54 protein-coding genes, 3 tRNA genes and 1 pseudogene (2 of these 58 cut by a window edge) are annotated in these 57,118 nt (G+C 69.6%); 25 read left to right on the forward strand and 33 right to left on the reverse strand.

Annotation, left to right across the window (positions count from 1 at the left end):
- Positions 1–1,430, reverse strand: partial view of an L-tyrosine/L-tryptophan isonitrile synthase family protein gene (locus AB0H93_RS06140; RefSeq protein ID WP_358568131.1) — the beginning only. It extends 2,044 nt beyond the left edge of the window; the window shows 1,430 of its 3,474 coding nt (coding positions 1–1,430); the start codon lies at positions 1,428–1,430; the stop codon falls past the left edge of the window.
- 531 nt (positions 1,431–1,961) lie between these two features.
- Here AB0H93_RS06140 and AB0H93_RS06145 point away from each other — a divergent pair.
- Positions 1,962–2,540 carry a TetR/AcrR family transcriptional regulator gene (locus AB0H93_RS06145; protein WP_358568496.1) on the forward strand — a complete coding sequence of 193 codons (579 nt, stop codon included), beginning with the start codon at positions 1,962–1,964 and terminating at the stop codon, positions 2,538–2,540.
- Here the strand turns inward: AB0H93_RS06145 and AB0H93_RS06150 are convergent.
- Complete coding sequence (locus AB0H93_RS06150; protein WP_358568134.1) at positions 2,510–3,688, reverse strand: amino acid deaminase/aldolase; 1,179 nt, start codon at positions 3,686–3,688, stop codon at positions 2,510–2,512. The two genes, AB0H93_RS06145 and AB0H93_RS06150, sit on opposite strands and share 31 nt — an antisense overlap.
- 85 nt (positions 3,689–3,773) lie before the next feature.
- Here AB0H93_RS06150 and AB0H93_RS06155 point away from each other — a divergent pair, with 85 nt between their 5' ends.
- Complete coding sequence (locus AB0H93_RS06155; protein WP_358568137.1) at positions 3,774–5,084, forward strand: D-arabinono-1,4-lactone oxidase; 1,311 nt, start codon at positions 3,774–3,776, stop codon at positions 5,082–5,084.
- A gap of 59 nt (positions 5,085–5,143) precedes the next feature.
- Here the strand turns inward: AB0H93_RS06155 and AB0H93_RS06160 are convergent, their stop codons facing one another.
- From AB0H93_RS06160 to AB0H93_RS06185, 6 genes are all read right to left on the reverse strand, one after another.
- Positions 5,144–5,800, reverse strand: a complete 657-nt coding sequence (locus AB0H93_RS06160; RefSeq protein WP_358568140.1) for an SDR family oxidoreductase — start codon at positions 5,798–5,800, stop codon at positions 5,144–5,146.
- A gap of 155 nt (positions 5,801–5,955) precedes the next feature.
- Positions 5,956–6,588: a hypothetical protein gene (locus AB0H93_RS06165; protein ID WP_207954119.1), complete on the reverse strand. Its 633-nt coding sequence runs from the start codon at positions 6,586–6,588 to the stop codon at positions 5,956–5,958.
- A 290-nt stretch (positions 6,589–6,878) separates the two neighbouring features.
- Entirely contained in the window at positions 6,879–7,667 is a 789-nt protein-coding gene (locus AB0H93_RS06170; protein ID WP_358568142.1) for an IclR family transcriptional regulator, read from the reverse strand.
- A gap of 211 nt (positions 7,668–7,878) precedes the next feature.
- Positions 7,879–8,646: an alpha/beta fold hydrolase gene (locus tag AB0H93_RS06175; protein ID WP_358568145.1), complete on the reverse strand. Its 768-nt coding sequence runs from the start codon at positions 8,644–8,646 to the stop codon at positions 7,879–7,881.
- Between the two features lie 18 nt (positions 8,647–8,664).
- Positions 8,665–9,111, reverse strand: a complete 447-nt coding sequence (locus AB0H93_RS06180) for an HD domain-containing protein (RefSeq protein WP_358568148.1) — start codon at positions 9,109–9,111, stop codon at positions 8,665–8,667.
- Positions 9,112–9,736: 625 nt separating this feature from the next.
- Positions 9,737–9,819, reverse strand: a tRNA-Leu gene (locus AB0H93_RS06185).
- Positions 9,820–10,031: 212 nt separating this feature from the next.
- Between AB0H93_RS06185 and AB0H93_RS06190 the strand changes: the two genes are divergently transcribed.
- The 7 genes from AB0H93_RS06190 to pknB are packed head-to-tail and all read left to right on the forward strand — an operon-like array spanning position 10,032 to position 19,455.
- Positions 10,032–11,393, forward strand: a complete 1,362-nt coding sequence (locus AB0H93_RS06190; RefSeq protein ID WP_358568151.1) for a DUF3662 and FHA domain-containing protein — start codon at positions 10,032–10,034, stop codon at positions 11,391–11,393.
- Between the two features lie 45 nt (positions 11,394–11,438).
- Positions 11,439–11,903, forward strand: a complete 465-nt coding sequence (locus AB0H93_RS06195; RefSeq protein WP_358568154.1) for an FHA domain-containing protein — start codon at positions 11,439–11,441, stop codon at positions 11,901–11,903.
- A complete protein-coding gene (locus AB0H93_RS06200; protein WP_358568157.1) occupies positions 11,900–13,285 on the forward strand; it encodes a PP2C family serine/threonine-protein phosphatase in 1,386 nt (461 codons plus the stop codon). The genes AB0H93_RS06195 and AB0H93_RS06200 overlap by 4 nt, the downstream gene beginning before the upstream one ends.
- A complete protein-coding gene (locus tag AB0H93_RS06205; protein WP_358568160.1) occupies positions 13,285–14,694 on the forward strand; it encodes an FtsW/RodA/SpoVE family cell cycle protein in 1,410 nt (469 codons plus the stop codon). The genes AB0H93_RS06200 and AB0H93_RS06205 overlap by 1 nt, the downstream gene beginning before the upstream one ends.
- On the forward strand, positions 14,691–16,145 hold the full coding sequence (locus AB0H93_RS06210) for a penicillin-binding protein 2 (RefSeq protein WP_358568163.1): 1,455 nt from the start codon (positions 14,691–14,693) through the stop codon (positions 16,143–16,145). Before AB0H93_RS06205 ends, AB0H93_RS06210 begins: the two co-directional genes overlap by 4 nt.
- 3 nt (positions 16,146–16,148) lie before the next feature.
- Positions 16,149–17,462: a serine/threonine-protein kinase gene (locus AB0H93_RS06215; RefSeq protein ID WP_358568166.1), complete on the forward strand. Its 1,314-nt coding sequence runs from the start codon at positions 16,149–16,151 to the stop codon at positions 17,460–17,462.
- Between the two features lie 37 nt (positions 17,463–17,499).
- Positions 17,500–19,455 carry a Stk1 family PASTA domain-containing Ser/Thr kinase gene (gene pknB, locus AB0H93_RS06220; RefSeq protein WP_358568169.1) on the forward strand — a complete coding sequence of 652 codons (1,956 nt, stop codon included), beginning with the start codon at positions 17,500–17,502 and terminating at the stop codon, positions 19,453–19,455.
- A 212-nt stretch (positions 19,456–19,667) separates the two neighbouring features.
- Here the strand turns inward: pknB and AB0H93_RS06225 are convergent, their stop codons facing one another.
- Genes AB0H93_RS06225 through AB0H93_RS06235 form a run of 3 tightly spaced genes read right to left on the reverse strand, consistent with a single transcriptional unit; the run spans position 19,668 to position 21,335 of the window.
- Positions 19,668–20,309, reverse strand: a complete 642-nt coding sequence (locus tag AB0H93_RS06225; RefSeq protein WP_358568172.1) for an aminodeoxychorismate/anthranilate synthase component II — start codon at positions 20,307–20,309, stop codon at positions 19,668–19,670.
- A 43-nt stretch (positions 20,310–20,352) separates the two neighbouring features.
- The gene (locus AB0H93_RS06230) at positions 20,353–20,508 is read right to left on the reverse strand and encodes a hypothetical protein (protein WP_358568175.1); all 156 of its coding nucleotides are present in this window, start codon (positions 20,506–20,508) and stop codon (positions 20,353–20,355) included.
- A complete protein-coding gene (locus AB0H93_RS06235) occupies positions 20,508–21,335 on the reverse strand; it encodes a class E sortase (RefSeq protein WP_358568178.1) in 828 nt (275 codons plus the stop codon). The genes AB0H93_RS06230 and AB0H93_RS06235 overlap by 1 nt, the downstream gene beginning before the upstream one ends.
- Positions 21,336–21,518: 183 nt before the next feature.
- Between AB0H93_RS06235 and crgA the strand changes: the two genes are divergently transcribed.
- Complete coding sequence (gene crgA / locus AB0H93_RS06240) at positions 21,519–21,785, forward strand: cell division protein CrgA (RefSeq protein WP_132479410.1); 267 nt, start codon at positions 21,519–21,521, stop codon at positions 21,783–21,785.
- A gap of 167 nt (positions 21,786–21,952) precedes the next feature.
- Entirely contained in the window at positions 21,953–22,360 is a 408-nt protein-coding gene (locus tag AB0H93_RS06245) for a PH domain-containing protein (RefSeq protein WP_358568182.1), read from the forward strand.
- Between the two features lie 4 nt (positions 22,361–22,364).
- Here the strand turns inward: AB0H93_RS06245 and AB0H93_RS06250 are convergent, their stop codons facing one another.
- Positions 22,365–23,291 (reverse strand): rhomboid family intramembrane serine protease, encoded by a 927-nt coding sequence (locus AB0H93_RS06250; protein ID WP_358568185.1) that lies wholly within the window; start codon positions 23,289–23,291, stop codon positions 22,365–22,367.
- A gap of 195 nt (positions 23,292–23,486) precedes the next feature.
- Positions 23,487–24,035, reverse strand: a complete 549-nt coding sequence (locus AB0H93_RS06255; protein ID WP_358568188.1) for a peptidylprolyl isomerase — start codon at positions 24,033–24,035, stop codon at positions 23,487–23,489.
- Positions 24,036–24,175: 140 nt separating this feature from the next.
- Here AB0H93_RS06255 and AB0H93_RS06260 point away from each other — a divergent pair, with 140 nt between their 5' ends.
- From AB0H93_RS06260 to AB0H93_RS06275, 4 genes are all read left to right on the forward strand, one after another.
- Positions 24,176–24,751 carry a hypothetical protein gene (locus tag AB0H93_RS06260; protein WP_358568191.1) on the forward strand — a complete coding sequence of 192 codons (576 nt, stop codon included), beginning with the start codon at positions 24,176–24,178 and terminating at the stop codon, positions 24,749–24,751.
- Positions 24,752–24,853: 102 nt separating this feature from the next.
- Positions 24,854–25,348 carry an SRPBCC family protein gene (locus tag AB0H93_RS06265; protein WP_358568194.1) on the forward strand — a complete coding sequence of 165 codons (495 nt, stop codon included), beginning with the start codon at positions 24,854–24,856 and terminating at the stop codon, positions 25,346–25,348.
- Positions 25,349–25,395: 47 nt separating this feature from the next.
- Positions 25,396–25,605 (forward strand): HTH domain-containing protein, encoded by a 210-nt coding sequence (locus tag AB0H93_RS06270; protein WP_093260818.1) that lies wholly within the window; start codon positions 25,396–25,398, stop codon positions 25,603–25,605.
- 2 nt (positions 25,606–25,607) lie between these two features.
- Positions 25,608–26,153: a Clp protease N-terminal domain-containing protein gene (locus tag AB0H93_RS06275; RefSeq protein WP_358568197.1), complete on the forward strand. Its 546-nt coding sequence runs from the start codon at positions 25,608–25,610 to the stop codon at positions 26,151–26,153.
- A gap of 12 nt (positions 26,154–26,165) precedes the next feature.
- Here AB0H93_RS06275 and AB0H93_RS06280 read toward each other — a convergent pair whose 3' ends face one another.
- Positions 26,166–27,173: an MFS transporter gene (locus AB0H93_RS06280; protein WP_358568200.1), complete on the reverse strand. Its 1,008-nt coding sequence runs from the start codon at positions 27,171–27,173 to the stop codon at positions 26,166–26,168.
- A gap of 221 nt (positions 27,174–27,394) precedes the next feature.
- On the opposite strand from AB0H93_RS06280, the gene AB0H93_RS06285 reads away from it, so the two are divergent.
- Positions 27,395–27,673, forward strand: coding sequence for a hypothetical protein (locus AB0H93_RS06285; protein ID WP_358568203.1), 279 nt, complete (start codon positions 27,395–27,397; stop codon positions 27,671–27,673).
- Positions 27,674–28,057: 384 nt separating this feature from the next.
- Here AB0H93_RS06285 and AB0H93_RS06290 read toward each other — a convergent pair.
- The 11 genes and pseudogenes from AB0H93_RS06290 to dnaA form a co-directional block, all read right to left on the reverse strand.
- Positions 28,058–28,130, reverse strand: a tRNA-Ala gene (locus tag AB0H93_RS06290).
- Positions 28,131–28,226: 96 nt separating this feature from the next.
- Positions 28,227–28,334, reverse strand: a pseudogene (locus AB0H93_RS06295) (DLW-39 family protein); the annotation flags it as partial.
- 62 nt (positions 28,335–28,396) lie between these two features.
- Positions 28,397–28,470, reverse strand: a tRNA-Ile gene (locus AB0H93_RS06300).
- Between the two features lie 116 nt (positions 28,471–28,586).
- Entirely contained in the window at positions 28,587–29,366 is a 780-nt protein-coding gene (locus tag AB0H93_RS06305; protein WP_358568206.1) for a DUF3566 domain-containing protein, read from the reverse strand.
- Between the two features lie 54 nt (positions 29,367–29,420).
- Positions 29,421–31,916, reverse strand: a complete 2,496-nt coding sequence (gyrA, locus tag AB0H93_RS06310; RefSeq protein WP_358568209.1) for a DNA gyrase subunit A — start codon at positions 31,914–31,916, stop codon at positions 29,421–29,423.
- A gap of 160 nt (positions 31,917–32,076) precedes the next feature.
- Positions 32,077–34,050 (reverse strand): DNA topoisomerase (ATP-hydrolyzing) subunit B, encoded by a 1,974-nt coding sequence (gene gyrB, locus AB0H93_RS06315; protein ID WP_358568211.1) that lies wholly within the window; start codon positions 34,048–34,050, stop codon positions 32,077–32,079.
- 362 nt (positions 34,051–34,412) lie between these two features.
- On the reverse strand, positions 34,413–34,961 hold the full coding sequence (locus AB0H93_RS06320; RefSeq protein WP_358568500.1) for a DciA family protein: 549 nt from the start codon (positions 34,959–34,961) through the stop codon (positions 34,413–34,415).
- Between the two features lie 91 nt (positions 34,962–35,052).
- Complete coding sequence (gene recF / locus AB0H93_RS06325) at positions 35,053–36,228, reverse strand: DNA replication/repair protein RecF (RefSeq protein WP_358568215.1); 1,176 nt, start codon at positions 36,226–36,228, stop codon at positions 35,053–35,055.
- A 294-nt stretch (positions 36,229–36,522) separates the two neighbouring features.
- Positions 36,523–37,410: a phosphogluconate dehydrogenase (NAD(+)-dependent, decarboxylating) gene (gene gnd, locus AB0H93_RS06330; protein ID WP_358568217.1), complete on the reverse strand. Its 888-nt coding sequence runs from the start codon at positions 37,408–37,410 to the stop codon at positions 36,523–36,525.
- Between the two features lie 153 nt (positions 37,411–37,563).
- Complete coding sequence (dnaN, locus tag AB0H93_RS06335) at positions 37,564–38,688, reverse strand: DNA polymerase III subunit beta (protein ID WP_358568219.1); 1,125 nt, start codon at positions 38,686–38,688, stop codon at positions 37,564–37,566.
- Between the two features lie 1,506 nt (positions 38,689–40,194).
- Positions 40,195–41,904, reverse strand: a complete 1,710-nt coding sequence (gene dnaA / locus AB0H93_RS06340; RefSeq protein WP_358568222.1) for a chromosomal replication initiator protein DnaA — start codon at positions 41,902–41,904, stop codon at positions 40,195–40,197.
- 608 nt (positions 41,905–42,512) lie between these two features.
- Between dnaA and rpmH the strand changes: the two genes are divergently transcribed.
- The 8 genes from rpmH to AB0H93_RS06380 all read left to right on the forward strand — a co-directional run bounded on the left by rpmH (position 42,513) and on the right by AB0H93_RS06380 (position 47,949).
- Positions 42,513–42,656 (forward strand): 50S ribosomal protein L34, encoded by a 144-nt coding sequence (gene rpmH, locus AB0H93_RS06345; RefSeq protein ID WP_083822226.1) that lies wholly within the window; start codon positions 42,513–42,515, stop codon positions 42,654–42,656.
- Between the two features lie 12 nt (positions 42,657–42,668).
- Positions 42,669–43,115 carry a ribonuclease P protein component gene (gene rnpA / locus AB0H93_RS06350; RefSeq protein ID WP_358568224.1) on the forward strand — a complete coding sequence of 149 codons (447 nt, stop codon included), beginning with the start codon at positions 42,669–42,671 and terminating at the stop codon, positions 43,113–43,115.
- A complete protein-coding gene (gene yidD / locus AB0H93_RS06355) occupies positions 43,115–43,441 on the forward strand; it encodes a membrane protein insertion efficiency factor YidD (RefSeq protein WP_358568226.1) in 327 nt (108 codons plus the stop codon). The genes rnpA and yidD overlap by 1 nt, the downstream gene beginning before the upstream one ends.
- A 5-nt stretch (positions 43,442–43,446) precedes the next feature.
- Positions 43,447–44,379, forward strand: coding sequence for a membrane protein insertase YidC (gene yidC / locus AB0H93_RS06360; RefSeq protein WP_358568229.1), 933 nt, complete (start codon positions 43,447–43,449; stop codon positions 44,377–44,379).
- A gap of 32 nt (positions 44,380–44,411) precedes the next feature.
- Complete coding sequence (locus AB0H93_RS06365; protein ID WP_358568232.1) at positions 44,412–44,960, forward strand: R3H domain-containing nucleic acid-binding protein; 549 nt, start codon at positions 44,412–44,414, stop codon at positions 44,958–44,960.
- A gap of 342 nt (positions 44,961–45,302) precedes the next feature.
- Entirely contained in the window at positions 45,303–45,953 is a 651-nt protein-coding gene (gene rsmG / locus AB0H93_RS06370; RefSeq protein ID WP_358568235.1) for a 16S rRNA (guanine(527)-N(7))-methyltransferase RsmG, read from the forward strand.
- Positions 45,954–46,051: 98 nt separating this feature from the next.
- Positions 46,052–46,951 (forward strand): ParA family protein, encoded by a 900-nt coding sequence (locus AB0H93_RS06375; protein WP_358568238.1) that lies wholly within the window; start codon positions 46,052–46,054, stop codon positions 46,949–46,951.
- Positions 46,948–47,949 carry a ParB/RepB/Spo0J family partition protein gene (locus tag AB0H93_RS06380; RefSeq protein ID WP_358568240.1) on the forward strand — a complete coding sequence of 334 codons (1,002 nt, stop codon included), beginning with the start codon at positions 46,948–46,950 and terminating at the stop codon, positions 47,947–47,949. Before AB0H93_RS06375 ends, AB0H93_RS06380 begins: the two co-directional genes overlap by 4 nt.
- A gap of 121 nt (positions 47,950–48,070) precedes the next feature.
- On the opposite strand, the gene AB0H93_RS06385 is transcribed toward AB0H93_RS06380, so the two are convergent.
- Together AB0H93_RS06385 and AB0H93_RS06390 are read right to left on the reverse strand one after the other, a co-directional pair.
- On the reverse strand, positions 48,071–49,021 hold the full coding sequence (locus tag AB0H93_RS06385; protein ID WP_132479445.1) for a D-alanine--D-alanine ligase: 951 nt from the start codon (positions 49,019–49,021) through the stop codon (positions 48,071–48,073).
- A 97-nt stretch (positions 49,022–49,118) separates the two neighbouring features.
- Positions 49,119–50,462: a PLP-dependent aminotransferase family protein gene (locus AB0H93_RS06390; protein ID WP_358568244.1), complete on the reverse strand. Its 1,344-nt coding sequence runs from the start codon at positions 50,460–50,462 to the stop codon at positions 49,119–49,121.
- Positions 50,463–51,015: 553 nt separating this feature from the next.
- On the opposite strand from AB0H93_RS06390, the gene AB0H93_RS06395 reads away from it, so the two are divergent.
- A complete protein-coding gene (locus AB0H93_RS06395; RefSeq protein ID WP_358568247.1) occupies positions 51,016–51,642 on the forward strand; it encodes a GNAT family N-acetyltransferase in 627 nt (208 codons plus the stop codon).
- A gap of 200 nt (positions 51,643–51,842) precedes the next feature.
- On the opposite strand, the gene AB0H93_RS06400 is transcribed toward AB0H93_RS06395, so the two are convergent.
- The 6 genes from AB0H93_RS06400 to AB0H93_RS06425 all read right to left on the reverse strand — a co-directional run.
- Complete coding sequence (locus AB0H93_RS06400; protein ID WP_358313089.1) at positions 51,843–52,991, reverse strand: N-acetylmuramoyl-L-alanine amidase; 1,149 nt, start codon at positions 52,989–52,991, stop codon at positions 51,843–51,845.
- A 288-nt stretch (positions 52,992–53,279) separates the two neighbouring features.
- Positions 53,280–53,609 (reverse strand): thioredoxin, encoded by a 330-nt coding sequence (gene trxA, locus AB0H93_RS06405; protein ID WP_358568250.1) that lies wholly within the window; start codon positions 53,607–53,609, stop codon positions 53,280–53,282.
- A gap of 35 nt (positions 53,610–53,644) precedes the next feature.
- The gene (gene trxB / locus AB0H93_RS06410; protein ID WP_358568253.1) at positions 53,645–54,634 is read right to left on the reverse strand and encodes a thioredoxin-disulfide reductase; all 990 of its coding nucleotides are present in this window, start codon (positions 54,632–54,634) and stop codon (positions 53,645–53,647) included.
- A 170-nt stretch (positions 54,635–54,804) separates the two neighbouring features.
- Complete coding sequence (locus tag AB0H93_RS06415; protein ID WP_358568256.1) at positions 54,805–55,620, reverse strand: hypothetical protein; 816 nt, start codon at positions 55,618–55,620, stop codon at positions 54,805–54,807.
- On the reverse strand, positions 55,617–56,225 hold the full coding sequence (sigM, locus tag AB0H93_RS06420; protein WP_093260861.1) for an RNA polymerase sigma factor SigM: 609 nt from the start codon (positions 56,223–56,225) through the stop codon (positions 55,617–55,619). The genes AB0H93_RS06415 and sigM overlap by 4 nt, the downstream gene beginning before the upstream one ends.
- Before the next feature lie 119 nt (positions 56,226–56,344).
- On the reverse strand, positions 56,345–57,118 hold the 3' portion of the coding sequence (locus AB0H93_RS06425) for a protein kinase family protein (protein WP_358568259.1). The gene runs 804 nt beyond the window's last position; the window shows 774 of its 1,578 coding nt (coding positions 805–1,578); its start codon lies beyond the right edge, outside the window; its stop codon occupies positions 56,345–56,347.

Consider the following 57,118-nt stretch of genomic DNA (forward strand, 5'->3'; position numbering starts at 1 on the left):
AGCGGCACGAGCCCGCACAGGTCGACGTCGATCACGACCGCGGGCTGCGGCAACCGGTCGTCCCAGCGGCGCCGGCGGGTGCGCTGCTGGACCCGGTCCAGCACCGATTTCAGCACCTCGTCCTGCGCTTCCGGCACGGTGTGGACGTAGCACTGCAGCGGCTGTTCGCCGGAGAGCAGCTCCGCGCTGCGCGGCCCCAGGAAGCGCAGTTCCTCGGCGATCACCCGGTCGACGGCCCGTCGCACCCGGCTCTCCCGCCGCGCGGATTCGAGGCGGCTGAACCCGGCGCTGAGCTCGTCGAGGGTCTCCACCAGCGCGCGCGCTCCCGCCGACACCTCGGCGCGGGTCGGCTCGTGGCTCACCCGCAGGTAGTCGGTCACCACGATCCGGCCGGTGGCCTGCAGCTCCGGCGAGAGCTCGAAGGCGATCCCGCCGCCGCCCAGGGCGAACAGCCCGATCCCGTGCACGTCCAGGGCCAGCCGGAAGGTGCGCAGCAGCGGGCGGACGAAGTGCTCCAGGAAGTACTCGAGTTCGTCCTCGCGCCGCTCGAAGCGGTTGTCCAGCACCACGCGCAGCAGGCCCGGGGTGCCGTCGTCCACCGGTTGCAGCAGCGTGGCCAGGTCGGCCGCGATGGTGCCGCCGGGGTGCGTCGGGTGGGCGGGCGCGGGCTCGGCGATGCGGGTCAGCGCGGCCGAGCCGGTGCCGGTGTCCACCACGACCGCGGGCACCGGCTGGGTGGCGCAGTGCATCCGCAGGTCCGGGTCGGATTCCACAATGGACGACAGCCGCTCCCAGCCGCGCAGTTGGCGCAGGGCACGCTCGCGGGGACCGGCGGCCTGCAGCTGCACGGTGCGCTCCGGCCCGCTGACGGTGATCCGCTCGGCGGGGAACGGCACGCTGCGATTGGGACCGAGCACCGCGGCGAAGCAGTCCTCGGCGAGCTGGCGCCGGGTCGAGGTCAGCAGGTCTGCGCGGTCGGCGGGCAGCGGCACCGAACCGCCAGTGTCGCGGTCCGCGGCCAGCGACCGGGTCAGCCGGTGCAGCCACGCCGGGTCGAACACCCGGCGGGTGCGGCGCAGCCGTACCAGCGCGCGGTAGAGATCGGACCAGTTCGGATCGTGCCCCAGCGGCAGCCCCGCCCCGGCGCCGGCGCCGCTGAGCTGCAGCGATCCCCCGGCGGACCGCTCGACCCGCAGGCCGTAGCCACCGGCGGAGAGCAGATCGTTCGCGGCCGGGATGGTCAGCGGGTGCCACAGCCCGGGCGGCACGTCCGCGGCCGTGGCGGGCGGGCTCGCCGGTGCGGCGAGCTCCGGGGTCAGTCGCGCGGTCACGGGGCTGCGGTGCGCGTCGCGCGCGTGGCAGCCGAACAGGCACGGGTACCGGCGGCAGGTGTGCCACCGCACCAGGTTCTTCCCCCAGTCGATGTCCACCTGGCAAGCAGAGCACGTGGCACGGCGGGAAAACGAGGGGCGGCCGGGCAGTAACCCACGATGACCTTTCTGTCACTGAGAATGACGGCTCGGATCACCCTAGATAGCGACCTTGTGCGCTGACAACATGACTCACTGCATATGCCAACGGTGTAACGCGACAAGATCCGCAGGTCAGAGACCTGCCCGAAAAGCACCCGATGACCAACCGACGGGGTCTGGTCAAGCTATCAACAAAGAAATCACCCGAACGACTGATACCGTCCCCGGCATGTCCGGAGCGCACGACCGCCCGTGGGCCGGGAAACTGTGGACATCGCCGGCACCGGGAGAAACCCCTGGAACCAGCCGGTGAACCACATCGCCGGGTCGAACTCGGCACCATCTCCCCCAGGACTCCCCTGAAAGAGAATCATGGTCGTGGTCGGCAAGATGGTCAGTGAACATGATCAAGGAGTCGCCTTGCCTGCCGAAGTAGCCCCGTTGCGCCGGAAGCCGGTCCAGCAACGCAGCGCACAACGTGTGGAGAAGATGCTCTCGGCCTGCGCCGAGCTGATCGACGAGGTGGGCTATGACGGTTTAACCACCACGCTCATCGCCGAGCGGGCGGGCGTCGCGGTCGGCTCGCTCTACCAGTTCTTCCCGGACAAGCGCGCCGTGGTCCAGGAACTCACGCTGCGCAACCTGGACCGCTTCGTGCGCACCGTGTCGGCCCGGTTCGACCAGCTGGAGCTGGCGCACTGGTGGGACGCGGTGGACGCCGTCTTCGACGTCTACCTGACGATGCACCGGGAGGTCCCGGCGTTCAGCCGGCTGCACTTCGGCGACGTGGTGGACCTGCGGCTGCTGGATCCGAGCAAGGACAACAACGCGGTGATCGCGGAGAAGCTGACCGGGCTGATCGCCGAGGAGTTCAGGCTCGACCCGGCGGACCTGCTGCTGCCGCTGGCGGTCGCGGTCGAGGCGGCGGATGCGGTGCTGCACCTGGCTTTCCGGCGCGATCCCGCCGGCGAGCCGACGCTCGTCGCGGAGGCGAAGGAACTGGTGCGAGGCTACCTGTCCAACCGGATGCCCGAGGGTCAGCCGAAGGATCTGCCTTCGCCGCGGTAGGTCGGCACGGTGGCGGTCAGCCGGTCGGCCGCCACCAGGTGGTAGTGCGCGAACCGCTCGGCGGGCTCGCCCGCCTTCGCGTGCCGGAACCACACCCGGTCGCCGAGCCGGAGCCGCCCGGCCGCCGCCCCGACCACGGGCGTCTGCACCTCGCCGGCGCCCTCGGTCGCGAGCAGCCGCAGGCCGCCCGGCGAGTGCGGCACGGGCACCCGGTCGGCCCCGACCGGCCCGGAAGCGAGGTAGCCGCCGCCGAACAACGTCGCGATCCGCGCGGCGGGGCGGTGCACGACGGGCAACGCGTAGAACACCGCGGGCCGCGGGCGGAAGGAGCGGTAGCCGTCGAACAGCGTCGGGCCGATCAGCCCGGAGCCGGCGGCGACCTCGGTGACGGCTCGTTCCGCCGCGGTGCCCTCCAGACTGCCGGTGCCACCGCCGTTGACGAACTCCAGCGGGGTCAACGCCCGCACCGCGCGCACCACGGCGGCCCGGCGTTCGGCGAGCTCGGCGGCCGACCGGCGCTGCATCCAGCGCAGCGCGGCGGCCTTCATCGGCTTGCCGTGCGGCGCGTCGCCGAGCCCCGCGATCTGGCCCTCGTACGCCATCAGCCCGACCAGGCGAAAACCCTTGCGGCGCAACACCGATTCGGCGAGCCGGCGAGTCTGCGCGACGGTGTGCACCGGGGAACGCCGGGTGCCGACGTGCAGGCCGGGCAGCGGCCGCCAGGCCGCGTCGACCTCCAGGCAGAGCCGGATGGCGGGCCGGTCGGGGCCGAGCGCGGCGTCGATGAGGTCGAGGTGGTCGACGGAGTCGACCATGAGCGAGATCGACGCGGCGGCGGCCGGGTCGGCCGCGAGGTCGCGCAGCGCCGAGCGGTCGACGGTCGGGTAGGCGACGAGGATGTCGTCGCTGAGCCCTTCGCGGTGCAGCCAGATCGCCTCGGCGAGGCTGTAGCACATCAGCCCGGCGTAGCCCGGGACCTGCAGCACCCGGTGCAGGAGCTCGCGGCAGCGCACCGACTTCGTCGCCACCCGGATCGGCCGCCCGGCGGCCCGCCGCACCAGGTCGGCGGCGTTGTGGTCGAACGCGTCGAGGTCGACCACCGCGAACGGGGGGTCGAGCTCGCTGGTGATCTCGTCGAACCGGCGCACGTGGACAACAGTAGGCCGAAAACTCTTGTTATGTGAATCTCTTTCACATAATTTCTCCGCGATGGCACCCGAAGGAGGGTTGGCGATGCAGCGTTGGACCAACTGGGCGGGCACTGCCACCGCCACCCCCAGCGCCCTGGTGGCGCCGCGCGACACCGACGAGGCCGCGGCGGCGATCCGCGACGCGGCCCGCGGCGGCGGTACCGTCCGGCCGCTGGGCACCGGCCACTCGTTCTCCGGCATCGGCTCGCCGGACACCGGCTGCGCCCTGGACCTCTCGCACTGGTCCGGGATCGTGCACGCCGACCCGCACACCGGGCTGGTCAAGGTGCGCGCAGGCACGCCGCTGCACCGCCTCAACGCCGAGCTCGACGGGCTCGGCCTGGCGATGGCGAACCTCGGCGACATCGACCGGCAGACCATCGCCGGCGCCATCTCGACCGGCACCCACGGCACCGGCGCCGGGCTCGGCGGCCTGGCGACCCAGGTCGAAGAGCTGGAACTGCTGCTCGCAGACGGCACCGAGAAGCGCTGCTCGGCCGCGGAGAACCCGGAGCTGTTCGCCGCCGCCCGGCTCGGGCTCGGCGCGCTCGGCGTGATCACGACCGTGACGCTGCGCTGCGTGCCGGCGTTCTCACTGGTCGCCGACGAGCGACCGGCGCGGCTGGACGACGTGCTGGACGGCTTCGACCAGCTCGCCGCCGACAACGACCACGTCGAGTTCTACTGGTTCCCACACGCCTCGAACACGCTGGTCAAGCGGAACAACCGGCTGCCCGCCGGGCAATCGCCGCGGCCGCTGCACCCGCTCCGGCACTTCCTGGAGTACGAGGTGCTGGAGAACCGGCTGTTCGGCGCGGTCTGCCGGCTGGGGCGCGCGCTGCCCGCATCGGTGCGGCCGCTCAACCGGTTCTGCGCCGCGACTTGGTCCGCGCGTTCCTACAGCGACAGCTCGCACCGGGTCTTCACGACGCAGCGCAACGTCCGGTTCCTCGAATGCGAGTACGCCGTGCCGCGTGAGGCGCTGCGCGACGTGCTCCAGGAGCTGCGGGCCGCGGTCGGCCGGCTCGACGATCCGGTGATGTTCCCGGTGGAGGTGCGGGTCGCGGCCGCCGACGACGTGTGGCTGTCGACCGCGTACCAGCGGCCGTCGGCCTACATCGCGATCCACCAGTTCCGGGGCATGCCGCACCGGCGCTGGTTCGACGCGTTCGAGGACATCGCCGGTGCGCACGGCGGACGGCCGCACTGGGGCAAGATGCACCGGCTCGACGCCGCGACGCTGCGCGAGCGCTACCCGCGGTTCGACGACTTCCGCCGGGTGCGCGCCGAGGTCGACCCCACCGGGGTCTTCCGGAACCCCTACCTGGACCGGGTCCTCGGCGCCTGTGGATAACTCGCGCAATTTCAATGGAAATCAGAGGTCCGATTTCCATTGAAATTGCGGCCGACGGGTCAGCGGAGGGCCGCGCGGACGGCCTCGGGGATCGGGGTCTCGCCGTTGACGAGCTCCAGGGCGCGCCTCGCCGCGGCGGGCTGGTCGAGCAGGGCCAGCAGCACCGCGGCGACGTCCGCGCGGGTCACCTCGGCCCGGTCGACCGATGCCGCCAGCGCGACGCGCCCGGTGGGCGGGTCGTCGGTCAGCCGGCCCGGCCGCAGGATCGTCCAGTCCAGCGATCGCGGCCGGAGGTCCTGCTCCGCCGCGCGCTTGGCGTCCAGGTACGCGCCGAACACCGGGTCCACGTCCGGCGGGTTCGGGCGCGTCGTCCCCATCGAGCTGACCTGCAGGAATCGGCGAACTCCGGCCCGCTCGCAGGCGTCCGCCAGCAGCGCGGAGGCCGCGCGGTCCACGGTGTCCTTCCGCAACTCGCCGCTGCCCGGACCGGCCCCGGCGGCGAACACCGCGGCGTCCACATCGGACAGCAGAGCGGCGAAGGCATCGGCGTCGAGCCGCTCCAGATCGGCCAGCTGCGGCTGCACCCCATCGGCGCGGAGGTCGTCGGCGTGGTCGGGGTTGCGGATCAGCCCGAGCACGGTGTCACCGCGCTCGACGAGCATCGCCCCCAGGTGCCGCGCGATCTTCCCGTGCGCCCCGGCAATCACGATTCGCATGCCGCCCAACCTAGAGCACCCGCGCCCGCACAGCCTGTGGACAACTCACCGCAGGCTGTGGACAACTCGCCCCGTCGGTCGTGAGTGCGCAGCCGGGTGGCGCGCCCGATTGCGCTACGCACTCACGACCCGACCCCAGGGGCTGGCTTCGGGGTTCAGCGGCGCGACGGGGCGGGGGCCTCCGTCGCGAGCAGCTGCTGGTAGACGACCTCGTTCACCCAGCGGGACACCGCGGTGTGCTCGACCGGCGGGGCGTCGTCGAAGCACCGCCCGTCCAGCTCCACCTGCACGTCGTCGCCGTCCGCGCTGAGCACCGCGATGCCGAACTGGCGGGCGCGGATCAGGCAGGTCGAGGCGAAGTCCGGGGCCACCGCGACGTTGCGCGGCACCACGATGGCGGCGCTGGCGAACCGGGCGAACGGCACCGCAGCGGTCAGCGCGCTGCGCCAGTGCCGGGCCGGGGCGAGGACGCCGGTGACCCGGGCCGCGGGCGGCGGCACGCGCCCGTCCATCTCCGGCCACACCCAGGTGGCGATCTCGGCGCGGTCCAGCACCGGCCCGCTGCCGAAGCACAGGCGCTCGGCGTGCGCGTCGGGGAGCAGCTCGGCGGTCGCGATGATCTGCCGCCCGAGCAGCTTCACGGGCGGCAGCACGCTGCCCGCCCAACCCAACGTGTCCACCGACCGCTGGGCGAGCCGGCCCATGGAAGCGGCGAGCCCCAGCGGGGACCGAAGCTGCGTCGTCGAGCAGGCTCGGAGCTCGTCCTCGGTCCAGGCACGTCCCGGCATTCCGGTCACGGCGTTCCGCCTCCCTCAGGCACTGCGCTTGCACTCCGCGGCCTCCGACAACGGGGCCACTGCCGACTTAAACAGCTCGGAGCGGGTTTTGCGCTGCTCAACGGGGGTCCCTGCGACCGGCGGCGGGCATCGGTCGGTGACTGGTCGATGAATGACATCAGGACTTCAGCCCAGCGATGCCGCCATTCAGGTGATGCCGGTACGGCACCTGCCAATCGGGTTTTCCGCGACCACCCAAGCCGAATTCGGCAGGTCCCGCAGAACGACCACTGGTGGGGCGGTCAGTGGGACAGCAGGTCGAGGTTGATCCGCTCCTGCTCGACGAGCCGCTGGCGGATGCCCTCCGCGGCCGGCAGCAGCGGCTTGACCAGCTTCGAAACCTCCGCGCGGACGCTGTGCGCCACCACGCCGAGCGCCGCGACGACCGTGCCGCCCACGTCGTGCACCGGAACCGCGACGGAGCAGTTCCCGAGCGTCATCTCCTCGTTGGCCTGCGCGAATCCCCGGCTTCGCACGGTCTGGAGCTCGCGCCCCAGCCGACCGGGCTCGGTGATGGTGTAAGCGGTGTAACGGGACAGCCCGCGTTCGCAGTACTGGTGCATCACCGCGCTCGGCGCATGAGCGAGGAGCACCTTGCCGACGCCGGTCGAGTGCAACGGCAGCCGGCCGCCGCTTCGCGAGATGATCGGCACGGCCCGCGGCGTGGTGAGCTTCTCGACGTAGACGACCTCTAGCCCGTCGCGGACCGCGAGGTGGACGTTGTCGTGCGTGTTCTGGCACAGCTCCTGCATGTACGGCAGGGCGATCTCGCGGAGCCGGCTGTTCACCGGCGCCAGCAGCCCGATCTCCCACAGCCGCAGCCCTATCGCGTAGCGGCCGTCGCCGTCGCGCTCCAGCGCGCCCCACATCTCCAGCTCGCGGACCAGCCTGTGCGCCGTGGCCAGCGGGATCTCCGCACGCCGGGCGATGGCGGTGAGGGTGAGCCGGGTGTGGTCGATGTCGAAGGCGGTGAGGACGCTGAGCGCCCGAGCCGTGACCGACCGGCCAGGATCCCGGCTGTTGCCCGCCATGACTTCCTCCCGTGCAGGTGCTCGAACTGTTCTGCGTAGCGGTGCCGGTAGCGGAGCAAGCTGCGAGGGCGGGCTGAGCGGCTGTGCCGCTGCGAGGACATGCACGTGCCCGCCTCCAGTGTCGACCCCGACGATGCGCAAAGCCCAGCACAGTCCGCGGCTGTCGCCAAGATCTGTTTTACCGCGCACCGACGAGGTATCGGAGCGGCCATCAGGCGAGGCCGAGCAGGGCGGTGAACGCCTCGGCCTGTTCGACGTTGGCCAGGTGCGCGGCGTGCGGCAGCACTTCCAACCGGGCGTTGGCACCGATCCCGGCGGCGATCGCGGCGCTGTGCTCCGGCGGCGTGACGGGATCTTCGGCCCCGGCGACGACCAGCGTCGGCGCGGTGATGGCGGGCAGGTCGGCGCGCAGATCAACGCGGCCGGTCAGCTCCGAGCACAGCGCGTACGCCTCGTCGTCGATGCTGGCGATCATCGCGGAGTAGATGGCGGTTTCGGCATGGCACTCGCGGAAGTGCGGGGTGAACCAACGCTCGATGGTCGGCGAGACCAGCTCGTTGGTGCCGTGCTCGCGGGCGGCGGCGGCCCGGTCGAGCTCGACCTGCTCCTGCCCCAGCCAGGCCGAGCTGCAGCAGATGGTCAACGCCTCGATGCGGTCGCCGGCGTGCGCGCCCAGCCACAACCCGATCATCCCGCCGAGCGAGGAACCCATGAACGAAGCCCGCGGCACCGCCAGGTGGTCGAGCAGCGCGAGAACGTCCGCACCGAGCTCGGGCAGCGTGTAGGGACCGGGCAGCACCGGGGATTCGCCGTGTCCGCGCTGGTTGTACCGAACCACGCGGTACGCGCCGTTGAGCGCGTCGAGCTGCGGATCCCACATCTCCCAGGTGCAGCCGAGCGCGTTGGACAGCACGAGGACGGGAGCGTCGGGATGTCCGGTCTCCCGCCACTGCAGGCCGAGTCGTTCCCACCGAGTCACGGAAGTCCCCCTGTCAGCTCACAACCCAAGCAGCGCCCGCATCCGCGCGTACTTCCGTTCAAGCCGCTCCCGCGTCACCGCGTCCAGCGCGGCCAACCGCGCGGGATCGGCGTTGTGCGCCAGATCGGCCTCTTTCACCAGCAGTGCTCCAGGAGTTCCCAAGATCCGGGCAGCGTAGTCGGCGGGATCCTCACCGGCCCGCTTCGTCACGGCCAGCACGATCGCCTTGGTCTCGGGCGGCAGGGCGGCGGCCAGCAGCCACTCCTCGGAAAGGGCGTCGTCCTCGACGGCGTCGTGCAACCAGGCGGCGGCGACCTGCGCATCGCTGCCGCCCCGCTCCCGAACCCCGGAAGCGACGGCGGCCAGGTGCTCGACGTAGGGCCGCCCGGCCTTGTCGACCTGCCCGAGATGAGCGCGAGCGGCGATGGAAGCGACCTCATCGAGCCCCAGAACCGGACCAATCACACCGAAACCGTACAACCGACCGCGAAGAAGAAACCTGTTCGCTGTCCGCTGAAGAAGAACCCGTCACCAAAGCCCCAAATCCCCCAAACCACGCGCAGAAGGCGGCCCGGACCACCGAAAACCCAACAACGAGCAGGAAAAGCGACCTTCGCCACACCCCGAGCGAAGCACCCGTGGTTCCTGCTGGTCACGGGGCCGTGAGCGCTTTGGGGCGCCATGGCAACCCAAAACACGCACGCCCCCGACCAGCAAGAACAGCAGAACACCAAGAAAAGAAAGAAGAGCCACAAAACCCACGGGCCAAGCCCCCCAAGGCCCGAAGGGCCGAGGCCCCAAGCCACGGAGAACGGAAGACGGAGAGTCCAAGCCGCGGAGAAACGAAGAAGAGAAGCAACGACCAGGCACAAGCCAGAAGGAAGGAGAGACAGCAGGAAGCCGGGGAGAAACAGAAGGAAGAAGCGACGTACCCCACAGGCTGGTCGCTGAGCAGGCCGGGAACGCTCGAGAGGTGAGGAGCAGCACGAAAAGCGCCCACCGCACCGTGGGGGCCTACGGGGGCTCGGCCCCCGTATAGATATAGGAAGAGGCCCCCCGGCGAAGCATGAGCCGGGGGGCCTCTTCCGAGTGGGCGAGGAGGGAGTTGAACCCTCACGTCCTTTCGGACACACGGACCTGAACCGTGCGCGTCTGCCATTCCGCCACTCGCCCGTGGCTTGCCTGGAAGCTTACCTTGCTCTCTTCCGGGCCTTGGCACCGGGGTCGCTTTCGCTTCCCGCTGCCCTGTTGGCGAGAAGAAGATTAGCACGGGCTGACGAGGGGGTTCGGCGGGGGGTTGGACGAGTTGGGAACAGGGCGGTGTCTTGACCCGTTGGCCCAGATACGATGGTCGCCAGGAGTCGTACGCGTGAAGGGATTTTGCCGTGGGCCTCGTGCAGCGCTTTGAGCGCCGACTCGAAGGCATCGTCGGTAACGGCTTTGCGCGCGTGTTCGGCGGAAAGGTCGTCCCTCAGGAGGTCGCCCAGGCTCTGCAGCGGGAAGCCGAGCTGCAGGTCCGGGAGCTCGCCGGGGGACGGCTGCTCGCTTGCAACCACTACGTGGTGCAACTGAGCCCATCCGACCACGATCGGCTCACCGGCGATGAGGCCCGGGTGACCGACCTCCTCGCCGACTGCGTTCAGGAGCATCTCACCGAGCAGGGGTGGGACACATATGGTGACGTCGTAGTCTCCCTGGAGCGCTCTGAGACGCTGCACACGGGACAGTTTCGAATCAGCTCGACCGTCGACCCCGACGTGACTCGACGGCCGGCACAACCGCGTACCGCAGGAGACCGACCCATGAGCCAGCCACCAGGCCACTACCCCCAGGGAGATCCGTACAACCAGCAGGGGCAGTACGGCTACGACCAGGGTTACGGCCAAGGCCAAGACCCCAACTACGGCTACGGCCAGCAGCAGCCGCAGCAGCCCGGTTACGACCAGGGTTACGGCCAGCAGCCGCAGCCCGGTTACGACCAGGGCGGCTACGGCCAGCAGCCTCAGCAGGGTTACGACCAGGGCTACGGCCAGCCCGGCGGCTATGACCAGGGCTACGGCCAGCAGCCTCAGGGCTACGACCAGGGCTATGGTCAGCAGCCGCAGCAGCCCGGTTACGACCAGGGTTACGGCCAGCAGCCGCAGCCCGGTTACGACCAGGGCGGCTACGGCCAGCAGCCTCAGCAGGGTTACGACCAGGGCTACGGCCAGCCCGGCGGCTATGACCAGGGCTACGGCCAGCAGCCTCAGGGCTACGACCAGGGTTACGGTCAGCAGCCGCAGCAGGGCTACGACCAGGGCTACGGCCAGCCCGGTTTCGACCAGGGCTACGGCCAGCAGCCGGGTGGGGCGTACCCGCAGTCCGGCGGCTTCCCGGACCAGGGCGGCTACGGCCAGCAGCCCGGCGGCGCCTTCCCGCAGAGCGGCGGTTTCGCCGCGGGCGGCCCGCGCGGGCAGATGACCGCGACGCTGCACCTCGACGACGGTTCGAACCGCTCGTACACGCTGCAGCACGGCTCGAACATCATCGGCCGGGGCCAGGAGGGTCAGTTCCGCCTGCCGGACACCGGTGTGTCGCGCAAGCACATCGAGATCACCTGGGACGGCCAGAGCGCGATGTTGGCCGATCTCGGTTCGACGAATGGCACCACGGTGAACGGCACGCCGGTGCAGACTTGGCAGTTGGCAGACGGCGACGTGATCAGGGTGGGCCACTCGTCCCTGGTCTTCCGGGCTCAGCAGGCCTGAGCGCGGAAATCCGCGTCCGGACACGAGTAGGAGCGTTCACAACAAGTGCCAGAGCTGGTGATTCAGCTGACCAGAGCAGGGTTTCTCGCCCTGCTCTGGTTGTTCGTGCTGGCTACGCTTCGCGTGGTTCGCTCGGATCTCTACTCGGCGTCCGGGATGCGGGTCCCGATTCCAGGTGCGAGTCGGCTCCCGGGCAAGCAGGCCCGGGGCAAGAGCAAGGCGCCCCGCCAGATGGTGGTGACGCACGGCGCTCTGGCCGGCACCCGCATCTCCCTGGACGGCCGGCCGATCCTGATCGGCCGCGCCGACGACTCCACGTTGGTCCTCGACGACGACTACGCGTCGACACGACACGCGAGATTGTCGCTTCGAGGCTCCGATTGGTACGTGGAGGATCTAGGCTCCACTAACGGCACATACCTCGATCGGGCGAAGGTCACGGGGCCGACCAAGGTCCCGCTCGGCGTTCCGATCAGAATCGGCAAGACGGTGATCGAGCTGCGCTCATGACCCTCGTCCTTCACTACGCAGCCCGCAGCGACCGCGGCCTGGTGCGCTCCAACAACCAGGACTCGGTCTATGCCGGCCCACGACTACTCGCCCTCGCGGACGGCATGGGTGGACATGCCGCCGGTGAGGTCGCCAGCAAGGTCGTCATCGCGGCGTTGGCGCCGTTGGACGACGACGAGCCCAGCGACGACCTGCTCGGGCAGCTCCGCGGTGCGGTGCTGGCCGGCAACGGTGCGATCGCCGAGCTGGTGGCCAACGACCCGGACCTGGAGGGGATGGGCACCACGCTCACCGCTGTGCTGTTCGCAGGCAGCAAGCTGGGCTTGGTGCACATCGGCGACTCCCGGGCCTATCTGGTCCGCGGCGGCGAGCTGACCCAGATAACCCACGACGACACCTTCGTGCAGTCGCTGATCGACGAAGGCCGGATCACCGAGGAGGAGGCCGCCAACCACCCGCAGCGCTCGCTGCTGCTGCACGCGTTGACCGGCCACGAGGTGGAACCGAGCCTGGCGATCCGGGAAGCCCGCGCCGGCGACCGCTACCTGCTCTGCTCGGACGGCCTGACCGGGCCGGTGAGCACCGAGACGATGGCGGAGGCGCTGCGCATCCCGGACCCGCAGCAATGCGCGGACCGGATGATCGAGCTCGCCCTCAAGGGCGGTGGTCCGGACAACGTGACCGTGATCATCGCCGACGTCGTCGACGTCGAGTTCGGCGACGACGCCCCGATCGTCGGGGGCGCGGCGGGAAATGGCGATGAGCATCCGCAACCCGATTCGTCGGCGGCGCGCGCATCCGCGGTGACCATGCCGCGGCCGCAGCCGCAGCGTTTCGAGCCCACCTCACCTCCGGCGGAGCGGCCGCGCAAGCGTCGCTGGCTCCGTTCGCTGTTGGTGACGTGCGGCGTGCTCATCGTGTTGGCCGCAATCGCACTGGTCGGGCGTTGGTGGGTGCTCAACCAGTACTACATCGGTGCGAACCGCGCCGACGAGGTGGTGATCTACCAAGGCGTGCAGGGCAGCATGCTCGGCGTTTCGCTGAACTGGCAGGTCGAGACGTCCTGCCCGGCGGACTCGGCGCAGGACTGCACGCCGATCAAGGTGACCGACCTGCAGGAGGCCCAGCGGCCGGACGTCCGCAACGGCATCACCGAGGTCAACGGGCTGCAGGAGGCCCGTGAGGCGATGCGGCGGCTCCGGATGACGGCGCTGCTGCCGGAATGCCAACAGCCGGAAACCCCGACGCCGCCGCCCGTGCAGCAGCCGCAGCCGCCTCAGGTGCCGCCGGGTCAGCCCCAGCCGCCCGAGTCCACTCCGGACGCCACCCCGCTGCAGACGGAGGAGCAGAAGCCGGGCGTGACCTGCCGGATGGTGAGTTGATGGCACAACCGGCCGCTACGACCGGAGCTGCCAGCGGGGCCCCCCGAGTCGATACTCGGCGGGGCACCGAGCTGTTCATGCTGGTTTGCTCGGCTGTGATCGTCACCTTCGCGCTGATCCTCGTGGAGCTCGCGCAGGAGCAGACGATCTCCCGGGAGCTCTTCTACTACGGGTTCGCGTTCCTCGCGCTCTACGGCGCTGCGCACTTCGGCGTGCGCCGCTGGGCGCCGTACGCCGACCCGCTGATCCTGCCGCTGGTGTCGCTGATCAACGGGCTGGGCCTGGTGATGCTGCACCGGCTCGACCTGGCACCGGTGGTCGGCGCCCCGTACACGCCCAAGCAGATCGTGTTCACCACGGCGGGCGTGGTGCTGTTCATCCTGGTGCTGGTGTTCGTCAAGGACCACCGGACGCTGGCGCAGTACGGCTACACGTGCGGTTTCGTCGGGCTGGCGCTGCTGGCGCTGCCCGGCCTGCTGCCGTCGAGCATCTCCGAGGCCAACGGCGCGAAGCTGTGGATCAACCTCGGCTTCGTGTCCATCCAGCCGAACGAGTTCGCCAAGCTCCTGCTGCTGGTGTTCTTCGCCTCGTTCCTGGTGTCGAAGCGGGAGCTGTTCACCACGGCCGGCAAGCGGTTCCTGGGCGTGGACTGGCCGCGCCCGCGGGACCTGGCCCCGGTGATCGCGGCGTGGCTGCTGTCCATCGGCATCGTCGTGCTGGAGAAGGACCTGGGCACGTCCCTGCTGTTCTTCGGCATCGTGCTGGTGATGATCTACATCGCCACCGAGCGCGCGGTGTGGGTCTTCCTGGGCCTGTCGATGTTCGCGCTCGGCTGCATCATCGCCTTCAACCTGTTCGACCACGTCCAGGCCCGGGTGAACACCTGGTTGGACCCGCTGACCGAGGGAGCGGCGAACGACCAGCTGCGTTCCGCTCTCTTCGGCATGGCCAACGGCGGGATCGGCGGCTCCGGGCTGGGCTCGGGCATGCCGAACCTGACCCCGCTGTCGTTCAGCGACTTCATCATCCCGTCGCTGGCCGAGGAGCTCGGCCTGACCGGGCTGATGGCGCTGCTGATGCTGTACCTGCTGCTGATGATGCGCGGGCTGCGCAGCGCGCTGGCGGTGCGCGACTCGTTCGGCAAGCTGTTCGCCGGCGGTCTGTCGTTCACCGTGGCGCTGCAGCTGTTCGTGGTCACCGGAGGTTCCACCGGGCTCATCCCGATGACCGGTCTCACCGCGCCGTTCCTCGCCTCGGGCGGTTCGTCGATGCTGGCGAACTACATGCTGATCGCGCTGCTCCTCCGGGTCTCCGACGCCGCGCGTCGCCCGCAGGCGCCCGCGAAGCCGAAGGCCAAGCAGGCCCCGATCGCGGAGGCACATACCGAGTTGGTGGAGCGTCCCCGATGAACAAGCCGCTGCGCCGGGTGGCGCTGGCGATGATGGTCATGGTCGTGCTGCTGATGGGCAACGCGACGTACGTGCAGGTCATCCAGGCCGACGAGCTGCGCGATCACGCGCTCAACAAGCGCACGCTGTACGAGGAGTACGCCCGGGAGCGCGGGCAGATCACCGCCCGCGGCCAGTCGCTGGCCAGTTCGGTCCCCAACGAGCACGACCGCTTCAAGTTCGTGCGCAACTACCCGAACGGGCCGCTGTACGCGCCGGTGACCGGGTTCTACTCGTTCTACTACGGCTCCAACGGCATCGAGCGCGCCGAGGACAAGATCCTCAACGGCACGGACGACAGCATGGCGTTCGACCGGCTGTCCGACATGATCACCGGGCGCGAGCCGCGCGGCGGCAGCGTTGAGCTGACCATCAACCCGGCGATGCAGCAGGTCGCTTACGACCAGCTGACCAAGAAGGGCTTCCAGGGCTCGGTGGTGGCGCTGAACCCGTCGACCGGCGAGATCCTGTCGATGGTCAACGCGCCGTCCTACGACCCGAACCCGCTGGCCTCGGCGGACAACAACGCCGTCGCCGCGGAGTGGAACAAGCTGGACGCCGACAAGGAGCGGCCGATGGCGAACCGGTCGGTGTCCGAGATCTACCCGCCCGGTTCGACGTTCAAGCTGATCACCACGGCCGCCGCGCTGGAGAACGGGTACAACCCGAACAGCCAGGTGGAGGACGCCGCGTCGATCACGCTGCCCCAGAGCAGCACACAGCTGCCGAACTACGGCGGCAAGCAGTGCGCGGGCAACACCCTGACCAAGGCGCTGGCGCACTCCTGCAACACCGCGTTCGCCAAGATCGCCGGGGAGCTCGGGCCGGACAAGATGCGCAAGACCGCCGCCGCGTTCGGCTTCGGCCAGGACCTGCAGATCCCGATGACCGTCGCCAAGTCGGACCTCGGCCCGATGGCCGACGCGGCCTCGCTGTACCAGAGCGGCATCGGCCAGCGCGACGTCCGCGTCACGCCGATGCAGAACGCGATGATGGCCGCCGCGATCGCCAACGGCGGCAAGCTGATGCAGCCGCAGCTGGTGAAGGCGACCCGCGCGCCGGACATGTCGGACCTGGACACCCTCCGGCCGGAGGAGATGAGCGAGGCCGTCTCCCCGCAGGTCGCCGCGATGCTGCGCGACATGATGATCCAGTCGGAGAAGAACACCAAGGGCGAGGGCAAGATCTCCGGCGTCGAGATCGCCTCGAAGACCGGTACCGCCCAGCACGGCGACGCCAAGGACCAGCCGCACGGCTGGTACGTCGCGTTCGCCCCGGCGGAGAACCCGACCATCGCCGTCGCGGTGATCGTCGAGAACGGCGGCGACGAGGGCACCGAGGCCACGGGTGGCTCCATCGCCGCTCCGATCGGCCGCGCGGTCATCCGGGCCGGTCTGCAGGGGGGTGGCTGACCCGTGCTGACCACCGGCCAGTTACTCGCCGACCGGTACCGGCTCGGCCAGCGGATCGCCGTCGGCGGGATGGGCGAGGTGTGGCAGGCGGTGGACGTCCGGCTGGACCGGACCGTCGCCATCAAGGTGCTCAAGGCGGAGCTGTGCGGCGACGCCGAGTTCCTGCACCGCTTCCGCACCGAGGCCCGCACCACCGCGTCGCTGAACCACCCGGGGATCGCCGCGGTGCACGACTACGGTGAGACCGCCGCGATCCCGGATGGGCCGGAGGACACCGCGTACCTGGTGATGGAGCTGGTCGAGGGCGAGCCGCTGGCCGCGATCCTGGCCCGCGAGCGCCGGATCAACACCGACCACACGCTGGACATGCTGGAGCAGGCGGGACGGGCGCTGCAGGCCGCGCACGAACGCGGCCTGGTGCACCGGGACGTCAAGCCGGGCAACATCCTGATCACGCCCGAGGGCAAGGTGAAGCTGACCGACTTCGGCATCGCGAAGGCGGCCGACGCGGCACCGGTGACCCGCTCGGGAATGGTGATGGGCACCGCGCACTACATCGCGCCGGAGCAGGCGCTCGGCGACGACGCGACGCCGTCCAGCGACGTGTACTCGCTGGCCGTGGTCGGCTACGAGTGCCTGATGGGTCACCGCCCGTTCCTGTCCGACAACGCGGTGACGGTCGCGATGATGCACATCCGCGAGATCGCGCCGCCGCTGCCGCCGGACGTGCCGCCGGGCGTGCGGGCGCTGATCGAGGCGACGCTGGCGAAGGACCCGCGGCGGCGCTACGCCGACGGCGGCGAGTTCGCCAACGCCGTCGCCGCGGTGCGCGCGGGCCGGCCGCTGCCCACGCCGTCCTCGCTGGTGGTGCCGCAACAGCGGCAGCAGCAGCAGCTCAACGTCGCCGTGCCGAACACGGGCGTCCACCAGATGCCCGCGCAGCTGCCGCCGATGGGCAACACGTACCCGCCGGGGCTGATCCCGCCGCAGGCGCCGGCACCGCAACTGCCGCCTCCGCAGGCGGCGGCACCGCGCACGAACAAGATCGTCGTCTGGCTGCTGGTGGCGGTGCTCGCGATAGCCTTGCTGCTCGCCGTCGGGGTGGCCACGTACTGGGTGGTCAACTTCAACGAGGGATTGGTCGAATCCGGCACTGTGACAACGCACAACCTGGATTCGGCAGCTGCTTTGGGCCAGACTTCGCTACGGCTCGCGCCCGGGATCGGGGCGGCGCCGGCGGGGTGGCCGGACACGGAACTCGGGGGAACACCGCTGGTCGCCCGGCCGGTACCGATCGGATTGGGCGACTCGGCATGATGGGACGATCGTTGACAAGGATCGGAACGACGCTTCGATGAGTTCACCTCGACTTCTGTCCAACCGCTACGAGCTCGGTGAGACTCTCGGCTACGGCGGTATGTCCGAGGTGCACCGCGGCCGCGACACCCGGCTGAGCCGCGACGTGGCGGTGAAGATCCTCCGCGCCGACCTCGCCCGCGACCCCACGTTCCAGCTGCGGTTCCGCCGCGAGGCGCAGAACGCGGCCGCGCTGAACCACCCGGCGATCGTGGCCGTCTACGACACCGGCGAGACCGAGTCCGAGAGCGGGCCGCTGCCGTACATCGTGATGGAGTACGTCGACGGCCGGACGCTGCGCGACATCGTCAAGACCGAGGGCCCGCTGTCGCCGCGCCGGGCCATGGAGGTCATGGCGGACGCGTCGGCCGCGCTGGACTTCAGCCACCGGCACGGCATCGTGCACCGGGACGTCAAGCCCGCCAACATCATGATCACCCGCGGCGGCGCCGTGAAGGTGATGGACTTCGGCATCGCCCGCGCGCTGGCCGACGGGCAGGCCGCGGTGACGCAGACCGCCGCGGTGATAGGAACCGCGCAGTACCTGTCGCCGGAGCAGGCCCGCGGCGAGGCGGTGGACGCGCGAAGCGACGTCTACGCCTCCGGCTGCGTGCTGTTCGAGCTGCTCACCGGGGAGCCGCCGTTCACCGGCGACTCGCCGGTCGCGGTGGCCTACCAGCACGTCCGGGAGGAGCCGCGCAAGCCCTCCGACGTCAACCCGACGACGCCGGCCTCGCTGGACGCCGTGGTGCTCAAGGCGTTGAGCAAGAACCCGGCGAACCGCTACCAGTCGGCCGCCGAGATGCGGGCCGACCTGGTGCGGGTGCTCTCCGGGCAGCGCCCGAAGGCGCCGATGATCATGTCCGAGGACGAGCGGACGGCGATGCTCACGCAGACCTCGGCGACCGAGCTGCTGACGCCGGGCCGCCACCGGTCGGTGGAGCGGGAGCCAGAAGAGGTCGACGCCGAAGGCGACCGCAAGCGCCGCAAGCACCGGATGATCGCGCTGATCACGACGGCCTGCGTGCTCGTGTTCGCGCTCGCCGCCTGGCTGGCGACGTGGGCGTTCACCTCGGCGCCGAAGACGGAGGCGGCGCCGAACTTCTACGGCATGACCCGGGCAGCGGCGCAGGCCGAGGCCGATTCCAAGCAGTGGCGGATCACCTGGTGCCTGGCACCGTCCAACGTCGACGACGTCAACAAGGTCGTCCGCCAGGACCCATCGGCGGGGACGCAGATCGTCAAGGAGAACCAGTCGATCAGGCTCTGCGCCGGAACCGGGCCGGGAAGCGTGCAGGTGCCGGACCTGACCGGCCTGAACATCGACGACGCCCAGAAGAAGCTGGAAGAGGCCGGGCTGAAGCTGGGGCTGACGCCGGAGTACCGCGAGACCGACGACTCCAAGCAGGTCGGCAAGGTCATGGACTGGAGCAAGCGGGGCGAGACCGTCACCCAGGGCACCACGATCTCCGTCGTGATCGGCGAGGCGCCCAGGATGGTCGACGTCCGGAACGTGGTCGGCATGCCCTTCGACACGGCGAAGGCCTACCTGGTCGGCGCCGGGTTCAAGGTCAGCAAGCAGGACCGCGACTCCGACCAGCCCGCAGGCACCGTGCTGGAGCAGTCCCCGTCGGGCGGCAGCAAGGCGAAGCCGAACAGCGAGATCGTCCTGGTGGTGTCCAACGGCGGGCAGATCAGCATCCCGTCGTTGGTCGGCATGACGCCCAGCCAGGCCGAGCAGGCCCTGCGGAGCCTCGGCTGGAACGGCAGCATCAACGAGTCCGACCAGACGACCACGGACAAGAACATGGACGGCAAGGTGGTCGGCTCATCGCCGTCCTCCGGGCAGAAGGTGGGCAAGGACCAGCCGGTGACGCTGTACGTGGGCGACTACACCACGAGTCCGACCACCAGCACGCCGGCCGACGGCGGGCTCTTCCCGCCGTTCGGCTGACCGCTTCGACGCGAAGGGCACCTGCCACCGGCATGACCGGGCGCAGGTGCCCTTCCGCTTTTCGGACGAAAAATCCCGCGAGGCGTCCAGCGACCGGCACCTGGGGAGCACCGCGGCCGGGCTGGGACTCGACGACGCCCAGCTGGGTCTGCGCCTGGAGGCCGCGGAGCTTCGGCAGGACGTTCTGGACGGCTACCGGAGGGTGACGGCGGTCAGCGCCGGGCGGCGGCGGCGACCTGGCGCATGCCCTGTTCGAGCTCGTCGACCAGGTGCCCGTCCACCGGGTAACCGGCCGAGGCCATCCAGTTCGCCAGCATCCGGTGGCCGCCGTCGGTGAGCACCGACTCGGGGTGGAACTGGACGCTCTCCACCGGGAGCTCCCGGTGCCGCATGCCCATCACGATTCCGGTCGCGGTCTTGGCGGTGATCTCGAAGTCGTCCGGGATGGTGTCCGCGCGGACGATCAGCGAGTGGTACCGGGTCGCGATGAACGGCTCCGGCAGCCCGGCGAACACGCCGGTCCCGGAGTGGTGGATCTCGCTGACCTTGCCGTGCAGCAGCTCCGGCGCCCGCTCGACGACCCCGCCCCACACGGCGCCGACGGCCTGGTGCCCGAGGCACACGCCGAACACCGGCTTGCGCTCGGCGGCGCAGCGCTCGATCAGCTCCATCGTGCGCCCGGCACGATCCGGCGTACCCGGACCCGGGCTGAGCAGGACGCCGTCGGCGGCGGCAACGTCGTCGTCGGTGACGACATCGTTGCGGCGCACGACGCAGTCCGCGCCCAGCTGAGCGAGGTACTGCACGAGGTTGTAGACGAAGCTGTCGTAGTTGTCGACGACGAGTACGCGCACCCCGCCAGAGTACGCGGAGGTGCCCGGTCGTTTCACCGGGCTTTCACCTGGTGGTGACGTCGTTGAACGGCAGCATCGGCTCAACCTGTGGGAACACGACGAACAGCAGCAGCGCGACGACGGCCGCGACCAGCAGCACGGCCTGCGCGGCCTTCGCGGCGGTGCCGCCCGGCAGGCGCCGCCAGATCCACCCGTACATCAGCGTTCCTCCAACTCGGCCGGCCGCAGCCCGCGATGCGCCGGGTCCTTGGGGTACTGCTTGACCAGCACGCCGTGCACGATCAGCCGCTGCGCGGCGGAGAACTCCGGGTGGCAGGTGGTGAGGGTGATCAGCCGGGTCTGCTGGTCGCGCGGCAGCAGCTCCGGCGGCTGCCCGGGCACCGGGAAGATCACCTCGCCCTGCTCCGGGAGGACGATGCTCCGGCCGACCACCTGCTCGTACGGTCCGCCGATGGGCGCCACGCCCGCGCACCTCGGGTCCGCCCCGCGCTCCTTCCAGCCCGCGACCTCGTCGGTCATCGGGAGCACGCGGTAGACATACCAGTGCGTCGCGGTCTCGACGACCAGCGCGTCGCAGGAGCGCAGCTGGTCGAGGTCGTTGAACGGCGCGCCCTTGCCGATCCGGTGCCCGGCGACGGCGAAGTTGCCCTGCTCGCCGGGCCACGCCGTGCCGACGTAATGCCCGGGCACGGCGGCCAGCGTCTTCGCGTCGGTGCCCTCCAGCACGGCGAAGCGGAAGTCCGGACCGAACGCCGGGATGTGCAGCTGCGCGAACCCGGCGCCGGCGACCGGCGCGGGCGGCTCCGCCACCGGCGGCGGGTGCTGCCACTGGACCTGCAGCTGATCGGTGGCCTCGGCCTGCTTCTGCGCGGTGAACCAGTCCGTGACGTACACGGCGTAGAAGACGAACAGCAGCAGCACCAGCCCAGCGGTGATCAGCAGTTCGCCCAGGACGTGCAGCGCCGTGCGCAGCCGAGCGGGCCGGCTCTCCGGCGGTGGTGCCACCATCAGCTCCGAGGAAGCCACGGTGTTCCTCTCCGGTCACGGCTTGGACCACGGGTTAGATCAACGCTGTGATTACGTTAACGTGGTAGCTGGAAAACGAGCCGCATCGCGAGAAGTTGCGCGCGCCCTCGGGCGCCGCAGCCCGGGGTGCGGTGACCGCCCGAGCACGCGGAGCACGATGCCGCACCACCTGGCGAGGACACCATGCCGAAGTCCAAGGTCCGCAAGAAGGACTCCCCCACCCCGGTGACCGATCGCCGCACGCCGGTGAAGGCGAAGGCGGTCGGCCCGTCGCACCCGATCTACGTCATCGTGATGTTGGGGATGATGGTGATCGGCCTGCTCTGGCTGGTGGTCAACTACATCGCCGGCGACAAGATCCCGTTCATGGTCGACCTGGGCGGGTGGAACTTCGCCGTCGGTTTCGCGTTCATGATCATCGGCCTGTTGATGACGATGCGCTGGCGCTGACCCGTAGCACGTTAGCTGAATGTGGTCGAGGTCCGAAGGGGTCAATCCCTTCGGACCTCACTCATCTCGTCGACCTCTTGACGTTCGGTCAGCGAACAACACAGGTGTAACTCATCCCCAGTGGGGATAACTCCTGTGGATAACTCATCGGTAGCGGGTGGATAACGGTGGATGCGAGCGGATCCCGGCAGTGGTCGACGCCGACCGGGCTGGTCTCCTGCGGCTGGGCGCTCGCCGCGGCCGCGGCGCTGTGGTGGCTCCTCGCCGAGGAGGCAGTCGACCGGCTCTTCATCGGTGTGCTGGTGCTGGCGTTGGCCGCTGTCTCCGCGCACGGCAGCATCTGCCGACCGCGACTGCGCGCGGACGCCGAGGGCATCACCGTGCGGACGTTGCTGGGCCGACGGCACTGGCCCTGGCCCGCGGTGACGGTCCGGGTCCGGCAGGACCGCCGCCTCGGCCGCACGGTGCGGACCCTGGAACTCGACGCGGACCCGCAGCTGATCGTGCTGACCAGGCTCGACCTGGGCGCCGACCCGCAGGACGTCGCGGACGAGCTCCGCGGCCTGCGCCGCTGACCCGTCAGCTGCCCAGGCCGCAGCGGGTTTCCTCGCCGGAGCCGAAGCACACCACGTTGCCGAACTGCAGGTCGCGCGTCACCAGCATCGCGATCAGCACCACCAGCAGCGCCGCCAGCGCACCCGCCTGGACCAGCACCTGCCGCTCGCGCGGGGCGTAGACCAGCGCGGCGGTCGCGATCACGCCGATGACGAGCCCACCGATGTGGCCCAGCAGGGAGATGCCCGGGATCACCACGCTGGCGACGATGTTGAGCGCGATCACCACCAGCACCGGCCGCAGGCTGACCTTCAGCCGCAGCGCGGCGATCGCGATGCCGCCCATCAGGCCGTACACCGCGCCGGACGCGCCGGCCACCGGCTGCAGCTCATCGCCGAGCAGGAACACCGCGGTACTGCCGCCGAGCAGCGAAAGCAGGTAGACGGCGCCGAACCGCACCCGCCCCAGCAGGAGCTCCAGGTCCCGGCCGATCACCCACAGCGCGATCATGTTCATCGCCAGGTGGAGCAGCCCGATGTGCAGGAACCCGGCGGTGATCAGGCGCCACCACTGCCCGCCCGCGACCAGGATCGGCCACAGCGCGAAGTCGGTGAACAGCGCGGAGGCGGAGTTCCCGGGGATGCTGCCGGCCTGCACCGCGGTGAGCGCGAAGACCGCCACGTTGATCGCGATCAGCACCGGCACCAGGATCGGCTTCGCGGGCAGCCGGGCACCGGCCACCGTCACCGGCTGCCGCATGCCGCGCTGCCCCTGCGCAACGCAGTCGACGCACTGCTGGCCGACCGCGGCATCGCGCAGGCATTCCGGGCACGACGGCCGCTCGCACCGGGTGCAGCGCAGCCCGGTGGGGCGGTCGGGGTGCCGGACGCAGGTCGGCAGCTGCGGCGGAGCCCCGTCCGATCCGGGCAGAGATCCGGGCGGAACAGTCACGTCAGACCTGCTCTCCGGTCGAGACCGCTTCGAATGGCCCTGGCGGCGGCGCGGGCAGCGGAACCTCGGGCATCGTCTCGCCGGGGACAACCCCGACCGGGTGGACGACGCCCGAGGACCCGCGACGGCGCGAGCCGAGCCCCACGCCGCAAGCGGCTGACGCCGCTTCCAAAAGCAAGCCTAGTAGGCCGGGTTTCAGCCGCGGTCGATCGAGACCTTCTCGATGACGATGTCGTTGACCGGGCGGTCCAGCCGGCCGGTCGCGGTGTTGCCGATCGCGTCGACGACGTTGCGCGACTCCTGGTCGGCGACCTCGCCGAAGATGGAGTGCTTGTAGTTCAGCCAGTCCGTGGCGCCGACGGTGATGAAGAACTGCGAGCCGTTGGTGTTCGGCCCGGCGTTCGCCATCGCCAGCAGGTAGGGCTTGGTGAACTGCAGCTCCGGGTGGAACTCGTCGGCGAACTGGTAGCCCGGGCCACCGCGACCGGTGCCGGTCGGGTCCCCGGTCTGGATCATGAAGCCGGAGATGACGCGGTGGAAGATCACCCCGTCGTAGAACGGCCCGGAGCGCTCACCCTTGGCGTTGGGTTCGGTGTACTCCTTGGTTCCTTCGGCCAGGCCCACGAAATTGGCCACTGTCTTGGGCGCCTTGTCGGGGAACAGGTTGATCCGGATGTCGCCCTGCGAGGTGTGCAGGGTCGCGGTCACCTTCGTCCCAACGAGCGATCCGTTGTCTTCAGCCACCAGACCATCCTGCCATCGAAGAGGCCGAACGCCGTGTCTGGGTGCAATATGGGGCTGATCGCCGCCTGCCGGGCGGTGCCCACGCCGCGGGCGTGGGCCGAGTAAGTCGACCGGCGAACGCCGGGCCGAGGAGGCACACGATGGACGAGGTGAAGGCGATGGCCCGAGCTGGCGAAAGCGTGGGCAAGGCGGTCGGGACGGGCTTGAAGTCCGCCCGCCACGGCGCGAAACGCGCCGGCGAGGTCGGGGTGGCGCTGTCCAAGCAGGCCGCCGCCCGCGCCGAGCAGGAGCTCGCCAACCACGGCTACTCCGCCGACGAGTTGCAGGAGCGCATCGCCCAGGCAACCACCGGGATGTCCCGCAAGGAGCTCGCCAAGCGCAGCCGCAAGGCGCGCAAGCAATGGGACAAGAAGACCGAGAAGTCCCGCAAGCAGCTCGCCAAGAACACCACCGCGGCCCGCAGGGAGCTGGCCGCGATCATCGACCCGGGCAAGCCGAAGCGGCGGCGCAAGTGGCCGTGGGTGCTGCTGGTGCTGGCCGGGCTCGGCGCCGCGGTGGCGGTGGCGTTCTCCCGCCGCCCGGAGGAGCTGCCGATCGCGGAGGCCAACGACGGCTTCCCCAAGAGGGACACCCCGGCCCGCCACCGCGCGGAGCGCCCCGACGTGCCCGCGCAGACCGACGGCCAGTCGCACATCGAGCCGGAACGATCCCGCTGACCTCGCACGCGCGGAGGCCGGGCCGGTTCGGCCCGGCCTCCCGCTTTTCGTCGTGTTGCACGTCACCTTCCGACCGGCTGGTCCGGTGGCCACGATGCTGACATGAGCGAACCGACCAGTTACGACCTGCACGCCTCCACGCACGTGTCCGCCACACCGGACGAGGTCTACCGAGTCGCCAGCGACATCACGCGGATGGGCGAGTGGAGCCCGGAGTGCACCGGCGGCGAGTGGGCGTCCGGCGAACCGGGCACCGCCGGCGCTACCTTCAAGGGCCACAACCGGCACCGCGACGACGTCTGGACGACCGAGTGCGAGGTGACCGCGGCCGAGCCCGGCCGCCGGTTCGCCTGGGCCGTGCGGAGCTACCAGCCGACGCCGGACAACTCGGTGTGGGCCTTCGAGATCGAACCCGACGGCGACGGCTGCACCCTGACCCAGCGCTTCCAGATGAAGCAGCCGCCCAGCCGGCTGGTGTCGATCAAGGAGAGCCTGCCCGCCGACCGGGCCGCCACCTTCTACGAGTTCCGCCGATCGCGGCTGCAGCAGGCCATGCAGCAGACCGTCGACGCGATCCGGGACGCCGTCCAGCGCTGACGTCAACCAGGGTTGACACCTCCCGATCGTCAACATAAGTTGACGGCATGGCAGAAGCGACGGAACTCGCCTCCGCGGCGAGCAGCCGCGATCCGCGGATCGGCCTGCGAGCCGTTGCGGCGCTGCGGAAGCTGCTCGAACAGCTGGAATCCGTCCAGGTCCGCAACGCCCGCAACCAGGGCTGGTCGTGGCAGGAGATCGCCGCGGAGCTCGGCGTTTCCCGGCAAGCCGTGCACAAGAAACACGGGAGGTCCTGATCATGTTCGAGAAGTTCGCCCCGACCACCCGGCAGGCGGTGGTCCGCGCGGTGCACGAGGCCGCGCAGCACGGCGCCCCGGAGGTCACCGACGAGCACCTGCTGCTCGCACTCGTCGACGACCCGAACACCGCGGCGGGGCGCCTGCTGGCCGCGCACGAAGTGCAGCGCGATGCCGTCACGACGGCCTACCAGCAGGCGCGCCGGCTCGGCGGTCTGAGCACGTCCGATGCGGAAGCGCTCCGCGAACTGGGCATCGACGTGCACGACGTCGTCGCCAGCATCGAGCGCTCCCTCGGCGCGGACGCCCTCTCCCGCCGACCCAGCCGACGGCGGCGCTTCTTCAAGTCGCACATCCCGTTCAGCACCGCAGGCAAGCGCCTGCTCGAAGCCACGCTGCGCGAGGCCATCGAGCTCGGCGACCGCCGCATCGGCGACGAACACCTCTTGCTCGCGCTGCTGCTCGGCAAGGGGGTCGCCGCGGAGCTGCTCGAACTCCACGGCATGACCTACCGAAGCGTTCGTGCGTCCCTGCGCAGCGCAGCCTGAACCGGGAAAGCGCTACGCCGCCTGCTGGGTCGGCTCGGCCTCGAACTCCTCCGCGGTTGCGGGGCGGCCGACCGCGGCAGCGCCGAGCGCACCCAGCACGCCGACCACCGCGAAGGCGTAGAAGCCCCACGGGTACGCGATGCCGGCGGTGAGCATCGCGCCGCCGAGCAGCGGACCGCAGATCGCCCCGATGCGCCCGATCCCCGCCGACCAGCCGAGCCCGGTCGCCCGGCTCTCCGCGGGGTACACGTGCCCGATGTAGGCGTAGACGAGCACCTGCGAGCTGAACACGAAGCAGCCCGCGATGAGCACCGCCACGTACACGCCGATGCCGGGCAGCTTGACGCTCAGCGCGGCGAGGAACACGGCCGAGGCCGCGAACCAGCCGATCGTCGAAAGCCGCGGCCCCACCCGGTCGGCCACCGCGCCGGCGACGACCAGGCCGATCACGGCGCCGACGTTCAGGGTCAGCAGCAGTCCCAGCGCGGCGCCCAGCGGATACCCGGCGGACTTCATGATCTGCGGCAGCCAGGTGTTGAGCCCGTAGACCAGCAGCAACCCCATGAACGAGGTGACCCAGAACGCGAGCGTGGCGCGGGTGAATCCGCTGCGGAAAAGCGAGGCCACCGCGCTGGCGCCGCCGCTGAGCTTGCGCTCCGGCGCGGCGGCGCGCAGGAAGGAAGCCGATTCCGGCAGGTAGCGCAGCATCAGCGGAACGAGCACGAGCGCGGGCGCGGCCCCGATCACGAACATCGCGCGCCACCCGAGGCTCGGCAGCGCCTTCCGCCGGCCGACGACGTCGGTGATGGTGCCGATGGCCAGGGCGCCGATGGTCATGCCCACCAGGCCGACTGTGGATACGACGGAAGCGCTGGCGGCGGTGAGTCCCCACTGCTTGGCGTCCAGCAGCACGGGCAACACGCTGCCGAGCACGACCAGGTCGAACCCGTCCAGCAACACGGCGGTCCAGCACAGGGGCAGAACCCAACGGGCCCGCCCGGCATCGACCTGGCTCGACATGCCACCTCCACTGCACCGTCGCAGAACCGGAATGCGCGAATGCTCCCCGGCGCAGAGGCCCGACCAACCACAAGGCCTTCCACTGAACGGAATCGAAGCAAAACCGTCACCCGACCCCCCGAACCAGGAAGAACAACGAATCCCCAGGTAACGACCCCGAAAACCAAACCACCACGAAACCAGGACCAAACCCGCAACGAAACCAAGACCAACGAAACCAAATGTCCAAAGAGGACAACCAAACCGCGCGGAAGAACCAGCAGGAGCCGAAGGCGGACGCCGACGTGGAGGTGGAGGTGGAAGTGGAGGTGGAAAGCAGCCCCGACGGCGAAGCCACCGATGTCCGACGCGACACCAGCAGCCGAACCAGAGGCAAGCCGACCAGCACGGAACTAACACGAATCGTCACAGCCGAAGGCGGCACGAACTGTCACAGCCGAGGACCGCACAAGCCATCACAGCCGGAGGCTGACAACAAGAACAACACAGCCGGAGGCTGACAACAAGAACAACACAGCCGAAGGCTGACCAGCAACCAGGAAAAACACGGACAGCCGAAGGCTGCCAATACCCAAACACAGCCGAAGGCTGACCAAAAGCCCGCAACAGGACGAACAGGCGCTACCCCACAAACCGAGGCGGAACAAAGGCCGAACACCCCGAACGGCACAACGGTGAAGCCGACCAGCACTCCGACAGCCGAAGGCTGGAGAAACCCACGAAAAGGCTGGTCCGCGAGCAGGCCGGGAACGCTCCCAAGGCGAGGAGCAGACAAAAAAAGACCCCCACACCGTGGGGGTCTGCGGGGGCTCGGCCCCCGCAAAATAATGACGCGGTAGTAAAGGCCCACGCTTTCCCTGGGCACACTCCACCGAACTAACGCGTGGAGACGAGGGGAATCGAACCCCTAACCCCCGCCTTGCAAAGGCGGTGCTCTGCCAATTGAGCTACGTCCCCGGCTATCGCAGCCCCACTCAGGTCTGCTGACCGGTGACGCGCGATGGCTGCCGGCTCGATGGCCGGCTCAAGCGCCCGGAGGAACGATCAGGCCTCGGCGGTGGCTTCGCGCCACAGGTCGGCCTCGGCCTTGGCGGCCCGGTTGCGCCGGATGACGAACAGCACGACTCCAGCAACTGCGGCGAGTGCGAGCAGCTTCTTCACTTCCGGTCGCCTCCTAGCACGGCGTCAGCCCGAGCAGTTCTCGGAGCTGGGAAAAATTCCAGTGGGCCTAGAAGGACTTGAACCTTCGACCTCTTCGTTATCAGCGAAGCGCTCTAACCGCCTGAGCTATAGGCCCTTGGTGTGCTTCAAACACTACAGGACGCCTTCCGGCACCCGAAACGGGGGGTCCCCGTTGGGATCTCCCCGGACGTGGCGATCCCGGCCAGGGACCGGAATCGCCACGTCAGCGGCTCATTCCCGCTCGGAGAGGGTGACCTCGACGCCGCCGGCGAAGTCGGCCGCCACGTTGTAGATGAACGCGGCCACCGTCGCCAGCGCGGTCACCAGCACGATGTTGATCGCGCCGATGATGGACGCGACGCCGAACACCCGGCCGGCGCTGATCAGCGGCTCGCTGGCCGCGTCGTCGGGCTGGGTCAGCTCGGTGAAGGTGCCGTTGAGCTGGTCCCACACGCCCATGCCGTCGAGCACGCCGTACAGCACCGCGACCGCGATCATCCACACGAAGAACAGCGCGACGCTGAGCACCAGGGCGAGCTTCAGCACCGACCACGGGTCCAGCCGCTTCACCTGCAGGCTGGCCCGCCGCGGGCCTCTGCTCGGCCGCCGCGCCGAGGCCGTCGGCGAGGTGCGGGCGGCCCCGGCGGCACCGGTGGCGCCGCCGGTGAACGACACGGTCGTCCGCGCGGCCTGCGGCACCTTGGTGCGCACCGTTTCCTGGTCCTGCACCTGCTTCGGGATGTTCTGCGTGTCGGCGACGTCCGAACCCGGGGCGGCGGCCGCCACCGGGGTGCCGGCCTCGCCCGGCGCGGTCGCCGAGGCGCGTTGCCACGGTGGCGGTGCCTCGGTGCCGTGCAGGGCCTCCCCGTTGCCTTCGGCGTCCGGTTTGGCGGCCGAGCCGGACTCGGTGCCCTCGCCCCCGGTGCTGTCGTCGGCTGTCTGGGTGCTGACCGAAGCCCCGTCCGCATCCTGCTGCGGATCAGCCTGCTCCGGCTTCTCGGAAGGTGTCACGAGCGATCCTTCGATGATCGTCGGCGGCGGTGTGCGACGTGGTCTCCCACGGTTTTACTGCTGCTGCTCCGGCCCCGCAGCGTCCGGGTCGGCGGCCTCGTCGGCGTTGCGCGCGATCGCCACCAGCGCGGACCCCTCGTCCAGGTTCATCAGACGAACCCCCTTCGTCTGCCTGCCGGCCTTGCGCACCTCCTTGGCGGTGGTCCGGATGACCCCACCGGTCGAGGTGATCGCATAGAGCTCGTCGTCGATCTCGACGATGAGAGCCCCTACCAGCCTGCCACGCTTGTTGTCGTACTGGAGAGTCAGCACTCCCTTTCCGCCGCGGCCCTGCACGGGGTAGTCATCGATCGGGGTGCGCTTCGCGTAGCCGCCGTCGGTCGCCACCAGCACGTACCGGTCCTCCCGGACCACGCCCATCGCCAGCAGCTCGTCGCCGTCGTTGAACCGCATGCCCAGCACGCCCGAGGTGGCCCGGCCCATCGGCCGCAGCGCCTCGTCGGTGGCGTGGAACCGGATCGACTGGCCCTCGGCGGACACCAGCAGCAGGTCGTCATCGGCGGAGCACAGCACCGCGCCGACCAGCTCGTCGTCGTCCTTGAGGTTGACGCCGATCAGACCACCCGATCGGTTGGAGTCGAAGTCGGTCAGGCGGGACTTCTTCACCAGCCCGTTCCGGGTGGCCAGCACCAGGTACGGCGCCGCGGTGTAGTCCTTGATCTGCATGACCTGGGCGATCTGCTCGTCCGGCTGGAACGCCAGCAGGTTCGCCACGTGCTGGCCGCGCGCGGTGCGGTTGGCCTCCGGCAGCTCGTAGGCCTTCGCCCGGTAGACCCGGCCCTTGTTGGTGAAGAACAGGATCCAGTCGTGCGTGGAGCACACGAAGAAGTGCGACACGATGTCGTCCTGCTTCAGCTGCGCGCCCTGCACGCCCTTGCCGCCGCGCTTCTGCGCCCGGTACAGGTCGGTGCGGGTCCGCTTGGCGTAGCCCGTGCGGGTGATCGTGACGACCACGTCCTCGTCGGCGATGAGGTCCTCCATGGAGACCTCGCCCTCGAACGGGATGATCTTCGTGCGGCGGTCCTCGCCGTACTTGTCGACGATCTCCATCAGCTCGTCGCGGATGATCTGCCGCTGCCGCTCCGGCTTGGCGAGGATGTCCTTGAGGTCCTCGATCTCCCGCTCGATCTCGGCCAACTGGTCGACGATCTTCTGCCGCTCCAGGGCGGCCAGGCGGCGCAGCTGCATCTCCAGGATCGCGTTGGCCTGGATCTCGTCGACGTCGAGCAGCTCGATCAGCCCGGTGCGCGCGTCGTCCACCGTGGGCGACCGGCGGATCAGGGCGATGACCTCGTCCAGCATGTCCAGCGCCTTGACCAGACCGCGCAGGATGTGGGCGCGTTCCTCGGCCTTCTTCAGCCGGAACTTGGTGCGCCGGACGATGACCTCGACCTGGTGCTTGACGTAGTACCGGACCATCTGGTCCAGCCGCAAGGTGCGCGGCACGCCGTCGACCAGGGACAGCATGTTGGCGCCGAAGGTGGTCTGCAGCTGGGTGTGCTTGTAGAGGTTGTTCAGCACCACCTTCGGGATCGCGTCGCGCTTGAGCGTGACCACGATCCGCATGCCGCGCCGGCTGTTGGACTCGTCGGCGATGTCGGAGATGCCGGTGAGCTTGCCCTCCCGGTGCATCGAGGCGATGTTCTCGATGAGGTTGTCCGGGTTGACCTGGTAGGGCAGCTCGGTGACGACCAGCGTGGTGCGTCCCTTGTTGTCCTCTTCGATGGTGACGACGGCCCGCATCTTGATGGAGCCGCGACCGGTGCGGTAGCAGTCGGCGATGCTGCTGGTGCCGAGGATGAGCCCGCGGGTCGGGAAGTCCGGCCCCTTGATCCGCTCGATCAGCGCTTCGAGCAGCTGCTCGTCGTCGGCCTCGGGGTTTTCCAGCGCCCAGACGACGCCGTCGGCGACCTCGCGCAGGTTGTGCGGCGGGATGTTGGTGGCCATCCCGACCGCGATCCCGCCACCACCGTTGACCAGCAGGTTCGGGAAGCGCGAGGGCAGCACGGTGGGCTCTTGCGTGCGGCCGTCGTAGTTGTCGGCGAAGTCGACGGTGTCCTCTTCGATGTCGGCGAGCATGTGCATCGCCAACGGGTCCAGCCGCGACTCGGTGTACCGCATCGCCGCGGCCGGGTCGTTGCCGGGCGAACCGAAGTTGCCCTGGCCGTCGATCAGCGGGTGGCGCATCGACCACGGCTGGGCCAGGCGGACCAGGGTGTCGTAGATCGCCGAGTCGCCGTGCGGGTGGTAGTTGCCCATCACGTCGCCGACGACGCGGGAGCACTTCACGTATCCGCGGTCCGGGCGGAAGCCCGAGTCGTACATCGCGTACAGCACGCGGCGGTGCACCGGCTTGAGGCCGTCCCGCACGTCGGGCAGCGCGCGCGCCACGATGACGCTCATCGCGTAGTTGATGTAGGAGTTCTGCATCTCCTGCTGGATGTCAACCGGCTCGATCCGGCCGTGTTCCGGCGGCAGGATTTCAGTCACGACTTGAAAGTCCTTTCGGGTGGTCGGGTGTCAGCGCCCGTTGCCCGAGCCGCCACAGCTCGGGCAGACATGTCGCCGGTCGGCTCGATTTCGTCCGCTTCCGTCGCAGACCGGGCACTGCTCCAACCGGGTCATGGGGCTCCCTGTGCGATGCGCCGGATCAGACGTCGAGGAAGCCGGCGTCCTTGGCGTTGCGGGTGATGAACGAGCGCCGGGCCTCGACGTCCTCGCCCATCAGCACGCTGAACAGCTCGTCCGCGGTCGCCGCGTCGTCCAGCGAGACCTGCAGCAGCAGCCGGGTCTCCGGGTTCATGGTGGTTTCCCACAGCTCGTCGGCGTTCATCTCGCCGAGACCCTTGTAGCGCTGGATGCCGTCGTCCTTGGGCAGCTTCCGGCCCGCGGCGGCGCCCTGCGCCAGCAGCGCGTCGCGCTCCTTGTCGCTGTAGGCGTACTCCGGCTCCGACCGCGGCCACTTGATCTTGTACAGCGGCGGCTGCGCGAGGAACACGTGGCCGTTCTCGATCAGCGGCCGCATGAAGCGGAACAGCAGCGTCAGCAGCAGGGTGCGGATGTGCTGGCCGTCGACGTCGGCGTCGGCCATCAGCACGATCTTGTGGTAGCGCAGCTTGGACAGGTCGAACTCGTCGTGGATGCCGGTGCCCAGCGCGGTGATGATCGCCTGGACCTCGTTGTTCTTGAGGACCTTGTCGATCCGCGACTTCTCCACGTTGATGATCTTGCCGCGCAGCGGCAGGATCGCCTGGAACCGCGACTCGCGGCCCTCCTTCGCGGAGCCGCCCGCGGAGTCACCCTCCACGATGTAGAGCTCGCACTCCTCCGGGCTGTTGGACTGGCAGTCCTTCAGCTTGCCCGGCAGGCCGCCGATGTCCATCGCGCTCTTGCGCCGCACCAGTTCCTTGGCCTTGCGCGCGGCCATCCGCGCCTGCGCCGAGGACACCGCCTTGTTGACGATCACCTTGGCCTCGGCGGGGTTGCGCTCGAACCAGTCGGTGAGCCACTCGAAGGCGGTGGTCTGCACGAACGACTTGACCTCGGTGTTGCCCAGCTTGGTCTTGGTCTGGCCCTCGAACTGCGGCTCGCGGACCTTCACCGAGACGATCGCGGCGAGACCCTCGCGGACGTCGTCGCCGGTGAGGCTGCCGTCCTTCTCCTTGAGGAGCTTCTTCTCCTTGGCGTAGCTGTTGACCACGCGGGTCAGCGCCGACCGGAAGCCCTCCTCGTGGGTGCCGCCCTCGTGGGTGTTGATGGTGTTCGCGAAGGTGTAGACCGACTGGTTGTAGCCGGAGTTCCACTGCATCGCGATCTCCAGCTCGGAGCCCTTGCCGGACGCGCTGAAGGACACCACCTTCTTGTGGATCGGCTCCTTGGTGGCGTTGATGTGCCGGACGAAGTCCTCCAGGCCGCCCGGGTAGTGGAAGGTGCGCTCGGTGGCGCGCGCGGCGGTGCCGGCCGCGTCCTCACCGGACTCGTCTTCCTCGGCCGCGCGCTCGTCGCGGAGCACGATCGTCAGGCCCTTGTTCAGGAACGCCATCTCCTGAAGGCGGCGGGACACCGTCTCGGCGTTGTACCGCGTCGTCTCGAACACCTTCGGGTCGGCCCAGAAGGTGATGCTGGTGCCGGTCCGGTCGGTAGGCTCGCCGCGCTCGACGTCGGAGACGGGCTTGGAGTCCTCGTAGCGCTGCCGCCACACGTAACCGTTGGTGCAGATCTCGGCTTCCAGCGCCATCGACAGCGCGTTGACCACCGAGACGCCGACGCCGTGCAGACCGCCGGAGACGGCGTAGGCGTCGCCGCCGAACTTGCCGCCCGCGTGCAGCACGGTCAGCACGACCTCCAGGGTCGGCTTCTTCTCCACCGGGTGCATGTCGACGGGGATGCCGCGACCGTCGTCGACGACGCGGACGCCGCCGTCGGCGAGGAGGGTGACCTCCACCTTGGACGCGTAGCCGGCCATCGCCTCGTCGACGGAATTGTCCACGACCTCCCACACCAGGTGGTGCAGACCGCGTTCCCCGGTGGAGCCGATGTACATGCCGGGACGCTTGCGGACTGCCTCAAGGCCCTCGAGAACGGTGATGGATGACGCGTTGTATTCGCTCTTCTTCGGTGCCACGGGCCTCGATTTCTCCTTGAGCCGACTGTGCTGTCAGGGTGATCGGTCGGTGCCGGTTCGTTCACGCCCCGCACCGCACCGCGGACCACTTCGGGGCGACTCGTCCGTCGGGGCCGCACCCTGATGCGTGCCGGCGCCTGCGCGCCTCGACGACGACGTCGATCGAAGGCATCGGCCACACCCTTTTCCGATTCTACTGGTCCCCCGTGACAGAAGTAGGGCAAGGACACCCCTGACTTCCTCACAGAGCGGAGAACTCGAATCAATCCACCATCCGAGAGCCGCGAGCGACCGCCGGGGGATCTCTGCCGCGATCGGCCGGTCGCCCGCGCGTCCGCAGGACGGCGCGCACCGCGAGGCTACTAGCCGTAGGTGTCCCGCGGGCCCCGTCCGGGAACATGCCGGGGGCCGTGTCGCCAGCTGGGGGCGGCCGGGCCCTGCACCTTGATCCGGCGCACCACGTCGCGGCCGACGCCGTCGCTGATCCGCTTCAGGATCTGGCGCTGGAGCAGGCGCAGCTGGGTGGCCCACGCAGTGGACTGGGCCTGGACGGTGAGCTCGCCGTCCTTCAGCGCCACCGGCTTGGTGTGCTCGGCGACGTCGCCGCCGACCAGGGTGGCCCACTTGGCGAAGACCTGGCCGCCGGAGAGGTGCTCGGTCCAGCCGCGCTCGCTGGCGATCCGCGCGGCCAGCCGCCCCAGCGGCTGCGGGTCGCGGTCGTCCGGGCGAGGCCCCGACCAGCCACGACGGCGGCGCGTCCGGACGCCACCACCCTTCTTCTTGGCGTCGCGGCGGCGGGCGGCGGTCTGCTCGCGGGCGGCCTGCAGGGCGGCCCGGGCGAGGTCCGGCCCGGACAGCGCGGCACCATCGGACCCGACCGGGACCTGTGGTGACGCCGCCGAGTTATCCACACCATCCACAGAGTTATCCCCAGATGTGGGCAGATCGGCGACCTTTCCCACCTCTTCGATCACTCTGGGTGTACTTGACGACCGCGAACGGTTACTCGGCACGTCGCACCTCGCCTTCGCGGACGTCGAATCGGGCGCCGGTGAGCTCCGGCGGCACGTCCTCCGCCACCGCCGCGGTCACCAGCACCTGCTCGGCGCCGGCGACCAGGTCGGCCAGCCGGGCCCGGCGGCGGCGGTCGAGCTCGGCGAAGACGTCGTCCAGGATCAACACCGGCTCCGCGCCATCTTCGGTGAGCAGGTGGTAGGAAGCCAGCCGCAACGCCAGTACGAAGGACCAAGATTCTCCGTGGCTGGCGTATCCCTTCGCGGGCAGGTCGCCGAGCAGCAGTTCCAGGTCGTCGCGATGCGGCCCGACCAACGACACGCCGCGCTCGATCTCCTGCGGCCGGACCCGCTCCAGCTCGGTGAGCAGGGCCGATTCCAGTTCGGCCGGGTCGGCGGCCTTGCCCAGCGGCACGCCGTAACCGGCGGGAAGCGACTCGCCGAGGCTGCTGCGGTAGCGGACGTCGGCCACCCGGCCGGACGGCAAGGTGGCCTCGTCGGTGGCGGCGACGTTGGCATATGCGCTGGTCACGTGCGGTGCGATGGCGGCGACCAGGTCGAGTCGGCCGGCCAGCAGCTCGGCGCCGCAGCGGGCCAGGTGGCCGTCCCAGACCTCCAGCGTCCGCACGTCCGCCGAACCGCCGCCCCGCCGCGCCGCACCTGCGGACTTCAGCAGGGCGCTGCGCTGCTTGAGCACCCGGTCGTAGTCGGCGCGAACGCCCGCGTACCGGGGCGACCGCGAGACCAGCAGGTCGTCCATGAACCGGCGGCGCTCGCCCGGATCGCCGCGGACGATCGAGAGGTCCTCCGGCGCGAACAGCACGGTGCGCAGGATGCCCAGCACGTCGCGCGGCTTGGCGACGGCGCCGCGGTTGATCCGCGCACGGTTGGCCTTGCCCGGCGTGATCTCCAGCTCGACCAGCAGCTCACGCCCGCTGTTGACCACGGCGGCCCGCACCACCGCGCGTGCCGCGCCGTCGCGGACCAGTGGCGCATCGGTGGCGACGCGGTGCGAGCCGAGGGTCGCGACGTACCCGATCGCCTCGACCAGGTTCGTCTTGCCCTGTCCGTTGGCCCCGACCAGCACGGTGATGCCCGGCTCCAGGGCCAGGTCGGCGTGCGGCCAGGACCGGAAGTCGGTCACTTGCAGATGGCGGACGTACACGACGATCCAACTTAGAGGTCGGCCCGCGCCGGCCGGAGCCCTGCTGCCCCGGTCGGTCGGTGAGGTGGAGCGAACGGCCTGTTCGCCACGTTCTACGAGGTCAACGGTCCGTTCACACCGAGCCGGCAGGTGGTCCGGCGCGGGCGAACGGGCCGTTCGCACCGGAATAACGGCGCCGAGCGGCCGTCGACCTGCATCTGGCGATTTGTCGACAAGGCGATCTGGCGATGTGTGGCCTTCGCGGGCCGGGGGGGTGATTTGTCGACAAATCGACCCGGCCCGCGAAGGCTGCGATCAGTCCTCGGTCTTCTGCACGGCGTGGCCGCCGAACTGGTTGCGCAGCGCCGCGACCGCCTTCATCGCCGGCGAGTCCTCCTGCCGCGAGGCGAACCGCGCGAACAGCGAGGCGGTGATCACCGGGGTGGGCACGGCGTTGTTGATCGACTCCTCGACCGTCCACCGGCCCTCGCCGGAGTCGCTGACGTAGCCGCGCAGCTCGGCCAGCTCCGGGTCCTCCTCCAGCGCGCGGACCAGCAGGTCCAGCAGCCAGGAGCGGACCACGGTGCCACGGCTCCACGCCTTGATCGTCTCCGGCACGTTGGTGACCACGTCCGACGCGGACAGCAGCTCGAAGCCCTCGGCGTAGGCCTGCATCAGGCCGTACTCGATGCCGTTGTGCACCATCTTCGCGTAGTGCCCGGCACCCACCGGGCCGGCGTGCGCGAAGCCCTCCTCGCGCGGCCCCTCCGGGCGCAGCGCGTCGAAGATCGGCATGGCGCGCTCGACGTCCTCGGCGTCGCCACCGGCCATCAGGCCGTAGCCGTTCTTGGCGCCCCACACCCCGCCGGAAACCCCGACGTCGAGGTACTTGATGCCGTGCTCGGCGAGCAGCGCCGCGTTGGCCTGGTCATCGGTGAACTTCGAGTTGCCGCCCTCGATCACCAGGTCACCGGCGGACAGCCGGCCGGCCAGCTCCTCGACCGTCTGACGGGTCGGGTCGCCGTGCGGCACCATGATCCAGACGATCCGCGGGCCGGCCAGCTTCTGCACCAGCTCCGCGATCGACGCGACATCGCTGACGTCCGGGTTGCGGTCGTAACCGACGACGTCGTGACCGGCGGCGCGCAGCCGCTCACGCATGTTGAAACCCATTCGGCCGAGACCGACAAGTCCGAGTTGCACCGGATCTCCCTCTGCGAGCTGTGTATCGACTGGTTGGTCGGCGCGGATGGCCGGCCGCGGGGTGAGGACCTTCACCAGCTGAATCGATCCGACCGGAGCCTAGCCATCGGTGGCCGCGGCTCCGGCCGGGCAGTGCGCCGGATGTGACCCAGATCAGCCCGGGAGGCGGACCGGCATCAGGAGGTAGAGGTAGCCCTCCGCCACTTCGCCATCCTCGCCGACCGGCTTGACCAGCGCGGGGCGGTTGGCGGTGGTGAACTGCAGCTGGGCGCGTTCGGTCTTCATCGCGCCCAGGCCGTCGAGCAGGTAGGCCGGGTTGAACGCGATGGTCAGCGGCTCACCGGAGAGCTCGATCGCGAGCTCTTCCTCGGCGCTGCCCTCGTCGTCGCCGCCGGCGGTCAGCCGCAGCACCCGGTCGGAGAACTCCAGGCGCACCTGGGTGCCGCGCTCGGCGACCAGCGAAACGCGCTTGATCGCCTCGACCAGCGGGGCGACGTCGACGTTGGCGGTCACCGCGCTCTCGGCGGGCAGCAGCTGGCGGTACTTCGGGAACTCGGCGTCGAGCAGCCGGGTGGTGTTGCGGCGCGCGGTCCCGGACAGCCCGAGCAGGCCGTCGCCGGAAGCCAGCGAGATCTCCACCTTGCTGCCGCCGGCGCCCAGCGTCTTCGCGGAGTCGGCGAGCGTCTTGGCCGGGACGAGCACCGCGGTGTCGTCCATCGAGGTGCCCGGCTCCCAGGTGATCTCGCGCATCGCCAAGCGGAACCGGTCGGTGGCGACCATGGTCAGCTTGTCGTTGTTGATCTCCATCCGGATGCCGGTGAGCATCGGCAGCGTGTCGTCCTTGCCGGCCGCCACCGCGACCTGGCCGACGGCCTCGCTGAACAGATCGCCCGGGACCGAACCGGCGTGCTCGGGCATCGCGGGCAGTTCCGGGTAGTCCTCGACCGGCATGGTCGGCAGGCTGAACCGGGAGCTGCCGCAGGTGATGGTGACGCGGGAGCCGTCGACGGTGAGCTCCACCGGACGGGCCGGGAGTGCCTTGGTGATGTCCGCCAGCAGCCGCCCGGAAACGAGGGTCCGCCCGCTGTTGTCGATCGCGGCGTCGATGGTGACCTGGGCCGAGACCTCGTAGTCGAACCCGGAGATGGTCAGCGCCTCTCCGGAACTCGCGTCGAGCAGCACCCCGCCCAGCACCGGAACCGGTGGCCGTGACGGCAGGCTGCGCGCGACCCAGGCGACGGCGTCGGCGAGACCGTCACGTTCCACGCGGATCTTCATGGGTGTCCTTTCGGTTCCAGCCGTGGCTCGGCTGCCGAGAACTGTGTGTCGAGCTGGAGCGAAGCAGCTCATCGGGTCGTTGTGCCTCGTGTCCCCGCAATGAGGGCGAAGCGATCCCCCACGAGCGCCGTGCACGCGAAGTTCGGCCCGAGCTCGACCCGGAGTTCACGCCGGCAGCCTCCGCGGGAGTTCCACCGTAGAGCGTGCGACGCGATCTCCGCATCCGGGTCCGAGCAGTTCGTCAGGCCGTCCTGGCGGTCCGGGCCGAGTTGTCCACTTATCCACCGAGCCTTCTTCTCTTTTTCTTTTTTCTTCAAAGAGAAGAAATGAGAGCAGTAGTAGTAAGGGCTGTGAGTTGTGGGGACAAGTGGCGTTTGGGCTGGTCGGGTGGCGTGGTCGGGTGTGGATGAGCACGGGATGTAACCGGGGACTACGGCAACCGGGTGGTGGACAACTTCTGCCCCATCTCGGTCCGTCCACAACCATCCCCAGTTGTCCACAGTTCCATCCACAGTTGTCGACCCAGTTGTACCCATCCCCTGCCGGTTTTGGGCCCCTCCACCGATCGGGCTGTGGGCAAAGCTGTGAGAGCGTTGTGGTCAACCCGGCTCCGCTCTGTGGGCAGACCGCTTCAAATTGTGCACAGCTTGTGGATGGATTGGGGAAAACTCCAGGTCAGGCCTGGGGATGGAAAATCTGTGGACAGACAGCGCTCCGGTGGACTTTTTTGCCGGAGGGGTGAGGCGAAGACCACCCCGGTCCCCAGAAAAGTTCGGCGCGCCAGCCTCTTGCACAACTGCGGAGCGCGCTTGATCGACCTCGGAACGTGGTGATTTGCTGTCCCGGCGCGGCCGACGACGGCTCGATGCGCGCGCTTGGCGGCCTCTGGAGCCCGGCGCGGAACCCGAATTTTTCTGTAAGAGCGGTCTGATCCGGGCCGGGCGGCCCAACAGAAACATCTCGCCGCGCCCGGCTGACCCCGGAAGTACCCCCGAGCCCCGAAGCGGCCCGAGGGGCGCCCTGCCATCCGCGCCCGGACGCCGCCCCGCTGCGGGCTCGGCGGAGACTCGCCGGACCGACGCCCTACGACGCTCGACCGGAGAGCTTTCTGTTGGCGGGGGTGGCTCGCGGCGGGGTGGGGTGGCAGAAAGATTCGCCGTGCGAGCCGAAGGGAATCACACCGGGGACCGCGCGATAGCCCGGCTCAGGCCATCTGAGCGGGTCGACCCCTCTGACCTGGGCAGACGCCAGCTGGTCAGGTCGCGGACCCGATACCTCTTTTCCGCGAGTGCCACTGGCGCCGCGACGCGCGACTCTGTGCCGCTGGTGCCGCCGCGAGCGGCGAAGCCGCTCGGCGCACCTACGCAACTTGCACCGCCTTGGGTTCTCAGAAGCTTTCTCGCGAGGACAGCCGGACATACGTGTGTCGGGGATCCCGGAGTCGAGAAGGCTTCTGAGGTTCCGCTACCCGCACCGCTACGCAGAAAGACCCCAGATTCCTAAGAATCAGCGGGACTGCTGCTTGATGCGGGCGGTGAGCTCCTGGACGTGCTCGTACACGCGGCGCCGCTCCGCCATCTCCTTGCGGATCTTCTTGTCCGCGTACATCACCGTGGTGTGGTCGCGGCCGCCGAAGTACTGGCCGATCTTCGGCAGCGACGAGTCGGTCAGCTCCCGGCACAGGTACATCGCGATCTGCCTGGCCTGCGCCAGCGCCTTGGTCTTGCCCGGGCCGCACAGGTCGTCGATGGTCACGCTGAAGTAGTCCGCGGTCACGGCCATGATCGTCGGCGCCGTGATCTCCGGGGTCTGCGAGTCCGGGATCAGGTCGCGCAGCACGATCTCGGCCAGCTGCAGGTCGACCGGCTGCCGGTTCAGCGACGCGAACGCCGTGACCCGGATCAGCGCGCCCTCCAGCTCGCGGATGTTGCGCTCGATCCGGGACGCGATGAACTCCAGCACGTCGGCCGGCGCGTTCATCCGGTCCTGGGCGGCCTTCTTGCGCAGGATCGCGATCCGCGTCTCCAGCTCGGGCGGCTGGATGTCGGTGATCAGGCCCCACTCGAACCGGGTGCGCAGGCGGTCCTCCAGGGTCCGCAGCCCCTTCGGCGGCCGGTCCGAGGACACCACGATCTGCTTGTTCGAGTTGTGCAGGGTGTTGAAGGTGTGGAAGAACTCCTCCTGGGTGCCTTCCTTGCCCTCCAGGAACTGGATGTCGTCCACCAGCAGCACGTCGACGTCGCGGTACCGGCGCTGGAAAGCCACCTGCCGGTCGTCGCGCAGCGAGTTGATGAAGTCGTTGGTGAATTCCTCGGTGGACACGTAGCGGACGCGCATCCCGGGGAACAGCCGCTGGGTGTAGTGCCCGACCGCATGCAGCAGGTGCGTCTTGCCGAGCCCGGACTCGCCCCAGATGAACAGAGGGTTGTACGCGCGGGCCGGCGCTTCCGCCGCGGCGACGGCGGCGGCGTGCGCGAACCGGTTCGAGGAGCCGATGACGAACGTGTCGAAGGTGTACTTCGCGTTCAGCCTGGTCTGCGAGGTCGGCGGCGCGTGCTTCGGCGCGGTGAACGGCTGGCCCTGCGGCGGCTCGCCCCGGCCGAAGGTCGGCCAGATCTCGTTGCCGTTCTCCTCGGCTTCCGGCTCGGGCGAGCTCTCCGGCTCGGCATCCGCCTCGTCGGCCTCCAGCGGCTGCGGGACTTCGCCGCCCGGCCACTTGAACTCGGTGGTCGGGAAGTCGATCTCGGGTTTCGGGTCCGGCGCGGCGTGCCGCCCTTCGACGACGGGCGGGATCGAGCCGGTGTGCGCGGTGTGGCCGAACGTGTCGGTGCCCCGGCCGAAGCCCGTCGCGGGGACGTAACCGGGCGTGGGCTGATCGGCGCCGGGCGGGGTGGCGCGGCCGGACCAGGAGTCGGCCGGCGCGGGCGCCGCGACCGGGCGGGTGGGCGCGGGAACCGCGGTGTCCACCTTCACCGCGAGCGACACGTCGCGGCCGAGGCGGCGCGACAGCGCGTCGGTGATCGGATCGCGCAGCGCGCGCTCGATGGCTTCCTTGGCGAAATCACTGGGCGCGGCGAGCAGCGCGGTACCGTCCAGCAGCCCGATCGGCCGGGTCACCCGCATCCAGGCGCGCTGCTGTGGTGAGAGGGTGCCGGAGGACAGCTCCTGCACCACCTCTTCCCAAACTCGACCGAGATCGGATTGGTGGTCGGACACCGCCTTGCTCCCCTCCCCTCGCTCGCGCAGCCCCCCGGTGCGGTCCCGGGCCTGGCTCCCACGATGCTCGGGCGCGTTCGGTGTCACGGGACGGTGGGGCCAGACTCCTGTGGACACCTGTTCGAGCAGGTGTCCACAGAGTTGTCCACAACTTGTGTATGAAGGTACGGCAGGCCGGTCCGGTGATCCCCCCTGGGGCCGTCGTACCGCTGCGATCCAGGTCAGGGCATCCCCACAGAGTCCGGTGCTCCCACCCACCGGTCCGCGAATCGCAGGGGGGCACGCTAACAAGGTCACGCCACGCTTACAAGCGAGTCCCGGAGATGCCAGGAAGATCGCGATGTGGCAGCCTGTGGACCGTCGGCGCGCGGGCTGTCGCTTCCACATGACGACCCCGGTTCAGCGCCCCTCGTCGCCAGTGCGTACCCTCGTACAGTCCCCCGCTTCCTGAGCGGGCATGTCGCTGCGCCGAGATTTCGGCGCCGTGCACCGCTCGGTTCTGCCGATCGCCGCACGTCCGGCGACTGCGGCTCGCGAGGCAGGGACACCTTGACCGAACCGTGGTTCACCGTGGCCATCGGTGCCTGTAGTAACCGGGAGATCCGACCGTGAGCAAGGGCAAGCGCACTTTCCAGCCGAACAACCGCCGCCGTGCCAGGAAGCACGGGTTCCGGCTGCGCATGCGCACTCGGGCCGGCCGGGCCATCGTGGCCTCGCGCCGTCGCCGGGGTCGCGCGCAGCTGACTGCCTGATCGCGTCCGGCCGTGCTTCCCGCGGCAGCCCGGCTGACCAAGAACCAGGAGTTCCGCCTGGTGGTCCGTCGTGGTCGTCGGGCCGGTCGGTCCCGTTTGGTGGTCCACGTGCTGCGCGCGGACCAGGCACGGGACCTCGGCCCGCATCGCACCGGCGAGGCCTTACCGGAAGCCGAGGCGAATACGGCACCCACCCGGAAATCGGATATCACGACCCGGGTGGGTTTTGTCGTGAGCAAGGCCGTGGGCACGGCGGTGATCCGGCATCGGGTCACCCGCCGCCTCCGGCACCTGATGCGCGACCTCCTGCCCGCGTTGCCCGCTGGCACACTGGTGGTGGTCCGCGCCCTGCCACCGGCAGCAGGTGCGTCCAGCCGTGAACTCGGTGCGGACCTCGACGCGGCGCTGCGCAAGCTCCGCGTCATCGCCCCCGATGTTCCGGCGACGGGTTCCAGGTGATGGCTCCGGACGAGCAGCAGGACGACAGGCTCCGCGCCCCCGCTCGGCGCCCGAGCCCGCTCGCCTGGGTGCTGCTCGGTCCGGTGCACGTCTACCGCAAGGTGATCTCGCCGCTTCTGCCGCCTTCGTGCCGGTTCTACCCGAGCTGCAGCACCTACGCGGTAGAGGCGCTCACCGTGCACGGCCTGTTCCGCGGCGGCTGGTTGACGTTGCGCAGATTGCTGCGCTGCGGCCCCTGGCACCCTGGAGGCCTGGACCCGGTCCCACCGCCCCGTGAGCGGTTCGCGGCGGGTGGCCGCGTACCCGAGAAACCTGCCGAGGAGTAGCCCGCGTGCTGGACTTCATCTACTACCCGGTGTCGGCCATCCTGTGGTTCTGGCACAAGGTGTTCGGCTTCGTGCTGGATCCGGCCAGCGGCTACGCCTGGGCACTGGCGGTCATCTTCCTGGTCTTCACGCTGCGCGCACTGCTGTTCAAGCCGTTCGTGCACCAGGTGCGGTCGATGAAGAAGATGCAGGAGTTCGCGCCGCAGATCCGCGAGCTGCAGGCCAAGCACGGCGACGACCGGCAGAAGCTGGCCGCCGAGATGCAGAAGCTGCAGGCCGAGCAGGGCTTCAACCCGCTCAGCGGTTGCCTGCCGATCCTGGTCCAGGTCCCGGTGTTCATCGGGCTCTTCCACGTGCTCAGCGGGTTCAAGCCGGGCGCGCCCTCGAACTTCATCTTCAACGCCGACGACGTCGCCTCGTTCGTGGCGGCCGACCTGTTCGGCGCCAAGCTGTCGAACACCATCAGCCAGGCCCCCGAGGTGCTCGCGACGTTCGGCACCGACCGCTGGGACATGATGCTGGTCGGCGTGCCGCTGATGATCGCCGCCGCGATCGCCACGCACTTCACCGCGCGCCACTCCGTGCAGCGGCAGACCGCGGACGCCGCGGCCAACCCGCAGACGGCGATCATGAACCGGATGACGTTGTGGATCTTCCCGATGTTCGCGATCATCGGTGGTCCGTTCCTGCCGCTGGCCATTCTGATCTACTGGCTGGCCAACAACTTCTGGACGCTGGGTCAGCAGCGGGTGGTGTACAGCCGGATCGACCGCGAGGAGGCTGCGCTGGCCGGCGCGCCCGCGGTCGTCGAATCCACCGCGGTGGAGACCGACACCACGCGCAGCGCGGACCCGGTGGCCAAGGACGAACCCGGTGAGATCCCCGGGGTGATCGAAGACCGTTCTCGCGACGCGGACAAGCCGGGCGAGTCCCGCTGAATTCGTCGCGAACCCTGGAGAGGAGACACCCAGTGTCCGAAACCGTGCAGGAGTCGAGCCCGTCCGCGGCCGAGCCCCAGAACGAAGAGACCGCCGAGAAGTCCGAGGTGTCGAACACCGAGGCGCTCCTGGTGCAGGAGGGCGACATCGCGGGTGACTACCTCGAGCGGCTGCTCGACCTGCTGGACTACGACGGGGACATCGACCTCGACGTGGAGGCCGGCCGTGCGGTGGTGAGCATCGACGGCGGCGAAGACCTGGAGAAGCTGGTCGGCAGCCGCGGTCAGGTGCTGGAGTCGCTGCAGGAGCTGACCCGGCTCGCGGTGCAGCAGGAGACCGGTGTCCGCAGTCGGCTGATGCTGGACGTCGCCGGCTGGCGGGCGGGCCGTCGGCAGGAGCTGACGGAGCTCGGGCGGTCGACCGCCGAGGGCGTGCTGGAGAGCGGCAAGGAGGCGCGACTGCGCCCGATGACCCCGTTCGAGCGGAAGATCATCCACGACGCGATCGCGGCCGTCGACGGTGTCCACAGCGAGAGCGAAGGCGAAGAGCCCAACCGCAAGGTCGTCGTCTTCAAGAGCTAAGAGAACGAACGGCTCTGCGTGGCGGTGCGGGTGGCATCTATTTGAGCTTCGCAGCTGCGGTTGGTTGAACTGAATATCCTGATCCGGTGCTCCTGTCCGATACGGCAGGAGCACCGGTGTGTTTGGGCCGTGTTCCACGTGAAACATCGCCGAATGCGGCGCTCCTCCCCGCAGGCCTGCGAGCCCGAAGCGGTGGGTTTCACGTGAAACGTGGGTTGATGCTTGGCTGCGGAGCGCAATCCGGCAGGCTTAGGTCAGACACCTGGTTCCACGTGAAACATCGGGGTGAATGCTTTGACCGAAGGTGTGCCGGCGGCGGCGCAGGTCGTGTTCGGTGAGCGAGTGGCGTTGGCCGAACGGTTCTACGACATGCTCCAGGAGCACGGGATCCGCCGCGGATTGATCGGTCCGCGCGAGTTGGACCGGCTCTGGGAAAGACATTTGTTGAACTCTGCGGTCATTGCGGAGTTGCTGCCACCGAATTGCCGGGTGTTGGACGTAGGCTCTGGGGCGGGGCTGCCGGGCATCCCGTTGGCGATCGCCCGCCCGGATCTCAGCCTGACCCTGTTGGAGCCGATGGCTCGACGGGTGACGTGGTTGCAGGAAGTCATCACAGAGTTGGCGCTAACCGTCGAGGTGGTGCGCGGACGTGCCGAGGAGGGCCCGGTGCGCGAACGGCTGGCCGATCAGGACGCCGTGACCGCGCGCGCCGTGGCACCGATGGAACGGCTCGCGAAGTGGTGCGTCCCGCTGCTGCGGACGGGCGGCCGGCTGCTCGCCATGAAGGGCGACAGCGCGGCGGAGGAACTCGAACGGGACGCCGCGGCGATCGCCGCGGTCGGTGGCGGCCCCGGCGAGGTGGTTTCGTGCGGCGTCGGCGTGCTCGAAGTGCCGACGACCGTCGTCGTGGTGGAGCGGGTCTCGGCGGCCCGAAATGCGTCCGGTCGGCGTCGTGACGGTGCACGTCGAACGAGAAAGGATCGTGGACGGTGAATCCGGAGTCAAACGGAGCGGGTCGTGTTTCACGTGAAACGAAGGGGCGTGCAATGGGCGGGCTGCGTTTTCCTTCCGCGCCGGGTAGCGACCCATCGATGAGCAGCTTCGGCAAGGACGACATCGGCTGGACGCCGATCATGGAGGAGGCCCAGCGGGCGACCCGGGTGCTGCACCCGGAGACCCTGGAACTCCCCCGCCCCAGCCGCCGGCGGATCATCACCGTGGCGAACCAGAAGGGCGGCGTCGGCAAGACGACGAGCACGGTGAACCTCGCCGCCGGGCTCGCGCTGCACGGGCTCAAGGTGTTGGTCATCGACCTCGACCCGCAGGGCAACGCGAGCACCGCGCTGGGCGTCGAGCACCGCTCCGGCGTGCCGTCGGTGTACGAGGTGCTGCTCGGCGAAATCAACATCGCCGACGCGGCGGCGCAGAGCACCCAGTCGAAGAACCTGTGGTGCGTACCGGCGACGATCGACCTGGCGGGCTCGGAGATCGAGCTCGTGACCATGGTGGCGCGCGAGGGCCGACTGAAGGAGGCGCTGAACTCCGAGGCGGTGGAGCAGCTCGCGCCCGACTACGTCTTCATCGACTGCCCGCCGTCGCTGGGCCTGCTCACGGTGAACGCGATGGTCGCCGCGCATGAGGTGCTGATCCCGATCCAGTGCGAGTACTACGCGTTGGAGGGCCTGGGACAGCTGCTCCGCAACATCGAGCTGGTGCAGGCGCACCTGAACCCGGCGCTGTGGGTCTCGACGATCCTGCTGACCATGTACGACGGGCGCACCAAGCTGGCGGACCAGGTGACCGCCGAGGTGCGCGGGCACTTCGGCGACCTGGCGCTGCGGACGGTCATCCCGCGCAGCGTGAAGATCTCCGAGGCGCCCGGCTTCGGCCAGACGGTGCTGACGTACGACCCGGGCTCGCGCGGGTCGATGAGCTACCTGGACGCCGCTCGGGAGATCGCCGAGCGGGGGGCCGAGAGGAAGACAGCATGACCGAGCGTCGAGGTGGTCTCGGCCGCGGCATCGCCGCGCTGATCCCCAGCGGTCCCCCGGCCGGCGCTCCCCCGGCGGGCGCCGACGGCGCCGCGCTGCGCAGCCCGGTGCTCCGCGGCGCGCCGAGCACCGAGTCAGTGGAGGAGCCGGTTTCACGTGAAACCGGCGGCACCGTGGCCGGCGCGGTCTACCGCGAGATCGCCATCTCCTCGATCACGCCGAACCCCAAGCAGCCGCGCCAGGTCTTCGACGAGGAGGCGCTGCAGGAGCTGCAGCACTCCATCCGCGAGTTCGGCCTGATGCAGCCCATCGTGGTCCGCGAGCTCGAGGCCGATCAGTTCGAGCTGATCATGGGCGAGCGCCGGTGGCGCGCCTCGCAGCTGGCCGGGCTGGAGTTCATCCCGGCCATCGTCCGCAAGACGCAGGACGACGAGCTGCTCCGGGACGCGCTGCTGGAGAACATCCACCGGGTTCAGCTCAACCCGCTCGAAGAGGCGTCGGCCTACCAGCAGTTGCTGGAGGAGTTCGGCGTGACGCACGACGAGCTGGCCGACCGGATCGGCCGCAGCCGCCCGGTCATCTCCAACACCATCCGCCTGCTGCGGCTGCCGATGGCGGTGCAGCGCCGGGTTGCGGCCGGGGTCCTCTCGGCCGGGCACGCCCGCGCTCTGCTCAGCCTGGAGGACGCCGGAGCCCAGGAGGACCTCGCGAAGCGGATCGTCGCGGAGGGCATGTCGGTCCGCGCGACGGAGGAAGCGGTGACGCTCCAGAAGTCGGCGGCGCCCGCGAAGGAGAAGCCGGCGGCGAAGAAGCCGATCCAGGCCCCCGGCTTCGAGCGGCTGGCTGATCGGCTGTCGAACCACTTCGACACGAGGGTCAAGGTGGAGCGCGGCAAGCGGAAGGGGCGGATCGTCGTCGAGTTCGGGTCCGTGGACGATCTTGAACGGGTCACAGAGTTGATCTTGGGCGAACATGCCCGTGGACTCGACGATCAATGACACTGGGGTCTTTCGTCACGGTGACGATGACTTTGAGTGATTGAAAATCACGATTGGTGGCCAAAACAAGAGGGCCGGTCTCATCGGAGACCGGCCCTCTTGTTTCACGTGAAACGGCGGATCACCGCGACCGCGCGATCGCCCGCTCGACGAGAGTCGCGAAGACCTCCCCCAGTGACCGGCCGGCGGCCTCGACCGCCATCGGCAGCAGGGAGGTCTCGGTCAGCCCGGGCGACACGTTGACTTCCAGGAAGTGCGGCGTCCCGTTGCGGTCGATGATCGCGTCGGTCCGGGAGACGTCGCGGAGCCCGAGCAGTCGGTGCGCGGCGATCGCCAACTCGCCCGCAGCGGCGGCGGCCTCCGGCGAGACCTCGGCGGGTGCGCGGTAGCTCGTGAGCCCGGCGGTGTATCGGGCGGTGTAGTCGTAAACCCCGTCCGCCGGTTCGATCTGCACCGCGGGCAGCGCCTCCGGACCGTCCGGCCCGTCGATGACGGTGATCGCCACCTCGGTGCCCTCCACGAACTGCTCGACGAGCACCGCGTCCCCGTAGGACAGCGCGCCCACCATCGCCGACGGGAGCTCGGCGGCGTCGCGCACCACGTGCGCGCCCAGCGCCGACCCGCCCTGGTCCGGCTTGAGCATCAACGGCAGTCCGAGCTTCGCCACGAGCGCGTCCAGCACCGCCTGCGCGCCGAGCTCGCGGAAGGTGGCGTGCGGCAGCGCGACCCAGTCCGGGGTGGCCAGTCCGGCGCGCGCCAGCTCGGCCTTGGCGGTGGGCTTGTCCCACGCCCTGCGGCACGCGTGCGGGCCGGTGCCGACGTACGGGACGCCGATCATGTCCAGCACGGCCTGAACCGCGCCGTTCTCCCCTTCCCCGCCGTGGAGGGCGACCACGACCGCATCGGGGCGCTCCTGCTCGATGCGGGACAGCAGCCGGGCGTCCGCATCCCACTCCGCGACGGTCACGCCGACCGAGCGCAGCGCGGCGGACAATCGACGCCCGGAGCGCAACGACACCTCGCGCTCATGCGACAGCCCTCCGGCTAGCACGGCAACCCAGCGATCAGACACTCAGCACACCCCTGGAAAGTAGTAGTCCACTGTGCTCAGGAGGACTCCTGGTGCACAGTGGACTGTTTGGATTTCGGGCCAGGATTCGGCGAAAACTCTACGCCGTGTCGGGCGACGGAGCCTGGGGGCCTTGGACGCTGCGCTGGGGCACCGTGCCGAAGGTGCGGACCAGTTCCATCTCCTCGGTCAGCGTGTTGGCCAGTCGCCGCACGCCCTCGCGGATCCGCTCCGGCGTCGGGTAGCAGAACGACAGCCGCATCTGCCGGCTGCCGAACCCGTCGTGGTAGAAGCCGGTGCCCGACACGTACGCGACGCGCTGGGTCACCGCGCGCGGCAGCATCGCCTTGGTGTCCACGCCCTCCGGCACGGTCAGCCAGACGAAGAAGCCGCCGTCCGGGCGCGTCCACGTGCAGCCCGGGGGCATGTACTGCTCCAGCGCGCTGAGCATCGCGTCGCGGCGCTCGCGGTACTGCTCCTGGAAGATCTTGATCTGCCCCTGCCAGTCGTGCGTGCTCAGGTAGCGGGACACGATCATCTGGTTCAGCGTGGGCGGGCACAGCGTGGCCGACTCCGCGGTCAGCACCAGCTTCTCCCGGATCGCGTGCGGCGCCAGCACCCAGCCGACCCGCAGGCCCGAGGCGAAGGTCTTGGAGAACGAACCGAGGTACACGACGTTATCCGCGTCCATGCTGCGCAGCGCCGGGAGCGCTTGGCCGTCGAAGCCGAGCAGGCCGTACGGGTTGTCCTCCACCACCAGGATGCCGTGCTGGGCGCAGATCTCCAGGATCTCGGCGCGCCGCGGCAGGGCCAGCGTGATGCCGCCCGGGTTGTGGAAGTTCGGGATCGTGTAGAGGAACTTGATCCGCTTGCCCTGGGCGTTCACGTTGGCGATGGCCTGGCGCAGCGCGTCGGGCTGCAGGCCGTCGTCGTCCATCGCGACGTGCACGACCTCGGCCTGGTAGGCGGCGAACGAGCCGAGCGCGCCGACGTAGGACGGGCCCTCGGCGAGGATGACGTCGCCCGGGTCGCAGAAGATCCGGGTGACCATGTCCAGGGCCATCTGGGAGCCCGCGGTGACCATCACGTCGTCCGGGTGGGCGGAGATCCCCTCCAGCGCCATGACGTCGCAGATCTGCTCGCGCAGCTCCGGAACGCCGTGCGCGGAGCCGTACTGCAGCGCCACCTGGCCGTCGACGGAGATCAACCGGGCGACCTCGGCGGCCAGCGAGTCCAGCGGCAGCGCGGCGAGGTTCGGCATGCCGCCGGCCAGGGATACCACCTCGGGGCGGCTGGCGACGGCGAAGAGAGCTCGGATCTCGGAGGCGGTCATCCCAGCGGTCCGCTCGGCGTAGTGCGCCCGGTACGCGTCCAGGTTGCGTGCGGGCTTCTCGGGCGAGCTGGGCTGTTCCGGCTTGGCCGGCTGGCTTCCGTGATCCGACATATCGCGCTCCGGTTTCGGTTGTGCGCTCTGGTCATCCCATGGGGACGATCGGGCGATTCTATAGGTCCTATCGCCACAACCCCCTCGACATGTAACCAGCACCTCGCTGGAAGAAGGTTTTCCAGGCTCGTTTTGCGTAGCGGTGCGGGTAGCGGCCCCCTGCGGGAGTTACAGACGCCGCCTGGACTGTGGGAGCCCCGACTTACGTGTCCAAACGCGGCGTCGGGGCTGTCCTCGCCAGGCGACGTCTGAGAACCCGCAGCGGTGCGAGTTGCGAGGGTGGGCTAAGCGGGCTGCGCCGCTTGCGGCAGCTCTCGCACATGCCGCGCAGGGCGTCGCGGCGGCGGTTGTTCAGATGGCTCCGGTGGTTGGTGATGGTGGAGCCGATGGTCGTGCCGGTTCCCGCCACCAAACCGACCGGGCGGTAACCCATCTCACCCCATCGAGTCGCTGACGGTGAGCGCTGGCGCTTCCGGTCGCGGCCTGCGGCGGCTTATCCTGGCGACATTCCCGCCGGATGTGCGCGGGTTCGTGCGGGTTTCCAGGAGGTCAGGTGTCGCGACGCGTCGTCGGCGTCACGCTGGACAACCTCGACCACCTGCCCCAGCGGTGTCGCCGATGCGTTTTCTGGGAGTTGGCGCCGCACGTCCGGGAGCAGGCCGAGGAGTTCGGCGAGACCGAACTGGAGAAGGAAGCTTGGGTCTCCAGCGTGCTGCTGGAGTGGGGTTCCTGCGGCCGCATCATCTACGTGGACGGGGTTCCGGCGGGCTACGCCATGTACGCCCCTCCCGCGGCCGTGCCGCGTGGCGGAGCCTTCCCCACCGCCCCGGTGAGCGCCGATGCGGTGCTGCTCACGGCGCTGCGCGTGCAGCCCGAGTACGAGCACGGCGGGCTGGGGCGCGTACTGGTGCAGAACGTGGCGAAGGACCTGACCCGGCGCGGCGTGAAGGCCGTGGAGGCGTTCGGCGACCTGACGGGCTCGGCCTCGGGCTGCGTGATCCCGGCCGGATTCCTGCAGCAGGTGGGCTTCAAGACGGTCCGCCAGCACCCCAAGTGGCCGCGGATGCGGCTGGAACTGCGCACCGCGATCTCCTGGAAGGAAGACGTGGAAGCGGCGCTGGAGCGGCTGCTGAGCTCGGTGACGATCAAAACGGCGGAACCGATGGTCGGCGGCGCCTGACCCGCACCCAAGACCACCTGAGCCCCACGGCCCAGGTGCCCTGGCGTCCGGAGTGGTCAAGCCGCCAAGTCACCAAGTCGACAAATCCCCACTGGAACTTCCGCATCGCAGAACCCGGGTTTCGTTCGCCGCAATTTCAATGGAAATCGGACCTTCGATTTCCATTGAAATTGCGGTCGACCGCAGGAGACCAGGAGTGGTCAGGCGCCTTCGGCGCGGGCGAGCTCGTGGCGCAGCAGGTCGTCGAAGGTGAAGGTGCCCGTGGGTTGGTCGTCCTTGCCCAGCAGGTACAGCCGCTTCACCGCGACCAGCAGGCCCTCCGCCACGACGTCCCGGAACGCAGGGTCCAGCAGCCGGCTGCGGTCCCGGGCGTTGGTCAGGTAGCCGATCTCCATCCGCACCGCGGGCATCCGGGTCAGCCGCAGCACGTCCCAGGTCTTCGGGTGCGTGTGGCAGTCCCGCAGCCCCGTGCGGGCGACGATCTCGCGCTGCAGGAAACCGGCCAGGGCCTCCCCCACGGTGGACGTGGTGCCGTTGCCGGTGCCGAAGTGGAAGCTGGCCACGCCCTCCGCCAGCGGCGAGCGGTTGGCGTCGATGTGCAGCGACAGGAACATGTCGGCGCCGGCCTCGTTGGCGAAGCCGGCCCGGTCGGCGTCCGGCGGGCTCGCGTTGGGGCCGCGGGTGATCAGCGCTTCCATCCCGGTGGCGACCATCCGGCCTTCCAGCCGGCGGGCCAGGTCCCAGGTCAGGTCGGCCTCGTGCACGTTGCCCAGGCAGACCCCGCGGTCCGCACCGCCGTGCCCTGGATCGATCACGATGCGCTTGCCACGCAGCCGCGGTCCAGCGCGCCGGACCTTCTCCTGCTCCCGCAGGAACACCGGTCGCCCGCCGCGGACCTTCGGCGCGAGCTGCTTGAGCGCCCGCAGCGTGCCCGGCCCGCAGATGCCGTCCGGGTTCAGCCCGTAGTCCCGCTGGAAGCTGCGCAGCGCCTGCTCGGTCTCCCGGCCGAAGATGCCGTCCGGGCGGCCCGCGTCGAAGCCGAGCTCCAGCAGCCGCTCCTGCAGCGCGAAGACGTCGTCGCCGCTGATCGGCTTGGACACCAGGAAGGCCAGCGAGCGGTCGCCGAGCCGCCAGCGCGCGTCCGTCAGCGCCCGGTACGTCGCCGGGCCGACGACGCCGTCGGTGATCAACCCGCGTTGTTGCTGGAAGACCCGGACCGCTTGTTCCACCGCTTCGTCGTAGATCACCGGTCCCGTCCGACCGTTGGACGGAAGTAGACCCAACGCCGCAAGAGTGTTCTTGATCTCGGCAACGGCCGGACCGACGTCACCGCGGTGGAGCAGCTGCATGCACTCCTCGCTCGATTCAGGCGCCGGTTTTGGCACCGACGCGAAGGATGGCCGGGGATACCCGGGGTCCTGTTCTGCGTGCCGGGTCCGGAAGGCGGACCCGTCGGGTCATTGTGCCTTGTGTACCGGGACCCGGCGCTGCGGCCCACGGCCACCGGGGCGGACGTGCGACAACGGTCCGTGGGTGGGTGATCTCGTTGAGTGCGCGAAAACACGATCCCGCCGTCACTGTCCTATCGGAGAGACGGCGGGACCGCGTTATTCGGTTGCGTCAGATGGAGTCCAATTTCACAGGTAATCGGACAGGTCGGACTCGAGCGCGGCCTTCGGCTTGGCGCCGACGATCTGCTTGACCGGCTGGCCCTTGTCGAACAGCAGCAGGGTCGGGATCGACATCACCTGGTAGTCGCGCTGCAGGCTGGGGTTGGCGTCGATGTCCAGCTTGGCGACGACGATCTTGTCCTTGTGCTCACCGGCGATCTGCTCGAGCACCGGGGCGACCATCTTGCACGGGCCGCACCAGGTGGCCCAGAAGTCGACCAGGACCGGCTTGTCGCTGTCCAGGACCTTTTCCTTGAACGTGCTCTCGTCGACGACCACCGTGTTGGTGTCGGCCATGTTCCTTCTCCCTATCGGTTTGGTGCTGCCTGGAGTCAGTTCGCCGAGGGTCCGTAGCCGCCACCGACGAGCTCGGCGGCCATCTCGGCCGCCGGCACGTCGTGCTCGGCGAGCCAGCGCTCGGCGTCCATGGCCGCGGAGCAGCCGGAACCCGCGGCGGTGATCGCCTGCCGGTAGGTGTGGTCCACCAGGTCGCCCGCGGCGAACACGCCGGGGAGGCCGGTGTGCGTGGTGGGCTGCTGGACCTGCACGTAGCCCTCGTCGTCCACGCTGACCTGGTCGCGCACCAGCTCGCTGCGCGGGTCGTGGCCGATGGCGACGAACATGCCGCTCACGTCCAGCTCGGAGGTCTCGCCGGTGACCGTGTCGCGCAGCTTGAGGCTGCTGACGGTGGTGTCGCCGACGACCTCGGTGACCGCCTTGTTGGTCAGCCACTTGATCTTCTCGTTGGCCCGGGCCCGCTCCAGCATGATCTTGGAGGCGCGGAACTCCTCGCGGCGGTGGATGATCGTCACCGACCGAGCGAAGCGGGTCAGGAAGGTGGCCTCCTCCATCGCCGAGTCACCGCCGCCGATGACGGCGATGTCCTGGTCGCGGAAGAAGAACCCGTCGCAGGTGGCGCAGGCGGAGACGCCGCGGCCGAGCAGCCGCTCCTCGCCGGGCACGCCGAGGTAGCGGGCGGCCGCGCCCATCGCCAGGATGACGGCCTTCGCGCGGTACTCCACACCGTTGGCCAGCACGGTCTTGACCTCGCCCGAGAGATCGAGGCGTTCGACGTCCTCGGCCCGCAGCTCGGCGCCGAAGCGCTCGGCCTGGGACCGCATCTCCTGCATCAGGTCGGGCCCCATGATCCCTTCCCGGAAGCCCGGGAAGTTCTCCACTTCGGTGGTGGTCATCAACGCGCCACCGAACTGGGTGCCCTCGAAGACGAGTGGTTCGAGTTCCGCCCGTGCGGCGTACACCGCAGCGGTGTACCCGGCAGGGCCAGAGCCCACGATGATCACGTTGCGGACGTCGTCAGTCACCGCGCCCCTTCCGTCGTAGCGTCTCCGCCGCGCTCGGCGCGCGACCGTATCCGGCTCAACGCGATCCTATTCGGGTCTGTTCCCGATCATGGGGAGGCGGTGCGGCAGGGCACAGCGAAGCCGGCTCCCGTCCCATGGACCGGGAGCCGGCGGGGCTGCGTTCCGGCGGCTCAGCCGCCGAAGGTGGAGTCCGAGATCTTGGCCGGGTTGCCCGGGCCGCAGTCGGGTCCGACCGCTAAGAGGCGGAACTTGCCGAGGCCGCCTCCGGGCAGGATCAGCAGCTGGGCCGGATTCCCGTTGAGCGTGATCTCCCGCGCCCCGAGCGGCTTGCCGCCCGTGACGCCGTTGGCCTGCAGGCAGCCGATGAGCCGCTGCGGATCGGCCAGCGCGCTGCTGTACTGCTCCGAGTTCATGATCTCGCCGAACTGCTCGCCGTTCAGCGTGACCTGATCACCCTGCAGCGCCAGCGGCGCGGGTCTGCCGGTCGTCGTACCGGGCTGCGCCTGGTTGCTGTCGGAGCTCGTGCTGTTCGGCAGGACCGAGAACACCACGGCGGCGGCCGCCGCGGCCACGCCGACCAGTCCGGCGCCCAGCGTGAACTTCCGCCGGCGGCGCTGCTTGGCCGCCGCGAAGTCGATCACCTGGCCGCCCTCCTCGGCGGCTGGCGCGGGCTGCGGGGCCGCGGGCTCGGCAGGTGCCGCAGCACCGCTCTGCTCCTGGGCCCAGGCCCGGACCTCGTCCTCCAGCGCGGCGTCGATGCGTGCCGCGACGTCGTCCGGAATCGTCAGTGGCGGCAGTGCCGCCAGATCGGAACTGGTGGCGTCCAACGCCGCCAGGATCTCCCGTGCCTCCGGGTCATCCTGGACCTGGACGCGCAGTTGATCGGCGGTCTGCTGGTCCAGCACCCCCGCGTGCAGATCGGCCAGCAGGTCCAGGGACCACGGTGGTCCCTGCGGCGCCCCCGTGCGCCGTTGTTCACCACTCATCGTCCCTCCCGTCGACGGATGGCCATCGCGTCATCTGGGACGTTCGCATCTGCACTTGGGTTCCGCAGGTGCCCCAGAAGTTTGGCGAGTTTGGCCCGACCACGTGCGCACCGGCTCTTGACGGTGCCCTCCGCAACGCCCAACATCACCGCGGTCTCCGCCACGGAGTATCCCTCCACGTCCACCAGGACGATCGCGGAGCGTTGATCTTCGGGGAGTTCGGCGAGCGCCTCCTGGACCGCCATCCTGGTGTCCTGTTCGGCGATCGCGTCGCGCGGCACCGCCGGTTCGGTGGGGCCGGTTTCCGGAAGGGGGACGGTGGGACGGGCCTGGCGGCGGCGGATCCGGTCGAGGCAGGCGTTCACCACGATCCGGTGCAGCCAGGTGGTCACCTGGGATTCGGCGCGGAACGATGACGCGTTGCGGAAGGCCGAGATCATCGCGTCCTGAAGCGCATCCGCGGCGTCTTCGTGATCGCGCATGGTCCGCAGCGCAACCGCCCACAGCCGATCCCGATGTCGGCGGAAGAGCTCGGAGAACGCATGTGGATCTCCGTTGGTATGCGCCGCTATGAGTTCGGCGTCCGAGCTGACGGGGACAGACACGGAACAGAACTTTACTGTTCGTGTGAACCGGCACACCCGCCCCACTGACGAGTGATGGATCGGGCCAGGTCAACGATCGGGAGCGCGCCCAGGGGAACCCGGCGCGCGCTCCCGACCGATCAGGCGACGCTGCCGCTGACCGTGACCTCGTTGATCTGCGATGCGAATTCGCCGTTGTTGGGCACCAGCTGGGTGATCACGACCAGGATCTGCTGGCTGGGTGAATCGGCCTGGATCTGGATCGGGGTGTCTCCGGCGTTGAGCACCGCGGACCCGAGCAGCTTGCCGTCCATGCTCGGCGTGCCGTTGACCTGCCGGATCTCCACCTTGGTGCCCGCGCTCTGCGAGTTGATCACCACTTCGCGGAGCACCGCCGCACGCTCCAGCGTCAGCACCGCGCCGGTGCCGTTGCTGATGCCGCCCGGGCCGAGCTGCTGCCTGTAGTTGAACGTCGACCACCAGGTGCCGGGGTTGCCGTCGTACAGGTTCGGGATGCGAGCAGGCGCATCGGCGTCGCCGCTGGTGTTGAACGACACGCCGCCGGTGATCTTCACCGGGGTCGCGGCCGCTGGCGGCTGGACGGGTGGCGGTTGCTGGCCGCCGGGGTGGTTGCCGGATTCGCCGATGATCTGGCCCGAGCCGTGGTTGGCGTTGTTCTCGGTGAACATGCCGATCAGGGACGCCGCGATCCAGCCGACCACCAGCAGCGTGGCCACCGCGAGCACGCCGACGCTGATCATCAGCTTCTTGCGCTTCTCCTGGTCCGGCTTGGGGTCCTCGCGCCGCCAGACCTCGTTGCTCTCGGTGGACTGCCCGCTCTGCCCCACCGTGCTGGTGGTTTCGAAGGTCGCGTGCTGCTCCAGCACGCGGAGCACGGCGGCACCGGTGCGGAC

Origin of the sequence: Saccharopolyspora sp. NPDC050642 (genome assembly GCF_040654735.1) — a bacterium.
GTDB lineage: Bacteria > Actinomycetota > Actinomycetes > Mycobacteriales > Pseudonocardiaceae > Saccharopolyspora > Saccharopolyspora elongata.

What these genes read in the sequence shown, in the direction of transcription:
- AB0H93_RS06230 (WP_358568175.1), bottom strand. Translation starts at nt 20,508, where the DNA reads ATGTACGGGTGGATCTGGCGGCGCCTGCCGGGCGGCACCGCCGCGAAG.
- AB0H93_RS06270 (WP_093260818.1), top strand. Translation starts at nt 25,396, where the DNA reads ATGGCAGAAGCGACGGAACTCGCCTCCGCGGCGAGCAGCCGCGATCCG.
- AB0H93_RS06390 (WP_358568244.1), bottom strand. Translation starts at nt 50,462, where the DNA reads ATGTCGGATCACGGAAGCCAGCCGGCCAAGCCGGAACAGCCCAGCTCG.
- AB0H93_RS06380 (WP_358568240.1), top strand. Translation starts at nt 46,948, where the DNA reads ATGACCGAGCGTCGAGGTGGTCTCGGCCGCGGCATCGCCGCGCTGATC.
- AB0H93_RS06160 (WP_358568140.1), bottom strand. Translation starts at nt 5,800, where the DNA reads ATGCGAATCGTGATTGCCGGGGCGCACGGGAAGATCGCGCGGCACCTG.
- AB0H93_RS06375 (WP_358568238.1), top strand. Translation starts at nt 46,052, where the DNA reads ATGAGCAGCTTCGGCAAGGACGACATCGGCTGGACGCCGATCATGGAG.
- AB0H93_RS06280 (WP_358568200.1), bottom strand. Translation starts at nt 27,173, where the DNA reads ATGTCGAGCCAGGTCGATGCCGGGCGGGCCCGTTGGGTTCTGCCCCTG.
- AB0H93_RS06155 (WP_358568137.1), top strand. Translation starts at nt 3,774, where the DNA reads ATGCAGCGTTGGACCAACTGGGCGGGCACTGCCACCGCCACCCCCAGC.
- AB0H93_RS06265 (WP_358568194.1), top strand. Translation starts at nt 24,854, where the DNA reads ATGAGCGAACCGACCAGTTACGACCTGCACGCCTCCACGCACGTGTCC.
- AB0H93_RS06165 (WP_207954119.1), bottom strand. Translation starts at nt 6,588, where the DNA reads ATGCCGGGACGTGCCTGGACCGAGGACGAGCTCCGAGCCTGCTCGACG.
- dnaN (WP_358568219.1), bottom strand. Translation starts at nt 38,688, where the DNA reads ATGAAGATCCGCGTGGAACGTGACGGTCTCGCCGACGCCGTCGCCTGG.
- AB0H93_RS06200 (WP_358568157.1), top strand. Translation starts at nt 11,900, where the DNA reads ATGACCCTCGTCCTTCACTACGCAGCCCGCAGCGACCGCGGCCTGGTG.
- AB0H93_RS06205 (WP_358568160.1), top strand. Translation starts at nt 13,285, where the DNA reads ATGGCACAACCGGCCGCTACGACCGGAGCTGCCAGCGGGGCCCCCCGA.
- yidD (WP_358568226.1), top strand. Translation starts at nt 43,115, where the DNA reads ATGGCTCCGGACGAGCAGCAGGACGACAGGCTCCGCGCCCCCGCTCGG.
- AB0H93_RS06210 (WP_358568163.1), top strand. Translation starts at nt 14,691, where the DNA reads ATGAACAAGCCGCTGCGCCGGGTGGCGCTGGCGATGATGGTCATGGTC.
- AB0H93_RS06170 (WP_358568142.1), bottom strand. Translation starts at nt 7,667, where the DNA reads ATGGCGGGCAACAGCCGGGATCCTGGCCGGTCGGTCACGGCTCGGGCG.
- AB0H93_RS06285 (WP_358568203.1), top strand. Translation starts at nt 27,395, where the DNA reads ATGTCCAAAGAGGACAACCAAACCGCGCGGAAGAACCAGCAGGAGCCG.
- AB0H93_RS06145 (WP_358568496.1), top strand. Translation starts at nt 1,962, where the DNA reads ATGCTCTCGGCCTGCGCCGAGCTGATCGACGAGGTGGGCTATGACGGT.
- AB0H93_RS06260 (WP_358568191.1), top strand. Translation starts at nt 24,176, where the DNA reads ATGGACGAGGTGAAGGCGATGGCCCGAGCTGGCGAAAGCGTGGGCAAG.
- trxA (WP_358568250.1), bottom strand. Translation starts at nt 53,609, where the DNA reads ATGGCCGACACCAACACGGTGGTCGTCGACGAGAGCACGTTCAAGGAA.
- AB0H93_RS06415 (WP_358568256.1), bottom strand. Translation starts at nt 55,620, where the DNA reads ATGAGTGGTGAACAACGGCGCACGGGGGCGCCGCAGGGACCACCGTGG.
- AB0H93_RS06400 (WP_358313089.1), bottom strand. Translation starts at nt 52,991, where the DNA reads ATGCAGCTGCTCCACCGCGGTGACGTCGGTCCGGCCGTTGCCGAGATC.
- AB0H93_RS06275 (WP_358568197.1), top strand. Translation starts at nt 25,608, where the DNA reads ATGTTCGAGAAGTTCGCCCCGACCACCCGGCAGGCGGTGGTCCGCGCG.
- pknB (WP_358568169.1), top strand. Translation starts at nt 17,500, where the DNA reads ATGAGTTCACCTCGACTTCTGTCCAACCGCTACGAGCTCGGTGAGACT.
- crgA (WP_132479410.1), top strand. Translation starts at nt 21,519, where the DNA reads ATGCCGAAGTCCAAGGTCCGCAAGAAGGACTCCCCCACCCCGGTGACC.